The sequence below is a fragment of the Streptomyces sp. NPDC026206 genome (assembly GCF_040638465.1).
Taxonomy (GTDB): domain Bacteria; phylum Actinomycetota; class Actinomycetes; order Streptomycetales; family Streptomycetaceae; genus Streptomyces.
The window spans coordinates 1-57,671 of record NZ_JBEZYL010000011.1 but is presented as its reverse complement, the minus strand read 5'-3'; the positions used below and the strand labels follow the sequence as shown (position 1 = coordinate 57,671).

At 72.6% G+C, this 57,671-nt stretch carries 38 protein-coding genes and 1 pseudogene (1 of these 39 running past the window's edge); 25 read left to right on the top strand and 14 right to left on the bottom strand.

Annotated elements, in window-relative coordinates; all coding sequences use genetic code 11:
• The 3 genes in view from AB0F13_RS17330 to AB0F13_RS17320 are tightly spaced (at most 12 nt apart) and all read right to left on the bottom strand, a layout consistent with a single transcriptional unit that may run on beyond the window.
• Positions 1 to 34: the 5' portion of an NAD(P)/FAD-dependent oxidoreductase gene (locus AB0F13_RS17330; protein ID WP_362082221.1), read on the bottom strand. Its footprint begins 983 nt before the window's first position; the window shows 34 of its 1,017 coding nt (coding positions 1–34); the start codon lies at positions 32 to 34; its stop codon lies beyond the left edge, outside the window.
• Positions 31 to 591, bottom strand: a complete 561-nt coding sequence (locus tag AB0F13_RS17325; protein ID WP_362082219.1) for an isoprenylcysteine carboxyl methyltransferase family protein — start codon at positions 589 to 591, stop codon at positions 31 to 33. Before AB0F13_RS17325 ends, AB0F13_RS17330 begins: the two co-directional genes overlap by 4 nt.
• A gap of 12 nt (positions 592 to 603) precedes the next feature.
• Positions 604 to 1,665, bottom strand: a complete 1,062-nt coding sequence (locus AB0F13_RS17320; RefSeq protein WP_362082216.1) for a 3-oxoacyl-[acyl-carrier-protein] synthase III C-terminal domain-containing protein — start codon at positions 1,663 to 1,665, stop codon at positions 604 to 606.
• Positions 1,666 to 1,783: 118 nt separating this feature from the next.
• On the opposite strand from AB0F13_RS17320, the gene AB0F13_RS17315 reads away from it, so the two are divergent.
• Complete coding sequence (locus AB0F13_RS17315) at positions 1,784 to 2,653, top strand: UbiA family prenyltransferase (protein WP_362082213.1); 870 nt, start codon at positions 1,784 to 1,786, stop codon at positions 2,651 to 2,653.
• Here AB0F13_RS17315 and AB0F13_RS17310 read toward each other — a convergent pair.
• The 3 genes from AB0F13_RS17310 to AB0F13_RS17300 all read right to left on the bottom strand — a co-directional run bounded on the left by AB0F13_RS17310 (position 2,646) and on the right by AB0F13_RS17300 (position 6,755).
• Positions 2,646 to 4,031 carry a cytochrome P450 gene (locus tag AB0F13_RS17310; RefSeq protein WP_362082210.1) on the bottom strand — a complete coding sequence of 462 codons (1,386 nt, stop codon included), beginning with the start codon at positions 4,029 to 4,031 and terminating at the stop codon, positions 2,646 to 2,648. The two genes, AB0F13_RS17315 and AB0F13_RS17310, sit on opposite strands and share 8 nt — an antisense overlap.
• 151 nt (positions 4,032 to 4,182) lie before the next feature.
• The gene (locus tag AB0F13_RS17305; RefSeq protein WP_362082208.1) at positions 4,183 to 5,709 is read right to left on the bottom strand and encodes a glycoside hydrolase family 47 protein; all 1,527 of its coding nucleotides are present in this window, start codon (positions 5,707 to 5,709) and stop codon (positions 4,183 to 4,185) included.
• Positions 5,710 to 5,798: 89 nt separating this feature from the next.
• Positions 5,799 to 6,755: a LysR family transcriptional regulator gene (locus AB0F13_RS17300; protein ID WP_362082205.1), complete on the bottom strand. Its 957-nt coding sequence runs from the start codon at positions 6,753 to 6,755 to the stop codon at positions 5,799 to 5,801.
• 97 nt (positions 6,756 to 6,852) lie between these two features.
• On the opposite strand from AB0F13_RS17300, the gene AB0F13_RS17295 reads away from it, so the two are divergent.
• From AB0F13_RS17295 to AB0F13_RS17285, 3 genes are read left to right on the top strand one after another with little or no spacing between them, the layout of a single operon-like run.
• Positions 6,853 to 7,821 (top strand): isocyanide synthase family protein, encoded by a 969-nt coding sequence (locus tag AB0F13_RS17295; protein ID WP_362082202.1) that lies wholly within the window; start codon positions 6,853 to 6,855, stop codon positions 7,819 to 7,821.
• Between the two features lie 30 nt (positions 7,822 to 7,851).
• Entirely contained in the window at positions 7,852 to 8,694 is an 843-nt protein-coding gene (locus AB0F13_RS17290; protein WP_362082199.1) for a TauD/TfdA family dioxygenase, read from the top strand.
• Positions 8,691 to 10,247, top strand: coding sequence for a 4-hydroxyphenylacetate 3-hydroxylase family protein (locus AB0F13_RS17285; RefSeq protein ID WP_362082196.1), 1,557 nt, complete (start codon positions 8,691 to 8,693; stop codon positions 10,245 to 10,247). Before AB0F13_RS17290 ends, AB0F13_RS17285 begins: the two co-directional genes overlap by 4 nt.
• Positions 10,248 to 10,380: 133 nt before the next feature.
• Here AB0F13_RS17285 and AB0F13_RS17280 read toward each other — a convergent pair whose 3' ends face one another.
• Both AB0F13_RS17280 and AB0F13_RS17275 read right to left on the bottom strand, forming a co-directional pair.
• A complete protein-coding gene (locus AB0F13_RS17280) occupies positions 10,381 to 10,869 on the bottom strand; it encodes an actinohivin (RefSeq protein WP_362082193.1) in 489 nt (162 codons plus the stop codon).
• 139 nt (positions 10,870 to 11,008) lie between these two features.
• On the bottom strand, positions 11,009 to 11,500 hold the full coding sequence (locus AB0F13_RS17275) for a VOC family protein (RefSeq protein ID WP_362082191.1): 492 nt from the start codon (positions 11,498 to 11,500) through the stop codon (positions 11,009 to 11,011).
• A 240-nt stretch (positions 11,501 to 11,740) separates the two neighbouring features.
• Between AB0F13_RS17275 and AB0F13_RS17270 the strand changes: the two genes are divergently transcribed.
• Positions 11,741 to 13,606 (top strand): ABC transporter ATP-binding protein, encoded by a 1,866-nt coding sequence (locus AB0F13_RS17270; protein WP_362082188.1) that lies wholly within the window; start codon positions 11,741 to 11,743, stop codon positions 13,604 to 13,606.
• Positions 13,607 to 13,922: 316 nt separating this feature from the next.
• Positions 13,923 to 15,545, top strand: a complete 1,623-nt coding sequence (locus AB0F13_RS17265; protein ID WP_362082185.1) for a trypsin-like peptidase domain-containing protein — start codon at positions 13,923 to 13,925, stop codon at positions 15,543 to 15,545.
• Between the two features lie 84 nt (positions 15,546 to 15,629).
• On the opposite strand, the gene AB0F13_RS17260 is transcribed toward AB0F13_RS17265, so the two are convergent.
• A complete protein-coding gene (locus tag AB0F13_RS17260) occupies positions 15,630 to 15,998 on the bottom strand; it encodes an ArsC/Spx/MgsR family protein (RefSeq protein WP_362082182.1) in 369 nt (122 codons plus the stop codon).
• A gap of 145 nt (positions 15,999 to 16,143) precedes the next feature.
• Here AB0F13_RS17260 and AB0F13_RS17255 point away from each other — a divergent pair, with 145 nt between their 5' ends.
• From AB0F13_RS17255 to AB0F13_RS17215, 9 genes are all read left to right on the top strand, one after another.
• Complete coding sequence (locus AB0F13_RS17255; RefSeq protein WP_362082180.1) at positions 16,144 to 16,437, top strand: hypothetical protein; 294 nt, start codon at positions 16,144 to 16,146, stop codon at positions 16,435 to 16,437.
• A gap of 386 nt (positions 16,438 to 16,823) precedes the next feature.
• Positions 16,824 to 18,014 (top strand): pyridoxal phosphate-dependent aminotransferase family protein, encoded by a 1,191-nt coding sequence (locus AB0F13_RS17250; protein WP_362082177.1) that lies wholly within the window; start codon positions 16,824 to 16,826, stop codon positions 18,012 to 18,014.
• A gap of 109 nt (positions 18,015 to 18,123) precedes the next feature.
• Positions 18,124 to 26,280, top strand: coding sequence for a beta-ketoacyl synthase N-terminal-like domain-containing protein (locus AB0F13_RS17245; protein WP_362082174.1), 8,157 nt, complete (start codon positions 18,124 to 18,126; stop codon positions 26,278 to 26,280).
• Positions 26,277 to 27,848 (top strand): PfaD family polyunsaturated fatty acid/polyketide biosynthesis protein, encoded by a 1,572-nt coding sequence (locus AB0F13_RS17240; protein ID WP_362082171.1) that lies wholly within the window; start codon positions 26,277 to 26,279, stop codon positions 27,846 to 27,848. The genes AB0F13_RS17245 and AB0F13_RS17240 overlap by 4 nt, the downstream gene beginning before the upstream one ends.
• Positions 27,849 to 27,977: 129 nt before the next feature.
• Positions 27,978 to 30,710, top strand: coding sequence for an AAA family ATPase (locus tag AB0F13_RS17235; RefSeq protein WP_362082168.1), 2,733 nt, complete (start codon positions 27,978 to 27,980; stop codon positions 30,708 to 30,710).
• 287 nt (positions 30,711 to 30,997) lie between these two features.
• Positions 30,998 to 33,238 (top strand): MMPL family transporter, encoded by a 2,241-nt coding sequence (locus AB0F13_RS17230; RefSeq protein WP_362082165.1) that lies wholly within the window; start codon positions 30,998 to 31,000, stop codon positions 33,236 to 33,238.
• Between the two features lie 217 nt (positions 33,239 to 33,455).
• Entirely contained in the window at positions 33,456 to 34,583 is a 1,128-nt protein-coding gene (locus tag AB0F13_RS17225; RefSeq protein ID WP_362082162.1) for an Ig-like domain-containing protein, read from the top strand.
• 661 nt (positions 34,584 to 35,244) lie between these two features.
• Entirely contained in the window at positions 35,245 to 36,732 is a 1,488-nt protein-coding gene (locus AB0F13_RS17220; protein ID WP_362082159.1) for an amino acid permease, read from the top strand.
• Between the two features lie 299 nt (positions 36,733 to 37,031).
• Entirely contained in the window at positions 37,032 to 37,790 is a 759-nt protein-coding gene (locus AB0F13_RS17215; RefSeq protein WP_362082156.1) for a hypothetical protein, read from the top strand.
• Between the two features lie 64 nt (positions 37,791 to 37,854).
• Here AB0F13_RS17215 and AB0F13_RS17210 read toward each other — a convergent pair whose 3' ends face one another.
• The 3 genes from AB0F13_RS17210 to AB0F13_RS17200 all read right to left on the bottom strand — a co-directional run bounded on the left by AB0F13_RS17210 (position 37,855) and on the right by AB0F13_RS17200 (position 42,914).
• Complete coding sequence (locus AB0F13_RS17210) at positions 37,855 to 39,399, bottom strand: hypothetical protein (protein WP_362082153.1); 1,545 nt, start codon at positions 39,397 to 39,399, stop codon at positions 37,855 to 37,857.
• Positions 39,400 to 39,468: 69 nt separating this feature from the next.
• Positions 39,469 to 41,448 (bottom strand): hypothetical protein, encoded by a 1,980-nt coding sequence (locus AB0F13_RS17205; RefSeq protein WP_362082150.1) that lies wholly within the window; start codon positions 41,446 to 41,448, stop codon positions 39,469 to 39,471.
• 137 nt (positions 41,449 to 41,585) lie between these two features.
• Positions 41,586 to 42,914, bottom strand: a complete 1,329-nt coding sequence (locus AB0F13_RS17200; protein WP_362082147.1) for an MFS transporter — start codon at positions 42,912 to 42,914, stop codon at positions 41,586 to 41,588.
• Between the two features lie 213 nt (positions 42,915 to 43,127).
• Here AB0F13_RS17200 and AB0F13_RS17195 point away from each other — a divergent pair, with 213 nt between their 5' ends.
• From AB0F13_RS17195 to AB0F13_RS17185, 3 genes are all read left to right on the top strand, one after another.
• Positions 43,128 to 44,735: an APC family permease gene (locus AB0F13_RS17195; protein ID WP_362082145.1), complete on the top strand. Its 1,608-nt coding sequence runs from the start codon at positions 43,128 to 43,130 to the stop codon at positions 44,733 to 44,735.
• A gap of 28 nt (positions 44,736 to 44,763) precedes the next feature.
• The gene (locus AB0F13_RS17190; protein ID WP_362082142.1) at positions 44,764 to 45,384 is read left to right on the top strand and encodes a phosphoribosylanthranilate isomerase; all 621 of its coding nucleotides are present in this window, start codon (positions 44,764 to 44,766) and stop codon (positions 45,382 to 45,384) included.
• Positions 45,385 to 45,506: 122 nt separating this feature from the next.
• A complete protein-coding gene (locus AB0F13_RS17185; RefSeq protein WP_362082139.1) occupies positions 45,507 to 46,580 on the top strand; it encodes an alpha/beta hydrolase-fold protein in 1,074 nt (357 codons plus the stop codon).
• 81 nt (positions 46,581 to 46,661) lie between these two features.
• Here AB0F13_RS17185 and AB0F13_RS17180 read toward each other — a convergent pair whose 3' ends face one another.
• The gene (locus tag AB0F13_RS17180; RefSeq protein WP_362082136.1) at positions 46,662 to 48,041 is read right to left on the bottom strand and encodes an alkaline phosphatase; all 1,380 of its coding nucleotides are present in this window, start codon (positions 48,039 to 48,041) and stop codon (positions 46,662 to 46,664) included.
• Positions 48,042 to 48,334: 293 nt separating this feature from the next.
• Here AB0F13_RS17180 and AB0F13_RS17175 point away from each other — a divergent pair, with 293 nt between their 5' ends.
• On the top strand, positions 48,335 to 48,766 hold the full coding sequence (locus tag AB0F13_RS17175) for an ester cyclase (RefSeq protein ID WP_362082133.1): 432 nt from the start codon (positions 48,335 to 48,337) through the stop codon (positions 48,764 to 48,766).
• Between the two features lie 197 nt (positions 48,767 to 48,963).
• Here the strand turns inward: AB0F13_RS17175 and AB0F13_RS17170 are convergent, their stop codons facing one another.
• The gene (locus AB0F13_RS17170; protein ID WP_362082130.1) at positions 48,964 to 49,155 is read right to left on the bottom strand and encodes a hypothetical protein; all 192 of its coding nucleotides are present in this window, start codon (positions 49,153 to 49,155) and stop codon (positions 48,964 to 48,966) included.
• 338 nt (positions 49,156 to 49,493) lie between these two features.
• Here AB0F13_RS17170 and AB0F13_RS17165 point away from each other — a divergent pair, with 338 nt between their 5' ends.
• The 6 genes and pseudogenes from AB0F13_RS17165 to AB0F13_RS17140 all read left to right on the top strand — a co-directional run.
• Complete coding sequence (locus AB0F13_RS17165) at positions 49,494 to 50,741, top strand: serine hydrolase domain-containing protein (protein ID WP_362082127.1); 1,248 nt, start codon at positions 49,494 to 49,496, stop codon at positions 50,739 to 50,741.
• Positions 50,742 to 50,797: 56 nt separating this feature from the next.
• A complete protein-coding gene (locus tag AB0F13_RS17160) occupies positions 50,798 to 51,904 on the top strand; it encodes a PP2C family protein-serine/threonine phosphatase (RefSeq protein ID WP_362082124.1) in 1,107 nt (368 codons plus the stop codon).
• Between the two features lie 114 nt (positions 51,905 to 52,018).
• Positions 52,019 to 53,371, top strand: a complete 1,353-nt coding sequence (locus AB0F13_RS17155) for an MFS transporter (protein WP_362082121.1) — start codon at positions 52,019 to 52,021, stop codon at positions 53,369 to 53,371.
• A gap of 33 nt (positions 53,372 to 53,404) precedes the next feature.
• On the top strand, positions 53,405 to 54,595 hold the full coding sequence (locus AB0F13_RS17150; RefSeq protein WP_362082118.1) for an anhydro-N-acetylmuramic acid kinase: 1,191 nt from the start codon (positions 53,405 to 53,407) through the stop codon (positions 54,593 to 54,595).
• A 148-nt stretch (positions 54,596 to 54,743) separates the two neighbouring features.
• Entirely contained in the window at positions 54,744 to 56,606 is a 1,863-nt protein-coding gene (locus AB0F13_RS17145; RefSeq protein ID WP_362082115.1) for a DNA/RNA non-specific endonuclease, read from the top strand.
• Positions 56,607 to 57,225: 619 nt separating this feature from the next.
• Positions 57,226 to 57,671: pseudogene (locus AB0F13_RS17140) on the top strand (lytic transglycosylase); the annotation flags it as partial.

Here is a 57,671-nt window from a genome sequence, read left to right as displayed (position 1 = left end):
CCGGGCCGCCTCCCGCCACGAGCAGGTCGATCACGGCCGCACGTCCGCCGGTGCCCTGCCGCCCCCGGTGGGCGCGCCGGCGCTCAGCGCCGCCTCCTCGCAGCGGATGCGCACGCTCAGCAGCAGCGCGTTGAGGACGGTGAAGACCAGCGCGGTCACCCACGCGGTGTGCACGAGCGGCAGCGCGATGCCCTCCGCCACGACCGCGACGTAGTTCGGGTGACGGATCCACCCGTACGGTCCGCCGGTCGCCAGGGGGAGGCCGGGCACGACGATCACGCGGGTGTTCCACTGCCGCCCCAGGGCACGCACGCACCACCAGCGCAGTGCCTGGGCGCCCAGCAGGGCGCCCAGCATCGGCCAGCCGAGCGCGGGGATGAACGGCCGTTCGCCGAGGGCGGCTTCGAACAGGCAGCCGGCCAGCAGGCCGGTGTGCAGCGCGACCATCGCGGGGTAGTGGCCGCCGCCCGATTCCACCCCGCCGCGGGCCAGGCTCCAGCGGGCGTTGCGCAGTGCGACGAGGAGTTCCGCGGCGCGCTCGGCCGCGACCGCGAACACCAGGATCGCGTACCAGGTCAGGTGCTCGGTCATGGGTCCTCCGTCCTACCAGCGCAGCAGCACGAGTTCGGAGCAGAAGCCCGGGCCCATCGCCAGCAGCAGCCCGGGGGAGCCGGGCGGGGGCCGCCGCCCGGCCAGGGTGTCCCGCAGGACGTGCAGGACGGACGCGGAGGAGAGGTTGCCCACCTCGGCCAGCGAGCGCCAGGTGACGTCGAGTGCCTCCGGAGGCAGGCCGAGTACCTCGGTGACGGTCTGCAGGATCCTGGGGCCGCCGGGGTGAGCGACCCAGGCGGTCACGTCCTTGGGCTTGAGGCCGTGCTCGCCGAGGAAGCCGTGCACGTCGTCGGCGAGGTGGCGGCGGATCACCTCGGGCACGGACCGGTCCAGGACGACCCGGAACCCGGAGCCGCCGATGGCCCAGCCCATGGCGCGCTCGGTGCCGGGGTACAGATGGCTGCGCGTGGCCAGGACCACCGGCCCGTCCACCGGCCCGCCCCGACTCTCGCCGCACGCGACGACGGCCGCGGCCCCGTCGCCGAACAGGCCGGTGGCGATCAGGTTGGCCGTGGAGGCGTCGTCGCGCTGGAAGGTGAGCGAGCACAGCTCGACCGACAGCAGGACGGCCACCTGATCGGGCCAGCCGCGCAGGTAGTCGTGCACCCGGGCGATCCCGGCGGCGCCCGCGACGCAGCCGAGGCCGAAGACGGGCAGTCGTTTGACGTCCGGGCGCAGGCCGAGCCGTCCGACGAGCCGGGCGTCGATGGAGGGGGTGGCCAGGCCGGTGACGGAGGTGAACATCAGCATGTCGACGTCGGCGGGCCCGATGCCGGCGGCCCGCAGCGCGCCCCGGACCGCCCGCGCGCCCAGCTCGGTGGCGGCCTTGACGAAGACGTCGTTGGCCGCACCGAAGCCGCCCAGGCGGGCGTACCGGTCCAGGGGCAGCACCATATGGCGCGAGTCGACCAGGACGCCGCGGTGCAGGCGGTCGAGGACGGTGCGGTCGGAGCCGGCCGGCAGACACATGGCGGCGATCATGTCGGTGATCTCGTGCTGGGCATGGCGGTGCGGCGCCAGGACGCCGTGCACGGCTGCGATCCGCGTCGCCATGCCACCTCCTGCCTCAGTGATCTGTTTTCTTCCCATGTGCCCCCGCAGACCCGTGCGGTACCGCCAATCGCCCGTCCGGCGGCGTCGGCCGGGGCCGTGGTACGCCTACGATCACCTCGTGGAGACCTGCGAGCAGCGGCGGCCCGCCGGCGCGGCGCGGCCCCGGCCCGGCCGGGCGGCGGCCCTGGCCGGGGCCTGCCACCCGGGGCCGGCCGCCGCCGTCACGGGCCTGGCGAGCGCACTGGCCGCCGTCGCCGGGCAGAGCGGGTCCCGCTGCGTTCTGGTGGGTGCGGCCGTCCTCGCGGGCCAGCTGTCGGTGGGGTGGTGCAACGACGCCTTCGACGCCCGGCGCGACGCCGCCGCGGGCCGGCGCGGCAAACCCGCCGCCTGCGACGCGGTGTCCGTACCGCTGGTGTGGGGCGCCGCGTTCACCGCGCTGGTGCTCTGCGTGCCGCTGTCGCTCGCCTACGGCCCGCTCGCCGGCGCGGTCCACCTGGCGGGGGTGGTCTCGGCGTGGGCGTACAACCTGTGGCTGAAGGCGACGGCCCTTTCCTGGCTCCCGTACGCCACGGGCTTCGCGAGCCTGCCCGCGTTCGTCGTCCTCGGACTGCCCGGGCGGCCGTGGCCGGCCTGGTGGCTCGTCACGGCCGGCGCGCTGTTGGGCGTCGGCGCCCATCTGGCCGACGCGCTGCCGGACATCACCGCGGACCTCGCGTCGGGGGTACGGGGCCTGCCGCACCGCCTGGGCGCGCGGGGCACGCGCCCGGCGCTGCCCGTTCCCCTCGTCGCGGCCACCGCGGTGCTGGTGCTCGGGCCCCCGGGGCCGCCGGACACGGCGGGGCTCACGGCACTGGGAGCGGCCGCGGCGTCGGCGGTGGCCGGGGTCCGGCTCGAACGCCGCTGGGACAGGGCGCCCTTCGCGGCGGCGGTCGTCGTGGCGGGGGCGGACGTGGCCCTGCTGCTCGTGCGGGGAGCCGGTCTCACGTGACGGGGGCCGTGGCCGGTTCCACGGCCCGCACGGTCGCCCGCAGCGGGACGGACGGCTGCAGCAGGAGGCCCGCCTCGGGTTTCACATCTCCCCCGTCGACGTCCAGGTGGAAGCGCTGCGCCAGCGTCGCGAGCACCAGCGCCGCCTCGACGAGGGCGAACCGGGCACCCAGACACGTACGCTGGCCCCCGCCGAAGGGGAACCAGGCATGGTCGGGGACGGGGTCGGGGGCGTCGGCGTCCCAGCGCTGGGGGCGGAAGGCGACCGGGTCGGGGAACCAGCGCTCGTCCCGGTGGGTGGACCACTGGCTGCACCAGACGATGGTCCCCGCTTCGAGGGACTGCCCGCCCAGCGTGGCGCCTTCGGTGGCCACCGCGGGGATGACCCACGCGGGCGGGTAGAGCCGCATGGCCTCCTTGATGATCTGCTGGGTCCACGTGAGCTGTTCGTAGTCCTCGTACGCGGGTGGCCGGCCGGCCAGCACCCGGTCCAGCTCCTCGGCGAGCCCCGCCCGGGCGGCCGGGGACGTCGAGAGCAGGAACCAGGTCCACGTCAGGGCGGTGGAGGTGGTCTCGTGGCCCGCCGCCCACAGCGTCACCGCCTCGTCGCGCACCTCGCGGGTGGACAGGGAGCGGCCCTTCTCGTCCCGGGCGGCCAGCAGCCTGCTCAGCAGGTCGTCGCGCTGCGCGGCCCGTCCCTCACCGGTACCCCTGCGCCGGGCGTCGATCAGCCGGCCGACCTCGGCGTCGATGACGCCGACGGCGGCGAGCAGCCGCAGCCGTGAGGGGGTGCGTACCCAGGACGGCAGGAACAGGTTGATCCCCCGCAGTTCGGCGCCGGTCTCGCGCTGGACCACGGCCATCGCGTTGGCGAGCAGGTTGCCCCGGCCCTCCAGGTCGTTGCCGAAGAGCGTACGGACGACGATCCGCTGGGTGAGCCGGGCCATCTCCCTGCGCACATCGATGCGCTGGCCGTCCCTCCAGCGCCCGGCGAGCGTCATGGAGCAGTCGACCATCGTCTGCGCGTACGAGCGCACCTGGCGGGGGCGGACGGTCGGCTGGACGAGGGCCCGCTTACGGCGCCAGTCGGCGCCCCGGCTGAGCAGGACGCTGTTGCCGACCACCTGTTTGAGCGCCCAGCCGATCTCCAGGCTCTCAAAGCTCTGTTCGACCTCCCCGAGGAGTTCGGCGATGTGCTCGGGGCGCGAGATGAACACGCTCGGGCGCGGACCGAGCGACCAGGTCACGAAGTCCCCGAAGTCGTCGCGCAGCCGCACGAAGAAGGCCAGGGGATCCTTGCCGAAGGTGAGCAGGTTGCCCAGCAGCGGCAGACCGCGTGGACCGGCCACGGGAAGCACGGGAACCTCGGACGCGGCCATGGGGGACAGACCTCCCGGTGTGGGGGGACGACTGGCGTGAGGGGTGGTGGATCTCATTCTTATGTACCCTGAAGCGCATGAAATAAGGCTTTCACCTGATATCGGGGCTCAGGGTGTGTGCGGCGCGCGCCCCTGGGGCGGCGGCCCGCCGTCACACCGCGGGGCGGCGCAGACCGCGCAGGACCTTGCCCTCCGTGCTGAGGTAGCCGTGGGCGTAGTCGAAGCGGGGGGTGCCGGAGAAGATGAGGTAGAGCCACTTGAAGTTCTCGGCGAAGACATAGGCGGGGCAGTGGTCGCCCTTGGGCATGGGCCGCCTGGTGACGTCGGCGACGACGGTGTAGCCGCCCGGCACGCGGTGGTACTTCCTGAGGTTCTCGAAATAGCGCCAGGCCGTGGTCCGGTAGAAGGCGTCGCCGGTCTGCCAGAACAGCTGGAAGGCGCAGTTGGCGTACTCCGGTCGCAGTTCGTTGCGGGCGTTCAGGACGGCCGGGCGCGCGTAGTCGATGGCTTCGGGGATGACGGCGTACTTGTCGAGGACGGCCGTCCAGGACCGGTAGTAGTCAGCGGCCAGGGCGTTGTCCCCGCCGACCGGCAGGATCGCGACGGCCAGCGAGGACTGGTGCCGGTTCAGCAGGGCTCCGGTGCGGAAGTCGACGTGCTTGAACCACAGCAGTCCGCCCACCCGCTCGGCCTGGTGCTTCCTGAGCGCGTCGTCGAACATCGCGAACCAGTCCCGGCACTCCTCGTCGCGGAACATCACCCAGGCACCCCACAGATACTCGTAGAACGAGTCCACCGGGGGGTCGACCGCGCTGCCCTGCCGGTCGGCCCACTGGCCGCTCTCCACGTTGAGGCTGGTGGCGAGCAGGCCGAGGGAGGAGCGGCGCTGCACCACCGCGCGCACGGCCCGCTTGGCGGCCCGCCAGTACCGGCTGTCGCCGGTGAGCTCGGACAGGAGACCGAATTCCAGGATGTTGGTGCCGATCTCGGCCACCGGCAGCGTGGCGCCCGAGACGCGGCCGGTGCGCAGGTTGACGTACCGGTAGGGCATGCCGGTGGGCGACTTGGTGAAGGCGGGCAGGAGCCGGTCCGTCAGGTCCACGCAGCGGTCGAGCAGGCTCCTCCTGCCGGTGGCGAGGTAGCCCGAGAGCAGGCCGCCCACCAGGCGGATGGTGGTCTCGAAGACCTGGAAGTCGGCGTCGACATCGACGTCCAGACGGTCCGTGATCCAGTCGGCGCACAGCTCGACCTCGCTGTCGAGGCCCATGATGTAGTGCGTGTCGAGCGCCTCGACGATGGACAGGCCCATCGGGTGCCCCTTGGCGAAGAACTCGCGGTGGCCGCCCGAGACCGGCAGCACCTCGTCATGCCCCCAGGCGAGCCGCTTGTATCCCTCCCACGCGTGGACGAACTCCGCGCGGATCTCCCGCGCCTTCTCCGGGTCCGGCAGGACCTCCGCCGTCGCTATGGGCACCGCACGCGCCGCCCGGGCGGCGCGCACGGCCCCCGGCCGGAGGTCCGCCGCGGCTCGCCGGGTGCCGCCGGATCCGCCGCCCGCGGTGAGAGCACCCGCGGCGGCCAGCGCGTACAGCATGCCGCGCCGGGTCGTCCGCGCGGCGAGCGAGTTGTTGATCATGACGGGCAGGTCCTCCTGACCACCGGCTCCGGACCCGGACACTGATCGCAGTATGGAGCTGATCGGCCCCGCCGCGCGGCAGGCGCGGCGTCCAAGGCGCCGCATGGGCGCCGCATGGGCGCCGGGCGTCCTCAGGACGTGGGTGCCTGGTGGTCGGTCAGCCAGTCCAGGTAGTGCGGGCTGCGCCGCACGGCGGCCGCGTAGACCCGCTCCGCGCGGGCGGCGACGGCGGGTGCGTGCGCGTCGAGCGCGCCCTGCCGGTGCCACAGCAGCCGGTGCCGGATCCGCAGCGGAGTGCCCGTCAAAGGGCGCGGGACGATGCCCGGTGTGCCGCGGAAGGTGGCCTGTCCCAGGCCCACCGCCTGCCCGTCGGCGATGAGTTCGCGGGCCGCGCCGGCCTCGGCGTCGTGACGGACGGTCGCGGTGAAGCCCGCCTCGGCGCACGCCAGGGCGAAGGATTCGAACAGGCCGTTGCCCTGGCTGGCCGTCAGGGTCCATTCGGCCTTGGCCAGCTCGGCCAGGCCGACGACGGGACGTGCGGCCAGCGGGTGGGTGGCGGGCAGCAGCACGAAGGCCGGTTCTGTGGCGATGGTCGCCGACCGGAGGTCGGACGGGAGCTCGAAGCCGGGCCGGATGTACTCCACCACGGCCGCCAGGTCCTGCTGTCCGCTGGCCACGAGGTCGGCGGCGGTGGACAGGTTCGACTCGGTGCGCAGGGTGGGCAGGGCGCCGGGGAAGAGGTCCTGGAGCTCGCGCACCAGCCCCACCGCGAGCGGGCCCGGCGTGGCGACGTAACGCAGCGGCCGGCGGCCCTCGGTGGAACCGGTGTGCAGGGCCGACTCGCGCTGGATCGCGTCGATCGACGGCAGCACCGAGCGCGCCTTGGCGAGCACGAACTCGCCCAGCGCGGTCGGCGAGGCCCCTTGGAGCGATCGCACGAACAGGGCCCCGCCCAGCAGTCGCTCGATCCGCCGTAACTGCGTGGTGAGCGTGGGCTGGGAAACCCCCAGCGCGGCGGCCGCCTTGGTGATGCTGCCCGCGTCGGCGATCGCGCAGACCGCTCTGAGATGGCGAACTTCCAGGTCCATAGCTCGATACTATGAGCGAATGCGATTACTTGAAACTTCCAGTTCTTGTCAGGGTGGGCCTAGTAGATCTTGAACGGCACATCCCGGGAGGGCACAGATGTCGGACTCCGACGTCACGCGCGTCGCACGTCGAGTCATGGAGCCGGTCCTGCGCCACCAGCGCAAGGGGCAGCGGACGGGCAGCTGCGCCCTGACCCCCTGCCCGGCCTGCAGGGATGCCCACCTCGTCCGGGTCGAGAGGTGCATCGCGGCGGGCGAGCCGGTGCGCTTCGTGCTGCCCGCGTTCCCCGGCAAGTCCCCCAACACCGCCAAGGTGCTGGGCGTCCTGCCCGATATGGCCGAGAAGCTGGCGCTGGAATTCCTCAGCGGGCTGACCGAGCGCATCCGCCAGGTGTACGCACCGGGGGCCGAGATCCTCATCTGCTCCGACGGGCGCGTCTTCAGCGACGCGGTGGGCATACCGGACGAGCACATCACCGCCTACCAGCGCGAGATGCAGACGCTGATCGACGCCCTGCCGCAGCCGAGCGGCATCGGCCTGTTCAACCTGGAGGACATGCCCGAACTGGCCGGGCTCCCCCACGACCGGATGCGCGAGATCCTCTCCGAGCGGTACGCCGAACCCCTGGAGCAGCTGCGCAAGCGGGTCCGCGCGGGCGAGGAGGCCCCGCTGTACCGGGCGATCACCCGCTTCCTCTTCGAGGACGGCAACACCCCCGAGTACACCGGCAGCCGCTCCGCCCTGCAGCGCGACGCCCGCGCCCGCGCCTACGTCGTCATCCAGCGCAGCAAGGCGTGGGGCGATCTGCTCGCCGACCGGTTCCCCGGCGCCGTACGGCTGTCCATCCACCCGCAAGCCTGCGGCGCGGACAAGCTCGGCATCCACCTGGTTCAGACCCCGGACAACTGGCTGACCCCCTGGCACAGCGTCGCGCTGGACACCGGCGACGGCGGCCATGTGCTCATCAAGCGCAGCGAGGCCGAGGAGCGGGGCGCCGAGCTGGTGCGGATCGCGGGACGGCCGAGCCACTACGTGCTCAGCGCGCCCGCGGCCACCGCCGCCTGACCGCCCTTCCCACCCACCGGAGGACCTCACATGACCACCAGCGACCTCTGCGGTCACCGGCTCACCCCGATGGAGCCGTTCGGCATCCGCCTCGACGCCGCCATGCCCGGCACACCGGTCGGCGACCTGCCCGTGGACCGGCTGCGCGAGCTGGCCCGCGAGCACCACCTCCTGCTGCTGCGCGGCTTCAGGGGCTTCGACGGGGCCGGAGAGCTCGCCGAGTACAGCGCGCGCTGGGGCGAGCTCGGCATGTGGCCCTACGGCGCCGTGCTGGAGCTGGTCGAGCACGACGACCCCGAGGACCACATCTTCGACCACCGCTATGTGCCGCTGCACTGGGACAGCATGTACCGGGAGCAGGTCGCCGAGTTCCAGGTCTTCCACTGCGTCGACGCGCCCGGTGCCCAGGACGGCGGCCGGACCACCTTCACCCAGACCGAGGCCGTGCTGCGGCAGGCGGACCCGGCGCACCGGCGGCTGTGGGAGCAGGTCACCGGCCGGTACCGGCGCGCGGTGACGGACTACTCCGGCGAGTGCGTGTCGCCCGTCGTCACCACCCACCCCGACGGCTTCCCGGTGATCCGCTACAACGAGCCGGTGCCGCCGGGCGAGGAGTTCATCAACCACCCCGAGCTGGAGTTCACCGGGGTGGGCGAGGAGCGGCTGCCGGAGTTCCACCGCACCCTGCAGGCGGCGCTGCACGACCCGCGCCACCAGTACGCGCACGCCTGGCGGACCGGCGACGTGGTGGTCGCCGACAACTACACGCTGCTGCACGGCCGCGAGGCCTTCGCCAGCCGCTCCCCGCGCCACCTGCAGCGCGTCCATGTACTCGGCACCCCGCCGATGGAGAACACGGCGCTGGTCCGATGAGCCCGCGGGCGACGACGGCAGGGGAGCGGACCGCACCGGGGACGGCCCGCTCCCTGATGACCGGCGAGGAATACCTGGACAGCCTGCGCGACGGGCGCGCGGTGTACATCGACGGCGAGCGCGTCGAGGACGTCACCACCCACCCCGCGTTCGCCAACTCGGCACTGTCGGTGGCACGGCTCTACGACGCCCTGCACGCGCCGAAGACGCGGGACGTGCTCACCGCCACCGACGACTTCGGCCTGCGCACCCACCGGTTCTTCAAGCCCAGCCGGTCCGCCGGGGAGCTGATGGCTGCGCGTGAGGCGATCGCCACCTGGTCGCGGATGGGCTACGGGTTCCTGGGCCGCACCCCCGACTACAAGGCCGCCTTCATGTCGGGGCTGGCCGCCAACGCCGGCTTCTACGGCGAGTTCGCGCCCAACGCGACGCGCTGGTACCAGGAGTTCGCGGGCCGTGGCCTCTACCTCAACCACGTCCTCATCAACCCGCCGACCGACCGCAAGCGGGCCATCCACGACATGCGCGACGTCTTCGTGCACGTCGAGCGGGAGACCGACGAGGGCATCGTGGTCTCCGGCGCGAAGATGCTCGCCACCGGCTCGGCCATCACCAACGCGAGCTTCGTCGCGCCGGTCGCCTCCGCCGCACTCACCCCCGGTCAGGGGGAGGACTTCGCGGTGGTGTTCTTCGCCCGCATGGACAACCCGGGCGTGAAGCTGATCTGCCGCACCCCCTACGCCCGGCGGGACCGCGCCCCCTTCGACGCCCCGCTCTCCGGCCGCTTCGACGAGAACGACGCCGTGCTGGTGCTGGACCGGGCGCTGATCCCCTGGGAGGACGTGCTCGTCCACCGCGACATCCAGCGGGCCACCGGCTTCTACGCCAGGTCCGGCTTCGCCAACCTCTACACCTTCCAGTCCGGCGTCCGGCTGAGCGTCAAACTGGAGCTGATGGCAGGGCTGCTGTCGCTGGGCACGAAGGCCAACGGCACCGACGCCTTCCGTGGCGTGCAGGCGGCGGTCGGCGAGCTGGTGACCATGCGCGACATGGTCCGTGGCCTGACCACCGCCATGGCCCTGGACCCCGAGCCGGGCACGGACGGCATCGTGCTGCCGAAGCTGGAGTACGCCTCGGCGATGCGCATGTACAACGCGCAGATCTGGGACCGGGTGCACGAGATCTTCGAGACCGTCCTCGGCGGATCGCCGCTCGTGATCCCCTCCAGCGTCCGGGACCTCGACCACCCCGACCTGCGCCCGCTCATCGACCGCTTCTACCGCGGCTCGGACACCACCGCCCACGACCGGATCAAGCTCTTCAAGCTGATCTGGGACGCGATCGGCACCGAGTTCGGCGGGCGGCACGAGCTGTACGAACGCAACTACTCCGGCAACGGCGAGCAGGTGCGGCTGGACGCGCTGAAGTGGGCGACGGGCCGCGGCGCGCTCGCGGCGTACGAGGCGTTCGTGCACGAGTGCATGGACGACTACGACACGACGGGCTGGACCCGGGGCCCCTGGCGCACGGACCCCGCGGCCACCGCCGGGTAGGACTCCGCCGAGGGCGGGATGGCACCGGCCGCACCGGGATACGGTGCGGCCGGCCGCTCTGTGCATCAGGGGGCGGGGCCGGGCGGCGACCGGCTTGCGCCCGGTTCACCCGGCCGCGGGAGCGGCTCGACCGTCAGCCGGTCCAGCGCTGGTAGTCCAGCCCGTTGCAGGAGAACGCGCGCAGCCCGTACGCGTAGCTGTCGTCGATACAGCGGCCCGTGTTCTCGTTCCGCCAGTGGCCGTTGGTGCCCCACCAGCGCTGGTAGTTCAGCCCGTTGCAGGGGTACGCGCGCAGCCCGTAGGCGGAGCTGTCGTCGATGCAACGGCCCGTGTTCACGTTCTTCCACCCGCCGTTGCTCCCGTACCACTGCTGGTAGGTGAGCCCGTTGCAGGGGAACGCGCGCAGTCCGTACGCGTAGCTGTCGTCGATGCAGCGGCCGGTGTTGGCGTTCCTGAGCGTGTACCCGGCTTTGACCTGGGCGGTACCGGAGGAACCGGAGCTCTGGCCCTCGGACACGGGCAGGGCCGTCGCAGTTCCCGTGGCCGTGAGGGAGGCGATCCCCACCGCCAGGACGACGGCCCCGCGTGCTCCACTGACCGGGATCAGCTTTCTCAGTCGCACAGTCTCTCCTCGGAGTAGAAACCTGCGTGGGGGAGCGCTCAGGAAGCCTGCACCCCAGCGCCCTCCCAGGGAAGCCCCGGCTGATCCCGCAGACGTGAACCGGCCACCGCCCCGCCCTTGAGCGGGCGGGACAGGCCGGTCATGCCGGTCGTGCGCCGGTCTGTTCCTCGTAGGCGTCCACCAGAGCCTGGATATCGATCTTCTTCATTCCCAGCATGGCCTGCATGACCCGGTTCGACCTGACCGGGTCGGGGTCGCTGAGCAGCTCGGTCAGCCGCCTCGGGACGACCTGCCAGGACAGGCCGTACCTGTCCTTCAGCCAGCCGCACGCGCTCTCCTGCCCGCCCGCGGTGAGCTTCGCCCAGAGTTCGTCGACCTCTTCCTGCGTATCGCAGTCGACGCACAGGGAGACGGCCTCGTTGAACGTGAACCGCGGGCCGCCGTTGAGGGCGATGAACCGCTGCCCGGCAAGTTCGAACGTGACCACCATGACCGTTCCGGGCTCGCCCGGCCCGGCCTCGCCGTACCGCTGTACATCCACCACACGCGAATCCCCGAAGACGGACGTGTAGTACTCGGCGGCCTCTTCCGCCTGATGGTCGAACCACAGGAACGTCGTGATCTTCTGCATGCCGCATCCTCCTCGTCTTCCTCGTCTGCCTCGTCCTCCCCGCCGACCGGTGCGCGCAGTCCTCGGTCCGTCCGGTCGGCGGAGGCAGGCCTGCCGGTTCCTTGGAGGGCAGGAGCCCACCTTCGGGTGTATTCGGGTCATTCGCCACCCGCGCGCGTGGCCGGTGCGGCATGGTGCACATACTCACGCCGAATGGGTAGCCGTGCATCCATCACGGGAGGCGAGTTGTCTGCTGAGGCCATGGAGAAGCCGCCGGAGGAATTACGGTTCCGCTCTCCCACGCTGACCGTCCTCGAGAAGAGCCCCCTGACCGCGAAGTCGATGAGCAGGCGCCTGCCCCAGCTCGTACGCAAGGCGCTCTCCCTGGGCTGGCGGGTGGACCGGCGCGCCGTGGTCCTGCTGCTGACGTGCCAGGTGCTGTCCGCGGCGTTCGAGGCGTTCGGGCTGCTGGCCACCACGCGCACCATCACGGCGCTGATCACCTCCGGCCACATCCAGGACCGTCTCCGGGAGGCGCTGCCCTCCCTCGTCCTCCTCGCCGCGGCCGCCGGCGCCCGCGCGCTGCTCGGCATCGTCATCAACAACATCTCCAGCCGCCTGGCCCCGCGCATCTCCCGGGAAGCGGAGATGCAGATGCTCGACGCCGCGATCCACACCGAACTCGCGGCCTACGACAGCCCCGGGTTCAACGACATGCGGGAGGCCGCGGACCGGGGCGCGGATGTCGCGCAGGACCTGCTCGTCGAGTCCCAGGACCTCATGGCCTGTCTCGCCTCCCTGGCCGCGGCGGCCGGCGTGGTGACGCTGCTGCACCCGGTGCTGCTGCCCCTGCTGTTGCTGGCCACGCTTCCGCAGGGCATCGCCAGTGTGAAGGGCGCCCGCGTCCACTACCTGTCCTCCCGTGCCCTCAGCGGCGAGCGCCGGGTCCTGGGCCTCATGCGGTGGCACATGACCGATAAGGACCCCGCCGACCAGCTCCGCTCCTGCACCATGGCCGACTTCCTCCTCGGCCGGTACCGGGCGATCGGCCGGCGGATCGACGTCGCGACCGACAAGGCCGTGCACCGGGGCGCCCGGTACGCGCTCCTCGGCGCGGTGGCCGGCGGGCTGGCCTCCGCGCTGGTGTGGACGGCCCTGGTGGTGCTGCTGGGCACCGGCCACATGTCCGTCGCCTCGGCGGGCACGGCGGTCTTCGCGCTGCGTACGGTCGGCTCGTCCTTGCGCGGCGCCGTGGCCTACGGCTCGCGCCTGTTCCGCACGGGCCTGTATCTGGACGACTGGGCCGAGTTCATCGAGAAGGCCGGCGGCCACCGCATGGCGCGCGGCACCACTGTCCCCTCGGCTCCGCTGTCCGTGCAGGCCGAGGCGCTCACCTACCGCTACCCGGGCTCGGACCGTCCCGCGCTGGAGAAGGTCAGCCTGGAGGTGCGCCGCGGCGAGGTCCTGGCCCTGGTGGGCGAGAACGGCTCGGGCAAGACCACGCTCAGCAAGCTGCTGTCCGGCCTGTACCTGCCCACCGACGGCAGTGTGACCTGGGACGGCGTCCCCACCACCGACCTCGACCCGCACGAGCTGTGGACCCGGACGGCCGTCGTCCCGCAGCACTACGCGCACTGGCCCATGACGGTCCGCGAGAACATCACCCTCGGACAGCCGCATGGGGGCGACGCCGCCGTCCTGCGCGCCGCGACGCACGCGGGCGCCGACGAGGTGATCGACGACCTGCGCAGCGGGCTGGACACCCTGCTGGCCCGCGAGTGGTTCGGCGGCGTGGAGCTGTCCGGTGGCCAGTGGCAACGCGTCGCCATCGCCCGTGCCTTCTACCGGCCGGCCGGGCTCCTGGTCATGGACGAGCCCACCAGCGCCCTCGACGCGCGGGCGGAGCACCGCATCTTCACCGGCCTGCGGAAGGCCGCCCAGGACCGGGCCGTCGTCCTCGTCACGCACCGCCTGGCCAACGTCGCCGTCGCCGACCGCATCGTCGTCCTCGACCACGGCCGTGTCATCCAGCAGGGAGGCTTCACCGAACTCGTCGAGGCCCCCGGGCTCTTCCGGGAGCTGTGGGAGCTGCAGAACGACCGCGGGACCGCGGAGGCCCAGCGGTGACGGCTGTCATGCCCGGGCGGCAAGGCCGGCCTGTCCGACCGCGCCCAGGACCGTAGGCCCGCACAGAGCACAGGCGCCGCGTCCACGCGTGTTTGAGTCAACCACGAACCTTCCGCGGACCGCGATGTGACGGGGTGTGATGTTCCGTGCGCACAAAGGTCCGTGCGGGACGGGTGCCCTTCGGAACGTGGTACCCCATGGCGCTCCCGCGTCACTGCGGGTGGTCGTCCTGAACAAGATCCTTCCGCTCGCGGCGGTCTGAGCGCCTCTGCCAGGGTCAGGGCGTTCATCCGTCCATCAGCGAGGAGGGATCGTTGTGAAGAGTGCTGTCCGGATCCGGAGGCGAGCCGCCCTGACGGCGGGCGCGTCCGGGTTCATCGCCGCAGGGCTGATATGGGGACCCGCTCCGGCACAGGCGATGCAGCCACCGGGCGGCGGCAGCGCCCCACGGCCGGCCGCGGCGGCGGACAGAACCTCCGGGCCCGCCGCGGACGAGGACGCGCCGCTGCTCGACGCCGGGTCTCCCGACGGCAAGCGGTTCCGCGCCACCGGACGCCTGGTCGGCGGCGGTGGTACGACGTGCACCGCCACACTCGTCCACGCCCCGGGCAGGCCCGACCCCGGCGCCAAGGCGCTCGTCCTGAGCAACGGGCACTGCGCCGACGACACCATGGGCACCGACGACGTCGTCATCGACAAGCCTGCTCCCCGGGGGTGGGATTTCACCCCCGCCTACTTCCACGACAACGCCCCCGAGCACAAGAAGTTCACCGTCGAGCGCATCGTCTACGCGACGATGAAGGACATCGACGTCTCGGTGCTGCGGCTCTCGGCCACCTACGGCGACCTGGCGAAGCTGAACGTCACGCCGCGGACCCTCGCGGCCGACCGGCCCGCTCCCGGCACGGCGCTGCGGGCCGCCCACGCCCCGGCCGACGGGGTCGAGCCGGGGCAGCAGTACCTGCGCCTGTCCACCTGCCAGGTCACGGCCTCGCGCGTGGCCCTGCACGAACACACCTGGCTGTGGCGGGACTCCACCCGTACCGACTGCCTCGGCATCAGCGGCGGCTCCTCCGGCGGGCCCGTCACCACGGCGAGGGACACCGGCCGGCTCGTCGGGATGCTCAACACCATCGTCACCCCCGGCTACCTCGGCTGCGGTCTGGGGCGGCCCTGCGAGGGCAGCGGCAAGGGGCTGGTCGTGCCCCGGGACAACGCCGCCTACGTCACACCCGTCGACGCGGTCGGCTCCTGCCTGGAGGGTGCGGTCCTGCGGCTGCACAAGAAGGGCTGCCGCCTGGACCGCGGTGAACAGGTGAACGTCACCGCCCAGGGACAGCACACCCGGAGCGACACCGCGGACGGACCGGCCCGCTGGGACGCCCACGTCACGCCGGGCCACGCCGGGCGCCACTCCTACGCCGCGTTCAAGAGCGGCCCGTTCGGCGTCGTCGACTGCACCAGGCCCGACGGCTACGGCACGCCCCGGCGGCTGACCTCCGCGGGCCTGGATCACAAGGAGCTCCTGCCGGCGCAGGACAACCTGTACGTGCTGTGCGTGGCCGGCGGACCGGACGCCACCTTGAAGGGCGACGACTGGGCGAAGTCCCTGGAGCACCCGTCCTACGCCTACGCGCGCGTCGACAACACCCCGCCGTCCGTGGCCCCGAAGGCCGACATCCAGCTGTTCGACGGCGAGGACGCCTTCTACTGGGTCCGGCCCGGCTACGCGCCCTGGGAGATCACCGGCTACAAGGTCAAGTACGGGCCCCGGGCGACCACGGACTGCGCGGACACCACGGGATACCGCGACTACCTCGGCATCCCCACGACCCTGCGGGCCGCCGACGGCCCCTGGACGTACTGCGCCATCGGCTCCGACAGCGCCGGCAACGCCACGCCGCCGGCCACCTTCGCGGTGCCGTCGGCGACTCGCTGACCACCGGGCCCGTACGGGCGCCGCACCGCCGGTGCCCGCCGGCCGCGCACTTCCCCGCGGAAGCGCGCGGCCGGCGGCGTGCGGTCAGTGCGCGGAGCGGGACAGGGCCTCCCGCACCGCCTCGTCCGTGCGGGCCACCAGTGCCGAGCCGTCGTCCGCGGTGATGATCGGCCGCTGGATCAGCTTCGGGTGCTCCGAGAGCGCCGCGATCCAGCGGTCGCGCGCGCCCGCCTCGCGCGGCCAGTCCTTGAGGCCGAGCTCCTTGGCCTGGGCCTCCTGCGTCCGTGCGATGTCCCACGGCTCCAGACCGAGCCGGTCGAGCACGGCACGGATCTCGTCGCCGTCCGGCACGTCCTCGAGGTAGCGGCGGACGGTGTAGTCGGCGCCCTCCGCGTCGAGCAGGCCGATGGCACTGCGGCATTTCGAGCAGGCCGGGTTGATCCAGATCTCCATGGCCCCCACCGTATCGCGAGCCCCGTTCAACGGAGGCTGACCAGGGCCGTTGTCAGTGCCCGGCAGTAAAATGGGGGGAGTTGGAAAAGCACGGAAAGCACGGAAGAGCACAGAACAAGCGCAGGACCGCGTCAGGAGGATGCCGATGGCCGTAGCCGTAACACCCTGTCCCCTTCCCGACCTGCCGAGCGTGGCGACGCTGCCGAAGAAGCGCCTGCCCGCCGGGCGGCCGCGGGACTGGTACGAGTCGCACAACCGCCGCCTGAAGGCGATGCGCCTGGTCATCGCCCTGCTCCACTCGGGCGTCTACCGTCCGCGGACGGCGACGAACCGCCGGATACGCACCGTCGCCGTCCAGATCGGCGTGCGCCCGCCCTCCGACGCCACCTGCCGGATGGTGCGCGCCCTCATGCTCATGCGCCACGGCAGCGGTTCCTGACCGCCGCCTCCCGCTCGCAGCACCGGTCCCCTTCCCGCCGGGGAGGCTGGGAGGGGACCGGCCGGCAGCGATTCCTCGCCGAGCCGTCGAGCAGACCGAGGACTGCGGCGGTTCCGAGGGTCATGACGGCGGTGCGGCGCATGAAGTACCTCTTATCCGTTCATCGGCTCTGACGTATCACGCCTGCCCCCGCCCGCGGCCCCACAAGCACCGTGTCGCCCGTACGGGGCATGGAGAAACGGTGTCTCGACCGTGAGTTCGGGGGCCGCCGCCCGCGGCGCTCGCCCAAGCCGACCGAACAGCCCCGCGGGCGCGCACCCCTGGGGTCCGCACATCCCAGGGTTCCTCCCGTAGTGGGGCCCGGGGGCGGGCGGCAGCCTGGGGACATGATTTCGCAGGCGTACGGGAAGACCATGGCCTCCATGCTGGAGCTGGTGCGCGACGTCCGGGAACGCGGCCTCTACCCGTTCGAGCCGGCCTTCGCCGCGGGCCAGGACGTACGGACCGAGCTGGACGGCACCGATGTGCTCGTACTGAGCACCAGCAACTACCTCGGCCTCGCCGGGCACCCCGCGATCACCCGGGCGATGAAGAGCGCGCTGGACCGCTTCGGCTCCGGCAACTGCGGCGCACGGCTGGTCAACGGGACCACGACACTGCACCTGGAGCTGGAGTCCCGGCTCGCGGACTGGCTGGGCGCCGAGGCGGCGCTGACCTTCAGCTCGGGCTACATGGCCAACCTCGGGGCGATCTCCACCATGTGCGACTCCGAGACCGTCATCATCACCGACCAGTTCAACCACATGAGCATCATGGACGGCTGCCGGCTGGCGGAGAGCCGCATCAAGATCTTCTCCCACAACAGCACGGCCAAGCTGGAGTACATCCTCGAGCGCAGCGCCGGCGCGGCCAAGCGCTTCGTCGTGGTCGACGGCGTCTACTCGATGGACGGCGACCTGGCCCCGCTGGACGAGATCGCCCGGCTGGCACGGCGCCACGACGCCGTGCTCATGGTCGACGAGGCACACGGCCTCGGTGTCATGGGGCCGTCCGGCCGGGGCGCCACCGAGCACTTCGGCATCGTGCCGGACCTGTGGATGGGCACCTTCAGCAAGTCGCTGGCCGGAGTCGGCGGTGTGATCGCGGGTGACCGCGACGTCATCGACTACATCCGTCACACCTCGCACATGTACACCTTCAACGCGAGCCTGCCGGCCGTCACCGTCGCCGGAGTGCTCAAGGCCCTGGACATCCTGCAGCGCGAGCCCTGGCGCATGCGTCGGCTGTGGGAGAACACCGAGCGGTTCCGCACCGGCCTGGCCGAGCTGGGATTCGACGTCATGGGCACGCGCACGCCCATCGTGCCGATCCGCGTCGGCGACGAGATGACCGCGCTGCGCATGGCCAGGGACCTGCTGCGACGGGGCGTGTACGTCTTCACCGCGATGTTCCCCGCCGTACCCGTCGGCAGCGCCCGCTTCCGGACCACGGTGACCGCCGCGATGCGGCCGCAGGACATCGACCACGCGCTGAACGCCCTGAAGGAGGTCGGGGAGGCCCACGGGCTGCTCGACTGACGGCTGCGCCGGGCGCACCGCACGCTCCACCGTTCGCACGCCGAGTACGCGCCAAGCACGCAAGCACGCCAAGCACGCCAAGCACGCCAAGTACTACAAGGGGGAAACGATGCCCGTAACCACGGCATCAGACGACGACGGCACAGCGATAGCGATCGTAGGCCTCGGGGGGCTGTACCCGGGGGCCGCCACCATCGAACGGTTCTGGGACAACATCGTCCACGGTGTGGACAGTCTGCGCGAGGTCCCGGACACGCACTGGTCCGTCGCCGACCACTACGACCCGGACCCGGCCGCACCGGACAAGACGTACTGCACTCGCGGCGGCTTCCTGCCCGAAGTCCCCTTCGACCCGCTGGAGTTCGGGCTGCCGCCCAAGACGCTGGAGTACACCGACGTCCTGCAGCTGCTCAGCCTCCTCGTGGCCAGGGACACCCTCGCCGACGCCGGCTGTACGGACGCCGAGTGGCACGACCGGTCCCGGACCGGCGTCGTCCTGGGCGTGACCGGCTCCAACTCGATCATCCAGCCGCTGTCCACGAGGCTGCAGACACCGGTGCTCAAGAAGGCCGTCCGCAGCTGCGGACTCACCGAGCGCGACGCCGAGGAGATCGCGGACAGGTTCGCCAAGGCCTTCGTGCCGTGGGAGGAGAACGCCTTCCCCGGTCTGCTCGGCAACGTCGTCGCCGGCCGCATCGCCAACCGCTTCGACCTCGGCGGCATCAACTGCACGGTCGACGCGGCCTGCGCCAGCTCGCTGGCCGCGGTGCGGATGGCCGTCGACGAGCTGCTGTCCGGCCGCGCCGACCTGATGCTGACGGGCGGCTGCGACGCGGACAACAGCATCCTGATGTATCTGTGCTTCTCCAAGACCCCCGCCCTGTCCAGGAGCGGCCGCATCAGGCCCTTCGACGAGGACGGCGACGGCACCCTGATCGGCGAGGGCATCGGCATGCTCGCCCTGAAGCGGCTGGCCGACGCCGAACGGGACGGCAACCGCGTCTACGCGGTGCTCCGCGGGCTCGGCGCCTCCAGCGACGGCCGGCACAAGAGCATCTACGCCCCGCGCGGGGAAGGCCAGATGACCGCGCTGGAACGGGCCTACGCCGACGCCGGCTTCGGGCCCGCGCAGATCGGCCTGCTGGAGGCGCACGGCACGGGCACCCCGGTCGGCGACCTGACCGAGCTGACTGCGCTGCGCGGCGTCTACGAGCGGGCCGCGGCCGGCCGGCACAGCGTCGCGATCGGCAGCGTGAAATCGCAGATCGGCCACACCAAGGGCGCTGCGGGCGCGGCCGGGCTCATCAAACTGGCCCTGAGCCTGCACCACAAGGTGCTGCCACCGACGATCAACGTGAGCCGCCCCAGGGCCGCCCTCGGCTTCGACGACGGCCCCTTCTACGTCAACACCGAGTGCCGGCCCTGGATCGCCGAGCCCAGGCGCCCGCTGCGCCGGGCGGCGGTGTCCTCCTTCGGGTTCGGCGGCACCAACTTCCACTGCGTCCTGGAGGAGCACTCCCGGGCCGCCGGCGCACCGGCCGCCCGGCACGCCACGGCACAGGTGTACCTCTGGCACGCCGGCACTCCCGCGGAGCTCGTCGCGGCCATGACGGGGCCGCCGTGCCAGGACGCCGCCGAACCGGACCGCGCCAGGCTCGCGATCGTCGCCCGCGGCGCCGGGGAGCTGGCCCGGCTGCGCACCGACGCCCTCGCCCGGCTGCGCGCCGACCTCGCGGCGGAGGTCTTCGAGCTGGACGACCGGGTCTTCTACCGCCGCCGGGGCGGGCCGCCCGGGAAGACCGCCGCACTCTTTGCCGGCCAGGGAAGCCAGTACGTGGGCATGGGCGCCCGGACCGCCCTGGCCGTGCCCCAGGTGCGTGCCGCCTTCGACGAGGCGGCGGCCGCCCTGGGCGAGGCAGAACCGCTGGGGCCGGTGGTCTTCCCGCCGCCCGCTTTCGACGCGGCAGGCCGGACCGCACAGGAGAACGCGCTGCGCCGGACGGACTACGCGCAACCGGCGATCGGAGCCCTGTCCGTGGGCCAGTACCGCTACCTGGCGGAGCTCGGATTCGTCGCGGACGCCGCACTGGGCCACAGCTTCGGGGAGCTGACGGCGCTGTGGGCGGCGGGAAGCCTGACCGGCGAGGACTTCCACCGGCTGGCCGCCGCCCGGGGCAGGGCCATGGCCCGCCGTCCCGCCGAGCTGCCCGACCCCGGCACGATGGCCGTGGTGCACGCCGGCGCGGCACGCGTGGCGGAGCTGCTCGCAGGCCACCAGGAGGTCGTGGTGTGCGGCCTGAACGCGCCCGCCCAGGTGGCCGTCGGGGGTGGCACCGAGGCCGTGGGGGAGTTCCTCGCGCACTGCGCCGCCGAAGGCGTGCCGGCCCAAGGCCTGCCGGTGGCCGCCGCGTTCCACACCCGCCACGTGGCGCACGCCGCCGGGGAGTTCGCCGACGCGCTCTCCCGGACGGACCTCCGGCCACCCCGCCTCCCCGTGCACGCCAACACCGAAGGGGCGCAGTACGGCGCCGACCCGGAGGCCAACCGCAAGGTCCTCGCCGGGCAGCTGACGCACCCGGTGCACTTCGCGCCCCGTCTGGAGCAGCTCTACGCCGAGGGCTTCCGGGTCTTCGTGGAGTTCGGCCCGAAGCCGGTGCTGGCCGGCCTGGCGCGGCAGACCCTCGCCGACCGGCCCGATGTGACCGTGCTGCACGCCGACCCCGGCCCCGGCCGGGACGGCGACGTGGCGCTCAAGCAGCTCGTGGCCCGCCTCGCCGTCATCGGGGCGCCGCTCAAGGACTTCACCCCGGCCGCACCCACCGCCACCACCGCCGCCGACGACGCGGCAAGGAAAGGAATGACGATTCCGTTGAGCGGTACCAACCACGTCCCGGCCGAGCGCCGACGTGCATACCAGGACGCACTCGACAACGGCTACACCGTCCGTCCCGCGCCGGACCCGGCGGCGGAGGCATCCGGCGGCACCGGCCACCTCGCGTTGCACCGGGACTTCCTCGCCGGGCAGTTCCGGATCGCCGAGCGGATCAGCGAGGCGCTCCGCGAGGAGATGCACCACGGCGTCCGCGACTCGGTGCTCGCCGCCCTCGCCACCCTGGCCGAGCACAGCGTCGCCATCTGCCGCAGCCACGAGGAGGCGCTGCGCAGCCTGGCCCACCTGGAGCCGGGCCCACCCGCGCCCACGCCCCTCCCGGCACAGCTGCCCGAAGCCGAAGCCGAAGCCGAAGCCGGATCCGGGCCGGACGCCGTCGCAGCGGCCTTGCCGCCCGTACGCCCGCGCCCGCTCCTCGCCGCCGTGACGAGCGCACCGCCGGTGCCGCCGGAAGCGGCGCAACCACCGCCCCCGTACGCCCCCGCCCCACCGCCCGCCGCCGCGCCGGAACCGGGCGGGCCGGACGGCGTGGCGGTGCGTGAGCAGCTGCTGGACATCGTGTCGGCGAAGACCGGCTACCCGGCCGAGATGCTCGACGGCGGCATGGAGATCGAGGCCGATCTGGGCATCGACTCCATCAAGCGGGTCGAGATCATGGGCACGTTGCGCGAGCGGTTCCCCGCCACCGCGGTCGTCGGCGCCGAGACGCTGGCCGAACTGCGCTCCCTCGACGACATCGTGGAGTTCGTCACCGGCGCGCAGGAGGGGGGTGGCCACCCAAAAGCTGAGCGCGGGCCCGGCGTGGCGCGGCACCACGCGCGGCCGGTCCCGCTGACCGCCCCGGACCGGCTCGAGGGGGCCTACCGTGACAAGCCGGTGGCGCTGCTTGCGGGCGGCGCCCAGGAGCCGGCCCGGACGCTCGGCGAGCGACTGACCGCCGCAGGCTGGACCGTGCACCGCGGCGACGACGTGCCTGCGGGCGTGGACCGGCTGGACCTCGTGCTGTACGCGCCGCAGAGGCCCGACGGCCTCGGCGCGGCGAGCGCGCTGCTGCGCGAGGCCCTGCTGCTCTGTGGGCGCGCCCAGCCGCTGCTGGAGGCGGCCGCCCGGCACGGCAGGGCCGCCTTCGTCACCGTCGTCGCGGCATCCGCCGAACCGGCGGCCGCCGCCCTCGGCGGGCTCGCCGGCCTGGTGAGGACCCTGGCGATCGAGGCACCCACCCTGTTCTGCCGCGCGGTCGAGCTGGACGCCGCCCTCGACGCGCCCACCGCTGCCGCACTGGTTCTGGCCGAGCTGCACGACCCGCGCGAGGGCCTCGGCCAGGTCCGCTACGACGCCGCCGCCGGCCGGCACCGGACCGTTCTGACCGGCCGCGGCCCCGGCCCGGCGGCCGGTATCCCCGAACCCGGCCCCGGCGACCTGCTGGTGGTGACCGGCGGCGGCAGGGGAGTGACCGCCGCATGCGCCGTCGCGCTGGCCCGGCGGCACCGCGCGGGCCTGCTCCTGCTCGGCCGTACCCGGCTGACGGCCGAGCACGACTGGGCCGCGGACGTACCGGCCGGGCGGCTGCGCGCGGCGGTCGCCCACCGGGCCCGCGAGGCCGGTGCCACTGTCCTGCCGCGCGACGTCGAGCGCGTCCACCGCGACATCCTCGCCCAGCGCGAGGTCGGCGCCACCTTGCTGGCGGCCCGTCAGGCCGACGCCGAGGTGGCCTATCTGCCGGTCGATGTCACCGACGCCGAAGCGGTCGCCACGGCCCTGCGGCCCCACCGCGAGCACATCACCGGCGTGGTGCACGGCGCCGGCGTCCTCGCCGACCAGCTGATCACCGACAAGCGCGCCGAGGACATCGACCGGGTCCTCGGCCCCAAACTCCTGGGCCTGGAGGCCGTCCTGGCCGCCGTCGACACCGGCCGGCTCCGGCACCTCGTGCTCTTCTCCTCGGTGGCCGGCTTCTTCGGCAACCGGGGCCAGGCCGACTACGCGATGGCCAACGAGGCGCTCAACCACCTGGCCGTCGCCCTGAAGGACGCGCACCCCGCGGCCCGGGTCACCGCGCTGAACTGGGGCGCGTGGGAAGGGGGCATGGTCACTCCCGAGCTGGCCCGGCTGTTCACCGAACGCGGCATCCCGCTGATCCCCCTCGGCACCGGAGCCGAGCTGTTCGTCGAACAGTTCGACCGGCGGCGAGGTGAGGACACCGTGTGCGTGATCGGCCCGGACACGCCCCTGTCGGCACCGCCCGCCCGGCGGGAGTTGCCCGGTGGCGGCGTGAGCGTCCGGCGCGACGCGGCCTCGCTGCTCACCGGCCCCGTCCTCGCCGACCACCGCGTCGACGGCACCCCGGTCCTGCCCCTGACCGCCCTCCTCGGGGCCGTGCTCGACGTGGCCGGGCAGATCCTGCCGACCACGCCGGTGACGGCGGTGCGCGACATCACCGTGTTCAAGGGCGTCGTGGACGACCGCGACCGGCCCGCCGCACTGGTCTTCGCGTTCACCCCGCACCCGCAGGGCGGGGTACGGGTCACGGTCCGCGACGAGAAGGCGCGGCCCCGCTACGGCGCCGTACTGGACACCGGGGACCCGGCCGCGCCCCCGCCGCGCCAAAGGGCGGTCCCCGCCTTCGACGGCGGCGAAGCGATCGACCCGTACGCCGACGGCGCCCTGTTCCACGGGCCCGCACTGCGCGGCATCCGCCGGCTGCTCGCCGATGACGGCCAGGACATGACCTTCCTGTGCGAACTGGCCGACAGCCGCCTGGGCGACGGGAACTGCGCGACGCCCCGGCACAGCCCCGTGCTCAGCGACCAGCTGCTCCAGGCACCCCTGGTGTGGCTGCACCGGCGCAAGGGCGTCAGGGCGCTGCCGAGCCGGATCGGCCGGTTCACAGCACACCGGCCGCTGCCGTCCGGGGCCCCGTTCGCCGTGTCCGTCGAGGACGTCCGGCCCACCGCCGCCGGCGCCCGCTGCTCGGTGGTCGCCACCGACGCCCGTGGAGAGGTCCTGGCCGAGCTGCACGACGTCGAACTCGTCGAGCGCCCCGCACCCGTGGTGTGGGGCCGCGAAGACCTGCTGGAGCTGGCCACCGGCAGCGTCGCCAAGGTCTACGGGCCGGCCTTCGCCGAAGCCGACGCGCTCCCGCGACGGCTTCGGCTGCCCGGGCCGCCGTACCTGGTCCTGTCCCGGGTCACCGCGCTGCGGGCCACCACCGGTGTCCTCGAACCGTCAGGCATCACCGTCGAGTACGACGTCCCTGACGACGCCTTCGCCGTCGACGGCCGGGCCGCCCTGTGCACGACCCTGGAGGCCGCGCAGGCCAGCGTGGTGCTCATCGGCTACATGGGCGTCGACCTGCAGGACAAGGGCCGGCGCAGGTACCGGCTGCTGGGCGGCAGCACCGTCTTCCACGGGGACCTGCCCCGGGCCGGCGAGACCGTCCGCTACGAGCTGGAGATCAGCAGGCTGGTCCGGCAGGACGACAAGCTGCTGTTCTTCTTCGACTGCCGGGGCTACCGCGGGACGGCCCTGTTCCTGGAGATGCTGGACAACTGCGCCGGCTTCTTCACCGACGCCGAACTCGCCGACCCCCTCGGCATCGTGCCGACCCGGCTCGACGAGCGGCGCCGGCAGGAGATGACCCGCGCCGTGTTCACCCCCCTGGCCCGCACCGGGCGCACCGAGCTGACCCGCGCCGACCTCGAACTCCTCGCCGCGGGCGACCCGGCGGCGGTGTTCGGCCCCGCCTGGGACCGGACGGCCGACGCGCTCAACCCGTCCGTGCGCCTGCCCGCCGGGCAGGCCCTGATGCTGGACGCGGTGACCGGGATCGACCGCACCGGCGGCCCGCGGGCACTGGGCCGGCTGACCGCCACCCGCCGCGTCACACCCGACGACTGGTACTTCCGCTGCCACTTCCCGGACGACCCGGTCATGCCCGGCACGCTGATGCTGGAGGGAGCCGCACAGCTGCTCCAGGTGTACGCCCTCTCCCTGGGCCTGCACCTGGTCTTCCCCGACGCCGAGTTCCAGCCCGCGCCCGGGCAGCGCACCCACTGCACGCTGCGCGGCCAGGTGGGACCGGGGACGAGCGAGCTGCGCTACGTCGCGGACGTCACCGGCATCACGATGCTGCCCCGGCCCACCGTCGTCGCCGACGTCATGGTGCACGACGGCGACAAGCCGATCCTGAGCCTGCGCGACCTCGCCGTGCAGGTACGGGAGAAGCCCGGCACACCCTGCCGGATCGAGAAGGGCGGGCGCCCCGCCCGCCTCCTGGGCCGGCGCAACGCGGCGGGCGAGCCGGCGCTGGCCAACGAGCTGCACCTGGCCCATCTGGCCCAGGGCGACCTGAGCCTGGCGATGGGCCCGGAGTTCGCCGTCTACCGGGGCCGTCAGGCCCCGCGCATTCCCAACGGGGACTTCCGGTTCGTCGACCGCATCATGGAGTTCACCGGCGAGCGGGGACAGCTCAGCGGCGCCCGCATGATCACCGAGTACGACTCGCCGCCGGACGCCTGGTACTACGAGGACCCCGCGCAGCCCGGCATGCCGTACTGCGTGCTGCAGGAGAGCTCCCTTCAGTCGGCCGTCCTGACCGGCTACTACCTCGGCGCGAGCCTGCTGACGCCGGACGAGGACCTCGTCATCCGCAACCTCGACGGAACGGCAGTGCTGCTGCGCGAGGCCGATCTGCGCGGCCGCACCATCCGCCAGGAGTCCGAGCTGCTGTCCACCCGCCAGATCCCCGGCGCGACGCTGCAGACCTTCCGTTACCGGCTCTCCGCCGACGGCGAGGACTTCTACCGCGGCGAGTCGCTGTTCGGGTACTTCAACGCCGGGACACTCGCCAAACAGGCAGGCCTGGACGGCGGGAAGCGGGTGCCGCCGTGGCAGGCCGGACCCGGCGCCGCCGTCGAACGGGCGGCGGCCGCCGGGACCGCCGGTGACCGCCTCCGGCTGGTGGACCACGTGGACATCGTGCGCGACGGCGGCCGCCACGGGCTCGGCCACGTACGGGCGCACCGCCCGATCGACGCCGGCGACTGGTACTTCCCGTGCCACTTCCACGGCGACCCGGTGATGCCCGGCTCCCTCGGGGTGGAGGCCGCGCTGCGGGCCCTGCGGGAGTTCGCGGCACGCACCGGGGCCGCGGCCGGGCCGGGGCCCGTGACGTTCACGCTGCCCGTCGGCGTGCCCATGACCTGGCGCTACCGGGGGCAGATCCTGCCCCACGACCGCGAACTGGTGCTGGACCTGCACATCAAGGAGATCCGCGACGCCTCGCTCGTCATCGCGGACGGCAGCGTGTGGAACGGAGCGCTGCGCATCTACGAGTTCACCGACCTCGCCGTCGCCACGCACCTGGGGGAGCGATGAAGACCCGCGAACGTGACCGGACCCGCCCCGGGCCCCTCGCCACCGATCCGGACCGGATACGGCTGCTGCTCGCCCGGCTGGACCGGGCCGTGCATGTGATCGCCGCGCCGGCCGGCCCCGCCGTCAGCCTGGACCCCGTGCCCGGCCGGCGGGTCCTCGCCACCCTCGGGCCGCTGCCGCCCCGGGCCCTCGGTTCACCGGACTTCCGGGCCGCGCACGGGACGGACACCGCCTACATGGCGGGCGGAATGGCGGGGGCGATCTCCTCCGTCGGCCTGGTCGCCGCCGCGGCCCGGGCCGGCTTCCTCGCCGTCTTCGGCGCGGGCGGGCTCACCCCGGACGCCGTGCGAAGCGCCTTGGTGCGGCTCGGCACCCGCCTTCCCGCCCGGCCCTACGCGGTCAGCCTGCTCCACACCCCCACCGAGCAGGCGCTGGAACGCTCGGTCGTGGAGCTGTTCCTGAACCACGGGGTGCGCTGCGTGGAGGCCTCGGCCTACCTCGACCTGACCCCGCACCTGGTGCGCTACCGGGTCGCCGGGCTGCGCCGGGGCCCCGACGGCCGCGCGTACGCCGGTAACCGGGTGATCGCCAAGGCGTCCCGGCCCGAGGTGTGCGGGCGCTTCCTCCTGCCGCCGCCCGAGGACCTGGTCGCCGGCCTCCTCGCGCAGGGGCTGATCACCGCCGAACAGGCCGGACTGGCACGGGAGATGCCCATGGCGGACGACCTCACGGTGGAGGCGGACTCGGCCGGCCACACCGACCGGCGGCCCCTGTCGGCACTGCTGCCCGTGGTGGCCCGGCAGCGGGACGAACTGCACCGCCGCCACCCGAACCTGCCGCTCGTGCGGCTCGGCGCCGCCGGCGGCATCGGCACACCGCGGGCCGTGGCCGCGGCCCTCGCGCTCGGCGCCGACTACGTGGTGACCGGCTCGGTCAACCAGGCCTGCGTCGAGGCCGGTACCGCGGAGCGGACCAGGCGGCTGCTGGCGACCGCGGGGGTCAGTGATTTCGATATGGCCCCCTCCGGTTACCAGTTCGAACTCGGGGCGCAGGTGCAGGTCCTGCGCAGGGGCACGATGTTCCCGCAGCGCGCCCGCCGGCTGCGCCGGATGTACGAGAGCTGCGGCGGGCTGGAGGAGCTCACCGCGGACGACCGCGCCTGGCTGGAGGGCCAGATCTTCCGCCGGCCGCTCGAAGAGGTCTGGGCGGAGGTCGTCGGCTTCTTCGCCGCCCGGGACCCCGGCGTGGTCGAACGGGCCGCCGCCGACCCGAAGCGGCGCATGGCGCTCACCTTCCGCTGGTACCTCGGGCTGTCCTCGAAGTGGGCGGTGACCGGCGACCCCGAGCGCGCCGCCGACTACCAGATATGGGCCGGGCCGGCGCTCGGCGGCTTCAACGACTGGGTCCGCGACACCTACCTCGCCGAGCCCGGGAACCGGCGGATCGCCGACGTCGCCCACCACCTGCTGTACGGGGCGGCCTTCCACACCCGGGCCGCGGCGCTGCAGCACGCCGGGGTCCGCCTGCCCGCCGGATGCCTGGACTACGTGCCGGCGCCGCTGTCCTGACGAGGGTGGCCCACCGGGGGCCATTCGCCTCCGGTGGGCGATCTTCCTGACGTGTTCACACTGGTTCCCTATCGCACCGGTTGCCCATTTCCTTCCTGCCGGGCCGCCGTCTCGGTTAGCCTCGGTGGGGTGCTGTGGGGGAGGAAGACCGAGTGCGAACGGCTGACCCGTCTGCTCGACGAGGCCCGCCGGCTGCGCAGCGGAGTGCTGGTGCTGGGCGGCGAACCGGGGGTCGGCAAGACCGCGTTGGTGGACTACGCCGTCAGCGCCGCGGCCGGGCTGCAAGTGCGTCAGGTCAAGGCACCGGAGACCGAGCAGGGCCTGCCCTTCGCGGGGCTCTCCGCGCTGCTGCGCCCATGGGAGAGCGGCATCGGCCGGTTGCCGCCGGTACAGGCCGCCGCTCTCAGAGGCGCGCTGGCGCTGGGCCCGGCGGTGGGCGGCGACCGCTTCGCCGTCGCCGCCGCCACCCTCGGCCTGCTGACCGCGGCGGCCGAGCGACAGCCGATGCTGCTGGCGCTCGACGACTTCCACTGGATGGACGAGGCGTCGGCGGAGGCGGTGCTCTTCGCCGCCCGCAGGCTCGACCGCGAGGGCATCGCCGTCATCATCGGCACGCGCGTGCCGCCCCCGCGGTGGGAGACACTCGAACTCACCGGGCTCGACGCGGCCGCCGCCACCGAACTCCTCACGGCCCACCGGGGCACCGTCGCCACCGAGGTCGCCGACCGGCTGGTCCGTGACACCGGCGGCAATCCGCTGGCCCTCATCGAGCTCGCCCGCCTGCTCCGGCCCGAGCACCTGACCGGCCGGGCCGCGCTGCCGCTGCCGCTGCCGGTCGGCAGGGCCACGACGGCGCTGTTCGCCCCCCGGCTGTCCGCCGTCGCCGCCGACCGGCGCACCGCGCTGCTGCTCGCGGCCCTGACCGACACCGACGTGGGCACCGTCACCGACGCGGCCCGCGAGCTGGGCCTGCCCGCCGACGCGGTGAGCGACCTGGACGACGACGGCCTGGTGACGGTCGCGTCGCGCCGGATCGTGTTCGCCCACCCGCTGATCCGTTCCGCCGTCGTCGAGGTGTCCACCCCGGCGCAGCTGCGTACCGCCCACCGCGCCCTGGCCCGGGCCCTGACCGGCCCCGAGCACACCGACCGCAGGGCCTGGCACCTGTCCGCGTCGGTGGTCGGCCGGGACGAGGAGGTCGCGGCCGAACTGGAGCGGATGGCCGACCGCATGCGCGACAAGCGCGCCTACCAGGTCGCATCGGCGAGCTACGAACGCGCCGCCGAACTCGCCGCCGAGCGGGGCCGCTACGCCCGCTGCCGCTTCCAGGCGGCGGCCGCCGCCTGGTTCGCCGGACAGTTCCACCGCGCCCACGACCTCGTGGCCGAGGCGACGGCCGACGAGCTGGACGGCGTCTGGGCCGCGGAGGCGCAGTACGTCCTCGGCGGCATCGAGCTCTTCCTCGGGCACCCGGGGCGTGCCCTGCGCCGCCTCGCGGACTCGGCGGCACGCCACCGCACCGGCGCGGTGGAGGTGGCGGTGCGGCGCCAGCTCGACGCCGTGCTCGCCGCCTACGTCGGCAACGACTTCGACGCGGCCGCCGAACTCGCCATCGCCGCAGTCGGCTGGGGCTCCGCCGACAGGGCGCTGACCGGTCTGGCCCAGCTGCTGGCAGGTGTGAGCGTCCTGGCCGGCGGCGACCCGGCCCTGGGCGCGCGGCTGATCGGTGAGGCGGTCGGCACCCCGGAGCTGATGCGCGGGCAGGGCCTGGGCGGCCAGCACGCCGTGCACGCCGCCCACGAACTCGTACGCGCCGGATTCCCGACGGCCGCCAAACGGATCCTCGACCCGCTGGTGGACGGACTGCGTGCGGACGCCGAACTGGGCCTGCTGCCCTACGCCCTGCACATCGCCGCGGTCGCGGAGGTGCGCTCGGGGCAGCTGGACGCCGCGTACGCCGCGGCCACCGAGTCGGCCCGGCTGGGCCGGGAGACCGGCAATCCGCTGTGGCACTACCGCGGTACGGCGGTCCTGGCGTACGTGCGGGCCGCCCGGGGCGAGGAGGCCGACTGCCGGCACAGTGCCGCCGAGGCCCGGCAGCTGGGCGAGCAACTGGGCACCACCTCCGCCCGGTACATCGACGAGGCCCTCGCGGAGCTGGAGTTCGCCCTCGGCCACACGGCCGCCGCCCTCGCCCACACAGCGGACGTCGGCTACTTCGGCAAGTGCTCCGCCGCCCTGCTGCTGACCTGGCCGGGAGCGATGGACGTCGCCGAAGCGCACGCCCGCGGCGGGCACCGCCTGCCGCACCGCCTGGCCGGGGCGCTGGAGCGGACCCTCGCCGGGGACATCGCGGCCGGACTGCCGGGCCAGGCCGCAGGGCTGGCCCGGCTGCGGGCCCTGACGACGGCCGACCCCGACGAGGCCGGGGAGCTGTTCGCCCGCGCGGTGAACGGCTACACGGACGTCGGCCTCCGGCTGGAGGCGGCCCGCACCCAGCTGTCATGGGGGCAGCGGCTGCGCCGGCAGGGCAGCCTCTCCGCGGCCCGCGCCCGGCTGCGCGCGGCGCACGCGAGCCTGGACGCCATGGGCGCCCGGCTGTGGTCCGCGCGGGCACTGGCCGAATTGCGCGCCACCGGTGTCAAGCACCTGCCCCCGGCGGCGCGGTCGGCGCAGCCGCTCACCCCGCAGGAGATGCAGGTCGCGCTGGCCGTCTCCAGCGGAGCCACCAACAGGGAGGCGGCGGCCGCCCTGTTCCTGAGCACCAAGACGGTGGAGATGCACCTGACCCACGTCTACCGCAAACTGGGCCTGCGCTCGCGCACCGAACTCGCGCGCCGCTTCGCCGACGAGCGCGACTGACGGCACCGCACCCGGGCCTGCGCGACGGCGGTCCGGCGGAAAGGACCGCGATCTCCTCGGCGATGTGTCCCAGCGGGTCGCCGCCGAACGAGGACTTGGCGTCGTCGGCGTTGGCGGTGCTCCGCTCGTCGTTACGAACGTTCATTCGTTTGCCTCGACAGGGCCATCCAGTAGGGATTCCGCGACCGCCGCGCCGTGAATAGTGCTAAATGCTGGCAATCCGACCCGTATTCCTATTCTATGAGTGCCCGCGGCCCCGGCCCGACCCTGCGAAGGACGCCCATGTGATGCTCCTCCATCAGCCCCGCCGAAGGTTCTGGGCGAGAGCGGCCTACGGAACGTCCCGCCGCGCCGTCGCTTCGCTCCTCCTGCTGTGCCTGGTGGCCCTGGCCGCCGCCGTGGGCGGGTACGGGGTGGGCGAGCGGCTGGCTCCCGGCGGCTGGACCCCCGCCGACGCGCAGTCCACCCGCGCCGACGCCTTCCTGGCGGCCCGCTTCGGCGCCGGGCAGCCGCATCTGCTGCTGCTCGCCACGGCGCGGGAGCCGGTCGACTCCCCCCGCGCGGTGCGCGCCGGTAAGGACCTGACCAGCCGGCTCGCCGCCGATCCGCACGCCGCCTGGGTCCACGGCTACTGGCCGCAACGGACGCCGGAACTGCGCAGCCGCGACCGGCACAGCGCCCTGATCGCCGTGCGCTTCACCGGCAGCGAGCGGGACGTCCTGGCCGCCGGCAAGGCCGTCGCCGCGCGCGAGGCCGGGCGGAGCGGCCCGCTGAAGGTGTCGGTCGCCGGCGAGGCCGCCCTGTTCTCGGAGATGGAACGCCTGAGCACCGACGGCGCGATGATCGCCGAGATCGTCGTCGCCCCGCTGGTCCTGCTGATCCTGCTGTGGGTCTTCGGCAGTCTCGTGGCCGCGCTCCTGCCCGTGGCGGTGGGCGCCTTCGCCGTCGTCACCACCACCGCACTGCTGCGACTGCTCAGCGAGACGATGACGGTCTCGGTCTTCGTGCTGAACATCGCCACGGCGCTCGGCTTCGGACTCGCCGTCGACTACTGCCTGCTGATGGTCAGCCGTTACCGCGAGGAACTCGCCGGCGGCGCGCCGCCCGTCAAGGCGGTCGAGCGCACGGTGCGCACCGCCGGGCGGGCCGTGGCGTTCTCCGCGACGACCATCGCGGCGGTGCTGGGCACACTGATGGTCTTCCCCCTGACACTGACCCGCTCCCTGGCCCTCGGCGGAGCGGCCGTCGCCGTGTGCTCGGCCGCGGGGGCGCTGCTGGTCCTGCCTGCCCTGCTGATGCTGCTGGGCGGCCGCGTCAACTCCTTTGACCTCTTCGCCCGCTGGCGCGCCGGCGCGGCCCGGCCGGTGGCCGAGGGCCGCTGGTACCGCCTGGCGGTGTGGGTGACGCGGCGGCCCGTGCTCGTCACCCTCGGCACCCTGCTGCTGCTCGGCCTGCTGGCCGCACCGGGAGCCGGCGCACGGTTCGGCATGTACGACGACCGCATCCTGCCGGCCTCCTCGCCGGTGGCCCAGGCCTCGCAGCGCCTGCGCACCGACTTCGCCGTGGAGAGCGGCAGCGCGGCCACTGTCGTCCTGCCCGACGTCCACGTCGCGCCCCCGCCACCCGCCGTGGTGCCCGCCGCACTGCGCGGCCCCAATCCGCTGCCCGTGGCGGCCTCCGGCGTGCACACCTACGCCGAGCGCCTGTCGAGGCTGCCGGGCGTGCGGCAGGTGCGGACGGCCACGGGCGTCTACCGCGACGGACGGCGCACCGCCGCCGCCGGTCCCTGGGCGGCCGGTTTCACCGGGCCGGCCGGGACCTGGCTGAGCGTCACCCCCACCACGGACTCCCCGCTGTCCCCGGACGGCCGCCTGCTGACGGAGCGCCTGCGTGAGGAGCCCGCCCCCGCCGCGGCCCTGGTCGGCGGCCCGGGTGCCCGGCTGACCGACACGGAGAAGGCCCTCAGCGACCGGCTGCCCCTGGCCATGCTGCTCACCGTGGTCGCCACGCTCGCCCTGATGTTCGCGTACACCCGCAGCCTGCTGGTGCCCGTCAAGGCCGTCCTGCTCAACGCGCTGAGCCTGGCGGCGACGTTCGGAATCATCGTCGCCGTCTTCCAGCAAGGCCGCCTGGAGGCGCTGCTCGGGCCCATGAACGGCCCCGCCACCACCGACGTGATCATCCCTGCCGTGATGTTCTGCACGGCCTTCGGCCTCTCCATGGACTACGAGGTCTTTCTCCTCTCCCGCATTCTCGAGGAGCACCGCCGGGGCACCCCCACCGCGCTCGCGGTCGCCGTCGGTCTGCAGCGCACCGGACGGCTGTTCACCTCCGCCGCGCTGGTCTTCGCCGTCGTCATGGCCTCCCTCGCCGTCTGTGACCTCATCCTTCTCCAGCTCATCGGCTTCGGCCTCGCGGTCGCCGTAGCCCTGGACTGCACCCTGGTGCGCGCCCTGCTCGTGCCCGCGATCATGTCGCTGGCCGGCCGCGCCAACTGGTGGCCCGCAGGGCGCCGTCAGCGCGCCTGAGCGGCCCTGAAACACCCCAAGGGGCTTTCGCCGTACAAATGTTTCTTTCCGCGTGCAACCGTAAAAGCACCCAGATCATCTGTAGGGGTGTGGTGGGGGTGCCGCCGGACGTACGAGCCGCAACGCCGTGACCCGCCGCGTCGCTCTGTCACTGCAAGAAAGGTCGACTCACGTGCACCTCGCGGGCCGTCGCTCCGTTTTGTTGGCACCAGCCCTCATGGGTTCCTTCGTCCTGACCGCCTGTTCGGGCGGCTCCGGGAGCTCCGACGCAGGGCCCGAAGCCCGGGTCACCGTCAGCCCGGCCGCCGGCAAGGAGGCCGCGCTCGGCTCGCCGATATCGGTGAAGGCCGACGAGGGGCGGCTCACCGAGGTCGAGGTCAAGGACGACAAGGGGCAGAAGGTCACCGGGCAGCTGGCCGGTGACGGTTCGTCCTGGACCTCCGACGGCAAGGTCGGGCCGAAGACCACCTACACCGTGCGCACCACGGCGAAGGGCGGCAAGGACGGCAAGGGCAGGAAGTCCTCCTCGACGTCCACCTTCACCACCCGGCCGGCGCCGAAGGTCAACAAGCTCACCAACACGCCCGGCAACGGACAGACCGTCGGCACCGGCATGCCGGTGTCGGTCCTCTTCGACCACGCGGTCGACGCGGGCAAGCGCGCCGAGATAGAGAAGGCCCTGAAGGTCACCACCCAGCCCAAGGTGGAGGGCGCCTGGGGATGGGTGAAGGACTGGTCGGGCCAGGACCGCATCGACTGGCGGCCCAAGGATCCGTGGCCCTCCGGGACCAAGGTCTCCGTCAACGGCAACCTGTCGGGGATCGACTCCGGCGAGGGCGGCTGGTTCGCGCGCAACTACGACTTCGGCTTCTCCATAGGCGCCGACCGCAAGGCCGTCATCGACGTCCCCGCCCACACCCTGACCATGTACGAGAACGGCAAGCCCGTCGGCGACATCAAGGGCTCCGCGGGCTCCCCGCAGGACCCCACCCGCGGCGGCATCCACACGGTGCGCAGCAAGAACGCGGACGAGGTCATGGACTCGGCCACCATCGGCTACGGCGACAAGTGGATGCTGCCCTCCAAGTGGGTCACCCACCTGACCGCCTCCGGCACCTTCCTGCACTCCGCACCCTGGAACGACTCGGTCGGCGTGGAGAACAACAGCCACGGCTGCTTCGGTATGACCACCGCCGACGCCAAGAAGATCTACGACTTCCTGCCCATCGGCGCCACCGTCGAGGTCAAGGGCACCACCAGCACCAAGCAGACCGACGTCGGCAACGGTCTTGAGGTCTGGCAGGAGACCTGGCAGCAGTGGCAGAAGCGCACCGCCGTCAAGTGACCGCCGCCGGCTCCTGCCGGCACCCGTCGCCGTGTCCGGCCGTCCGGGCACGGCGATCTCTTATGGATCTTCCGGACGCGATCCGGAGCTGCTGTGGCGTATGTCACCCAAGGTCAAAAGGGTGGTTACCCCGCGTAGGTGCGCCCCGGGTGCGCCCCGGGCGCGGTCCGTCCCGCCACCACTGGGCAGGGCCCTCATATGCAGGATGAACCGGGTAAGGCCCCACCTGCGCCCGTGCCCCTGACCAGCGATGATCAGTGTGAACGCACGAGGTCATCAAATCTCTGTGAACTCTTGACGGCGCCCTTACGCGCCTCACACCATTCACCGCATGGACTTGTCAGACAGGCGACCGCGCTTAGCCCACGGCTGACCGCACACTTCGCTCCGTATCCCGGCCGGCCAGGTTTCGGGACCTGGCCTCCCCCAAGGTCAGCCAAGGGATACGGATGCCGCCGGTCCATCGGTCCATCTCCCGAACCCCCGGAAGCAGGCGTCGCCAGCCTGAGCCCGGATACCGGGTCCTCGTCGAAGATCCCCCCGCGTCCCGGGTGGCGCTCACGCATGTCGTGAACCGTCCGCCGTACGCGCAGGGAGATCCATCCGCACCATCGACGTAGGCCCGGTCCTGCTCCCCCCTCAAAAGAAGGCGAAGACCTACATGAGTGACCGCACCCTTACTGCGGCCGACACCGAGCCCGGCGTTTCCGCTCCGGCATCGACGTCCCAGCACGTCGACGCCGGTGACGCGGGCTACAGCAAGGACCTCAAGTCCCGTCACGTCAACATGATCGCCATCGGTGGAGCGATCGGTACCGGCCTCTTCCTCGGCGCCGGTGGACGCCTGCACAGCGCGGGCCCCTCCCTCTTCATCGCCTACGCGGTCTGCGGCATCTTCGCCTTCTTCGTGGTCAGGGCGCTCGGCGAGCTCGTCCTGTACCGCCCCTCCTCCGGCGCGTTCGTCTCCTACGCCCGTGAGTTCATGGGGGAGAAGGGCGCCTTCACCGCCGGCTGGCTCTACTTCCTGAACTGGGCCACGACCGGCATCGCCGACATCACGGCCGTCGCCACCTACACCCATTACTGGGGAATGTTCAGCAGCATCCCGCAGTGGGTGCTCGCGCTGATCGCGCTCGCGGTCGTCCTCACCGTGAACCTGATCTCGGTGAAGTACTTCGGCGAGATGGAATTCTGGTTCGCGATCATCAAGGTCGGCGCGCTCGTCGTCTTCATGGTCATCGGCATCTTCCTGCTGGTCTCGCAGCACGACGTCGGCGGCACCACCCCGGGTCTGTCGAACATCCTCGACCACGGCGGTGTGTTCCCGGCCGGCGTGATGCCGATGCTGCTCGTCGTCCAGGGCGTCGTCTTCGCCTACGCCTCGGTCGAGCTGTGCGGCGTCGCCGCGGGTGAGACCAAGAACCCCGAGAAGATCATGCCGAAGGCGATCAACTCGATCATGTGGCGTGTCGGTCTCTTCTACGTCGGCTCGGTCATCCTGCTCGCGCTGCTGCTGCCCTACACCGGCTTCACCGGCGACCAGAGCCCCTTCGTCACCGTCCTGTCCAAGATCGGCGTTCCGTACGCGGCCGGCGTGATGAACCTCGTCGTGCTCACCGCGGCGCTCTCCAGCCTGAACTCCGGCCTCTACTCCACCGGCCGCATCCTGCGCTCGATGGCCATGTCGGGCTCCGCCCCCGCCTTCACCGGCAAGATGAACAAGGGCCAGGTGCCCTTCGGCGGCATCCTGCTCACCGCCTTCTTCTGCGTGCTGGGCGTCGGCCTGAACTTCGTGGTCCCCGCGGACGCCTTCGAGATCGTGCTGAACTTCGCCGCGATCGGCATCATCGGCACCTGGGGCATGATCATGGTCTGCTCCCTGCTCTTCTGGCGCCGCTCCCAGGACGGCCGGGTCACCCGCCCCTCCTACCGGCTGCCCTGGGCCCCGTACACCCAGATCGTCACCCTGGTCTTCCTGGCCGGTGTGCTCGGCCTGATGGCGGCCGACGAGGGCGCGAGCCGCACCACCGTGCTGTGCCTGCCGCTGATCGTGGCGGCGCTGGTCGGCGGCTGGTTCCTCGTCCGCGGCCGGGTCGCCCGCATCAAGCGGGAGGCCGAGCTGCAGCAGGCCGGGGCCGAGCAGAAGTAACCCCGTGTTCCTCATAAGGCCAGAAGGCGCCCACCCGGCACAGCCGGGTGGGCGCCTTCGTACTGCCGGGCGCCACGCCGCACGCCCGCCCGTGGCTGCTGCCGGCGGCCCGGCGCGACAGCCTCGGCTGCTTCCGGCAGGCCCGCGGCGAGCCGGATCCACAGCCGCACCACCGGCCCCGCCGCGCTCTGGTCAGTGCGGACGCGGTACGTGAGGATGTGGGCCTCCTGTCAGAACCGATCGGTTGTGGAGGTCCGGCGATCGTGTACCGAAGACCGTTACGAGCAATGCTGTGCGGCGTGATCGCGGTGGTGTTCGCCTGCGGGGGAGCGGGAGCGGCCGTGAGCGCCCCCGCCGCCCGGGCCGCCGCCGCGTGCGGGACCGACGACAGCGCCCCGGGCCACCGCGGGAAGGCCGGCGGCGACGTGGTGCCGGTGCCGCGCGCCGACGGCCGCGTCGAGCAGTTCCAGCTGTTCTACGACGAGCCGGGCCCCGGCTCGTACCTGCCGTTCGCCTGGCACCGCTCGCAGAGCGCGCCCGGCGGCCCCTACGGCGACTGGGAACGCGTCAGCGGCACCCCGGTCGGGCCCAAGCTCTACCAGGTCGGCGCCGTCGAGAGCGCCGACGGCCGGCTCGAGGTGCTCTTCTCCTCCTACGGCGGCTTCTGCCGCACCACCCAGGACGCGGACGGGGGCGAGTGGAGCCCGGCCGAGGGCTTCGGGCTCAGCCCCGCCCCGTACCACGGCGGCATCGTCCTGTTCAAGGAACGGGACGGCAGGCTCCACGCCTTCGCGTCGGGCGCCGGCGCCTCGGACTCGATGCAGGTGCGCAGCCAGGACCCCGGCTCCGGCGACTGGGGAGCGGTGCGGGGACTGGGCAAGGTACCCGACTCCTTCGTGGGGCTCGGCGCGCCGGCGTCGCTCACCCAGCTCGCCGACGGCCGCCTGCACCTCGTGGCCCGGGAGTGGAACCGCGACCGCTACTGGCGGATCACCGAACGCGAGCGCTCCCTGTCCTGGGGCCCGTGGGAACTGTGTGCCACGGCGGCCTGCGCCTGACGACCGGCCCGGCCCGGCCCGCCCCGGTCCGCCGGGGCGGGCCGGGGGCCCGGCGGGGCGGCCGCTAGGGGGTCCGGTACGGCGGTGCCGGGCTGCCACCGGCCGGGGGCAGCTGGATCATGGGAACCGGCTTGTTGTGCGGCCACCCGGACGAGGCGTGGTCGAAGCTAAGATCGCCACTGGCGACGGGGACCCGGCCCGCGTCGTGGAGATTGGTGATCTGGTTGTACACGTCCTCGACGCCGGGGTTCTCCCTGCCCGTCTGGGACGTGACCATGCGCGTCGCCCAGACGGCGACCAGCACCGCGTCGTGATGCATGACGGCGTACCCGTCGCTGAGCACCGTGTCGGGGAACTTGAGGTCCTTGAAGCTCTGGTAGAAGGGCTTGAAGCCGGTCGGCGCGTGGACCCCCTTGATCCAGTTCTCGGCGTCGGCCGCAGAGGCCTCGAGGATGGTGATGTCGCTCCGCTTGAGCAGCTCCGCCACCTTCTGCGCCTGCTGCACCGAGCCGGTCGAGCCCGTGGCGATGGTGACCGGCCTGTTGTGCCCGCACTGGGCGCGCGTGGACAGTGCCTTGATGAAGCCGGGCAGGTCGCGGCCCCGGCCGGCGTAGAGAACCAGTTCCGTCCTGGTCTGGCAGATGTTGTTGACGGCGTTGAAGAAGAGCCCGGGCTGCCCCTGGTCCGCGTGGCCGGTCGTCCCGACGAACGAGGCCCACCGCTTGTCCACGTAGTCGGGGAACACCTCGTCGTAGGCCTTGCGCATGGTCTGGACGAAGTTGTCGTTCCTGCTGTCGAACACCAGATAGGCGCGGCGCTGGTCGGCGGGCAGCTTGTCCAGGTGCTGCCGGAGCGCCCTGGCGTAGTCGAGGTTGGACGGCGAGACCTTGAACAGGTGCTTCGCGTCGAGGTCGGTGGCGGTCAGGACGGCGCCGATCGCCGGGATGTTCCGCTTGCTGAGCTCGGCCGCGGCGGCCTGGGTCTCGGGGATGCTGATCCCCAGCCCCGTCACGGCCACCAGCGGATGACTGCCACCGGTCATCTCGTCCAGCTGCTCGACCACCGGGCGCCAGTGGTCCTGGTGCCTGCCCTCGCTGGCCAGGAGCAACTGGATCTGGGGCGTCGTGCCGTGGACGCCGGGGGAGTCGTCCGGCAGGGCGGGGCACACGTTGGCCCGGCACTGCCCGATGTAGGCGCCCTGCAGACTGCTCTTGATCTCCTCGATGGGCAGGGCGCCGGTGTCGCTCGTGGTCATCGGCATCATCACGGCGACCTTGACGTAGGGCACCGGCCTCTTCCCGGCGCCCGGCTTCTCCCACTGATCGCGGACCCGCTGGTTCTCCTGGGCGATCCTGTCGGTGATGTCCTTCAGCCGCGGATCGAAGGTGAAGGGCTTCTCGCTCATCACGCCGACGCACTCGCGTTCGGCCCCCGACCCGGTCCACACCAGGCCCGCCTCACCCTGCACGCAGTGCTTGGCATCGTCGGCCCGCTGCACCAGCCACAGGGCGCCCGCGGCGACGAGGGCGGCGGTGAGGACGAGCGCGCCGACCCCCAGCCACCCCTTCCACCAGGGGCGCAGTTCGTCGGGTCCTGGAGTCACGGGCATGATCTCGGCTCCTTGCTGGGCTGAGGCGCTCCCGGGCGCTCCGTTGCCGGGGGCGCGCCGGACGCGCTCTCACATGTACTTGGCGGCCTCGTGCCTGAGCCCGACCCGGCGCGGGTCGGAGCGCATGGCCAGGTCCTGGAACATCGAGCTGATCGTGAGGTTGAGTTCGGGCCGTGCGCTGGGCAGCCGGTTCCGCGGATCGGTCGCCAGCCACAGGGCGGCCACCAGGACGCTCAGGGTCCTGCGCTCGGCGAACGAGCGCGGGGCGAGTTCGGCCGCGAGCCGGTCCGCCCGCAGGGTCGCCGTCAGCCCGGCCAGCACCGGCTCCCGCAGGGGCGCGGCCGTGACCGCGTACAGCTCGTACAACCAGGCGTCGGTGTCGGCCAGTTCCACCAGACCGCCGGCGAGGTGGCCGACGACGTCGTCCAGCCGCCCGAGGGCGAGGGCGTGGTAGAGCACGTCGAGAGGGTGGCCGTGCAGCAGATGCCAGCCCCGTAACTCCTCGTGCACCTGCTCCCACCGGCGCGGCGAGCGGGCCAGTTCCCCGCACAGGAGGAGCCGCAGCCAGGGGTGCAGGACCGGCCCGCCCGTCAGTGGCAACGGGTGGGAGTCCTTCAGATAGCCGGAGCCGCGGCCGCCGCGCACCCCGGCGTCCTGCGGAACGGGGTCGACCAGCCACAGCCGGGTACCCATCTCACGGGCCAGGGTGTTGCGCGTGTGGAGCGAGAACGTGTCGAGAAGCCCGGCGTCGCACGCCGAGTCGAACTCGCGGGCGGCGCAGCACGCGACGAGCGCCGCTCGCTGATCGTCGGTCAGCTCCTGCAGCACGTCCCGCAGTACGGCGCTGCCGAGCGGCGCGGCCGCCGGTGAACCCTCGGCCGGCGCGGGGGCGGAGAGCAGCCCGCACAGCAGGGGGCCGGGGTCCTCGCGCCCCATGGCGCGCGCCGCCGCGTCGAGCAACCGGTGCGCGCTCCAGGGGTGTCCGCGCGTCAGCTGGTGCACCAGCGGCGGCGCCTCCGGCAGGCGCGCGGCGACACCCGCACCGAGCTGGGAGACCTCGCCGGAGGTCAGGTCGCGCAGCTCAACGCAGTACCAGCGCCACGACATGTCCGGTGGCGGGTCCGGAATGGCCTGCCGCCAGTCGGCGTACGAGGCCTGCTCGGGCGAGCGGATCACCACCCCGGACGGGCCGGGCGCGAAGGGCGCGGGGATCCTCCCGGCATCGGACGCGGTGGCGACGGCCAGCAGCGGGTCGGGTGCCGCGCCGGCGTCCCGGAGCTGCATCAGCAGGTCGAGGAACTCCCGGCCGCCGTCGGCGTCGATGTTGTCCAGCAGCACCACGCAGTTGCGGTCCCGTCGGCGGCGGGCGTACTCCCCGCGCAGATCCGCCAGGAACGCCGCGCACAGCCGCCGGTCCACCGCGGCCCGGTCGATACCCGCCTCGCTCTTGCTGAGCCGGTTGAGCGCGACGAGTTCGTGCAGCGGAGTGTGCGGTCCCGCGTACCAGGCGAGTGCGGTGCGCCGGGCCAGGCCGAGCGGCAGCCGCGGTGGATGGCGGATCAGGCCGGCCAGCAGGCCGGCGCCGGGTATCTGCAGCAGGTTCAGGTCCTGCAGCAGCCCGGCCACCTCGGCGGCGCGGTCGGCCACCGCCGTGTGGTCGCCGGCCTCCTGCAGGGCGCGGCGCAGCTGGCGGCCGGCCTTCCCGGAGTCGTTCGGGTCGAGGAAGAGGCCGGGGTCCACCACGACCAGGCCCAGGGTCAGCCGCGGGAACAGCAGCGCGGGCTGGCGGGCGAAGCGGTGCGACAGCCCGTAGGCCAGCCGCCCGGCGACCTCATGGGGCCGTCGCGGCGCGGCCGAGCCGAAGTCGTACAGCGCGTGCGGCCGGTGCGAGCCCAGGTAGCCCAGCCACTCCAGGACGGTGGTCTTGCCGCTGCCGCGCTTGCCGGCCAGCACCAGCACGGGCAACCCCCGCCCGCCCTGCCCGGCGCGCCCGTCCTGCACCCGTGCGCGGCAGTCCTGGTACAACGCCTCGATGCCCTCGATTCCCAAAGGCCGTCTCAATGGTTCCGGCACGTCGATCGCCCCCCTCAAGCCGGCACGTGACGCTGCCGACCGGTCACAGAATGCTGCCACGCGGGTCTGGCGCGCGCGACGGTTACGACGAGATCCGTGGCCCGGGACGACGGTCAACTCCGGTGACGGAGCGCGGTCCGGCCGGTCACCGCGGTGAACAGGGCCAGGGAGGCGGCCGCGGCGGGCACCGCGTAGCCGGTGGCGGCGCCCATGTGCTCCACGCTCCAGCCGCCCGCCGCGGAGCCCGCCGCGATGCCGGTGAGCAGCCCCGTCACGGCCAGGGTCATGCCCTCGTTCAGCCGGCCCGGCGGCGTCGTGCTCTGCACCACACCCATGCCGGTGACCATGGCCGGCGCGGTGGCCATGCCCGCGAGGAGGAGTGCGCCGGCCAGGGCCGGGAGGCTGCCGGTGCCCGCGGCCGCCGGCGGCAGGAACGCCAGGGCGGCCATCGCGGCCAGGCAGCGCGGGAAGCGGGCACCGGCCGGGCCCGCCGGCCGGGCCCGCCCGTACAGCAGCCCGGCGGCACAGGAACCGGCCGCCTGCAGGGCCAGCACCGCGCCCGCCAGCGGTCGTTGGCCCAGGCCGTCGGCGAAGCCGATGGTGACCACCTCCAGCGAGCCGAAGACCGTGCCGGTGCAGACGAAGACGGCCAGGACAAGCGCCAGAGCCGGGTTGCCGTGCAGCGGGGACCGCGAGGAGGACGGCCGGGGAGCCACCGGAGGCTCGGTGCGGCGCTGGGCGGCGAAGCCGGCCGTGCCCGTCAGGAAGAGGACCGCGCCGGCGAACGTGCCCGCCTCGGGCAGAACAGCGGTGCACAGGAAGGCGGCGAGCACCGGCCCCAGCATGAAGCACGCCTCGTCCGCGGCCTGTTCGAAGGAGTTGGCGGTGTGCAGAGCGGCCGGGTCGGCCCGGAAGATGTGCGCCCAACGGGCGCGTGACATGCCACCTGTGTTCGGCGTGGCCGCCGTCGCCGCGTACGCGGCGAACAGCGTCCAGTCGGGCGCGTCGCACCGCACGCACACCACCAGGGCCAGCGACCCCAGCGCGGCCACCACGGCGGCCGGTACGGCGACACGGGCCTGCCCGTGCCGGTCCACGAGCCGCGCCGTCCACGGCCCGGCCACCGCCGTCGCGGCGAGCCCGGTCGCGGTGACGGCCCCCGCAAGCGCGTACGAACCCCGCGCGGTCGAGATCATGAGCACCGCGCTGACGCCGAACATGCCCATGGGCAGCCGGGACAGCAGGTTCCAGGCGGTGAACGCACGGGTCCCGGGCACGGCGAAGATGCGGGCGTACGGGCTCCGCGCGGGACGGCGTGCACCCGGCCGGCGGCGCGCGGACGCCGGTGCGCCGCCCGCCGCGGCCGGGCCGCGGTCCACGGCGACGAGGGTGGCGCCGGCGGTGACGAAGAGGGGAGTGCGCGGGAGAGGTGCTTGTGGCATGCCTCCACCCTCACCTCGCCCGGGCACGGCGGTCCAACACCTGAGAGGAGGCCATTGACGCACCGTGGTTGTCAATGCGCGAGGGCTGCGCGGGACCGGCGCCGGCGGCCGCGCCGCCCGCCTTCACGCGTTCGCCCTCACCACGCGCCACCATGGGGTGACACCGGGCCGCGCGGCCACGGCCGGGACCGAGGAGCCAGGAGGAATGAGGAAGTGTCGGATCATCAGTTGCCGGTGGAAGCCGGTGCTCCCGAGGCGGCCGTGCAGGAGCGGCGCCTCCACCGGGACCTGGGCTTCTGGGGCCTGACGGCGATCGGCTTCTCCAACATCGTCGGCTCCGGCTGGTTGTTCGCCGCCATGTACGCGGCACGGACCGCCGGGCCCGCGGCCCTGCTGACGTGGGTGGGCGCGGGCGTGCTGTGCGGCCTGGTGGCCCTCGTCATGATCGAGCTCGGCGCCTCACGGCCGGAGGGCGGCGGCACGGTCCGCTGGCCGCTGTACGCCGGCGGGCGGCTGGTCGGCACGCTCATCGGCTGGTCGGTGCTGCTGTCGGTGGGCGGTACCGCCGCCGAGATCAGTGCGATCATGCAGTACGCCGACCACTACCTGCCGGACATCTACAGCGGCCACACCCTCAGCGCCACCGGCCTCGGCCTCGCCGTCGCCCTGAGCGTCCTGCTGACCGCGCTGAACTGGTTCGCGGTACGGACGTTCGCGCGGCTGAACAACCTCGTGGCGGTATTCAAAATCATTGTGCCGGTGGTCACCGTCATCGCCCTCTTCGCCTCCGGATGGCACTCCGGGCGCCTGACCGGCCACGGCGGATTCGCCCCCTACGGCTACGCGGCCTGCCTGTCCGCGCTCGCGGGTGGCGGCATCGTCTACTCGGTCAACGGATTCCAGGCCGCGCTGGACTTCTCCGGCGAGACCCGCGACCCCCGCCGCACCATCCCGGCGTCGGTGCTCACCGCCATCGCTCTGGCCCTGCTGATGTACCTGGCCCTGCAGCTGGCCTTCCTCTTCACCCTCCCCGAAAGCCTGCTCGGCCTCGGCTGGAAGGGCGTCGACTTCGAGTCGCCGTTCGGCCAGTTGGCGCTCGCCCTGAACCTGCACTGGCTCTCCAGCCTGCTCTACGCCGACGCGGTGGTCTCACCGGGCGGCTCGGCCTACGTCGGTGTGGCGCTCAACGCCCGCCACACCTACGCGCTCGCCAAGAACCGCACCATTCCCCGGGCGTTCATCCAGGTCAGCCGACGCTACGGCATCCCGCACCGGGCCCTCGCGCTGAACCTCGCCGTTGTCGTGGTCTTCCTGCTGCCCTTCGGCGGCTGGCAGTCCATCGTCAGCATCATGGGCGACATGTACCTGCTGGTGTATGCGGCCTCGGCGGTCGCCGTCGCCGTCTTCCGGGCCGCGCCGGGCATCGCGATGGCCGGGTGGGTGCCCGGTCTGGGCTGGATCGCGCCCATCAGCTTCGTCGTCTCCAGCGAGTTCGTGTACTGGTCGGGCTGGCACGACCTGCGGCTGGCCCTGCCCCTCGTCCTGGCCGGCCTGCTGGTCTTCCTGGCGATGCGGCGCTCCGGTCACGACGGCCGCCCGCTCGCCACCGAACTGCGTGAGGGCATGTGGCTGGTGGTCTACCTGGGGGTGCTGACCGTGCTGTCATGGCTCGGCACGTTCAAGGGCTCGGGACGGCTGCCCGCACCCTACGACTCGCTCACCGTCGCGGCCGTCACCCTGGCGATCTTCTTCTGGGCGGTCCGCTCGGGCGTCGGACAGATCGGCAGCGGGCGCGGACCCGGCGAAACCGTCCTGACATAGGCTGCGTACAAGGCGCCGGCATGAGGATGTGAGTGAGCTGTTCATCAAGATCTGCGGGCTGCGGACGGCCCGGGACGTGGACGCCGCGGTCACCGCGGGAGCCGACGCGATCGGGTTCGTCTTCGCGCGGAGCCCCCGCCGCGTCGAGGCGGCCGTGGCCCGCGAGCTCGCCGAGCGCGTCCCGCCGCACCTCCTCACCGTCGGCGTCTTCAGGGACCAGCCGCTGGAGGAGGTCGCAGCCCTGGCCGCCGCGGCCGGGCTCCGGGCCGTCCAGCTGCACGGCGGCGAGAGCCCTGCGTACTACCCGGCGCTGCGGGACCAGGGCTACACCCTCCTACGGGCCACCGCCCCCGACCCGCGGCGGCCCGAGCGGTGCGGCGCGCAGGGTGAGCACCTGTTGCTGCTGGACGCCCCCGCACCGGGGTCGGGGCAGGCATGGGACTGGACCGATCCGCGGTTCGTCCCGCCCGCGGGCCGGTGGATCCTCGCCGGCGGGCTCGACGCCGGCAACGTCGGCCGCGCCGTACGCGAGGTGTCCCCCTGGGGCGTGGACGTCTCCAGCGGGGTCGAGTCCAGCCGCGGTGTGAAGGACGCGGCCCTCATCACCGCGTTCGTCGCGGCCGCCCGGGGCGCCGACGGCACGGCCTGACCCCTGCCCGGTACCGGGCTCTTAGAAGGCTCTTAGAGCGCCCCGCCACGCTGCGGTGTCATGGCTACAGCACACGACACCCTCCCGGTGGCCGTCGGAGCGGGCGACAAGGAGCGACAACGATGACGCACGCACCCGACGGGAACCACCGCCCCTCCGGCCGCCGCCGCAACCCGCACACCAGACGGTGGATGGTCGTCCTGGGGGCCATGGCCGCGCTCGCTCTGATCGCCTGGCCGGTCCTGGACTCCTTCGGGGCCTTCTCCGACAAGGGCGACCCGCTCAGCTTCGGGCAGGACGCCGCCGGAGGCGGCAGCCAGGGACAGACCGGGTCCGGGCCGCTGATGCCGACCGGCCCCAAGGCCGGCTTCCGCGTCGCCAACACCCTGGCCGACGGCACCAAGATCGGTGTCGTCACGCTGGACGGCAAGAAGTCCGGCTTCAAGGGCAAGGTGTGGGTCTGGGCACCGAAGCAGTACGACGACCCGAAGTACAGCAAGAGCGGCTTCCCCGTCATGATCGCGCTGCCCGGCGGCAACGGCTACCCCACCAATTACTGGATGGGCACCGACCTCAAACTGCAGTCCTCGATCGCCCAGTGGTCGAAGGAGGGCAAGAGCCTGCCCTTCCTCCTCGCCATGCCCGTCCTGAACCCGGACGAGAAGAACTACCACGACGGCAGCGACATCCCCGGCCAGGCCAAGATGGGCACCTGGCTGACCGAGGACGTCCCGGACCTGATGAAGCAGAACTTCCGCACCCTCAAACAGCGTGACGGCTGGGCCTTCATGGGCTCCTCCTCCGGCGGCTTCTCCGGCCTGAAGGCCGTGCTCAAGCACCCTGACAGGTTCAAGGCCGTCATCGCCTCGGGCCCGGACACCGTCCCCGACTCCCCGCTGTGGGCCGGCCATGAGAAGGAGAAGGCGGAGAACAACCCCAAGGTGCTGGCCAAGCGGCTGATCGACATCAAGGGGCCGGACGTCTACCTCGCCTTCCAGGTCGGTACGAAGGAGAAGAAGGCCATGGCCGACGCGAAGGAGTTCGTCTCCGCCTACGGCGACAAGGGCCCGGTCCACACCATGCTGCGGGAGATACCCGACGGCGAGCACAACGCCAAGACCTACGTGCCCAGCATGGGCACGGGCCCCATCGAGTGGATCAGCAAGCACATGGACGGCCCCACACCCTCCGGCTGACCCCGGCCGTTCACGCGTCAAGGGTGCGGACCTGACTTCCGGCTCCGGGAGTGAACGCCGGCCCCGTGTGCCGCGCAGCCGTCAGCGCAGGGCGAGCGCCGTGCGCAGGGTGGTGAACAGCTGCGTCTGGTCGGTGACTCCGAGGACCCGGTGGGCCTGCGGGCCCTGGGCCGCGATGCGGACCTCGGTGCCGGTGTGCTTCTGGCCCCCGCCGCCCGACTGGGTGCCGTAACTGACCTTCATCCGGCCGCCCTCATCGGTGACGAGCGTGGCGGACAGGCCGGCGGGCTCGGCGTCCAACGGCACGATCTGGCTGCTGTGACCGTGATCGGCGGTGGTGACCACCAGGGTGTCGGGGTGCTTCGCGGCGTACTCGCGCGCGACCTTCACGGCCCGGTCGAAGGCGGCGGTCTCGCCGATCTGTCCGCATGGGTCGGCCAGGTGGTCCTGGGTGTCGATGTTGGCGCCCTCGACCTGGAGGAAGAAGCCCTTGCCCGTCCGGTCACGGCCCGCGGCCCGCTTGCCCTCGAGGAGTTCGAGCGCCTTACGGGTCTGTGCCTCCAGGCTCGGTGTCCCGGCCGGGCGCCCGGGGTTGGAGGTGACACACCGCTGGGGGCCGGTGCCCCCGCCGGCCGCGGGCCTGCCCGTCCACTCGACGGGGACGCCGTCGGGGGCGAACAGGCCGAGCACCGGCCGTCCCGGCCGCGCCGCGCGCAGCTCCCCCGCATCGGTCACCACCCGGTAACCGCGCCGCCGCGCCTGCTGGGTGACGGTCATGCCCCGGTCCGGGCCCTCGGTGATGGTCTGGTCGAAGCGCCGCTTCCCACCCCCGAGAAGGACGTCGACGCCGTGCGCGACGCTCTGCTCGGCGATGGAGCCCGGCCCGCCACGGCCCTGGGTGTCGCCCGGACACCGCTTCATGTCGGCGGGACCCTGGCAGCTGCGGTCGGTGGCGTGCGCGGCGATCGCGGCGGGGGTGGCGTCGGTGAGCTCGGCGGTGGTGACGCTGCCGGTGGCGAGGCCGTTGCGCTGCGCGAGCTCCAGGATCGTGGGCAGTGGTCTGTCCGTGTCCGGGGTCTTGGACAGCCGGCCGTTGACGGTCTTGTGGCCGGTGGCCCAGCCGGTGGCGCTGGCCGCCGAGTCGGTGACGTAGTCCGGCCGCCCGTTCTTGTCGACCGCGTAGGTGGTGTAGGCACCGGTCATCGGTAACCGGTCCATGTGCAGCCGGCCCGCGGCACCCACCGTGTAGTTGCGGGCGAGGGTGATCTCGGAGTCCCCCATGCCGTCGCCGATCAGCAGGATGACGTTGCGCGCGGTGCCGCCCGTGGCCGTATGCGACGGCGCCGGGCCCGAGTCCGGCGCGGCGGCCCCGGCGGGCACCGCGATGCCGGCGACGAGCAGCGCCGCCGCCCCGAGGGCGCGGCGGTGGTAGGAACGCTTCCTGGTGACACGGGTCTTCATGCTGACGAACCTCCAGGGAAGAGCGATCTCCGAGTGGTTGCAAGTAGTGTGCAACCACTGTCAAGAGCACCTTGTGCACGCTCCCTTGGGAGAACCCCGCAGAGCATCGTGCGCCGGTCCCCCGCAGCACGCCGGGAGGCGTCGAAGGCGCGGCAGGCCGGCCCGACGCGGCTCCCGGGGTGAACGTCGCCGGCGGACGGGCGTGTCACCGGGGCCGGGCGGGCCCGCTCCGTGACGCTACGCGGTGGGTACGCGCCCAGGTCCGCACCGGACCGCACACGACGGAGGTCACCGTGTCCGCTCAGGAGAACAAAAAGCTGGTCCGGCGGTTCTACGAAGAGATCGACAAGGGCAACGTGGACGCCCTGGACGAGCTCGTGGCCGAGGACTACCACGACCACTCCCCGCCGCCGTTTCCCGGCTTCGCCCCGGGCCGGGAAGGGCTCAAGCAGGCGTTCCGCATGTTCTGGGAGGCGACCCCCGGCACTCACGAGATCCAGGACCAGGTGGCCGAGGGCGACAAGGTCGTGACCAGGCTCGTCGCCCGGGGCGTTCAGGAGGGAGACCTTCCCGGAATTCCCGCCACGGGGAAGCAGATCGTGATGACGGCGATCGTCATTCACCGCGTCGAGAACGGAAGGCTCGCGGAGAAATGGTCGGACAAGGACCTGCTCGGATTCCTGCAGCAGCTCGGGGTCGTCCCGGCCCCGGACGGGGCGTCATGATTGCCGGCCGGGGGGCGGTACCACCCCCCGGCGAGGGGTCGTGAGAGGAGACCGGAACGGAAAGACCCGCAGTCGCAGGTCACCGTCTTCTTCATCACCGGAGCCGTGAGGGCGCCGGTCCTGCCGTAGGGGTCCGCCACGGCCTTCGCGCGGCTGCCGGGAGCGAAGGCGGAGGCGGGGGGCCGACCACCGCCTTCCTACTGCCCGGCCCTCGCCCGGGCCCGTGAGCCGAGTACGGTCGTCACCACACCGATCAGTCCCAGTGCTTCCGGACTCAGGCCGGGCGAGCAGACGGCCACGACGATGACCACGATCACGATGGTCAGGGCGTCATGCAGCTGATCGGCGAGGGGATGCCGGCGACGTGCGTTGCCTTGTCGCCTTTCCATGTACTTCTTCTTTCCACCCTTCACGATCACTCCCCTGACTGTCGTGAGTGGGATACCCGCGGAACATGTGAGATTCCGCCTAGTCGAACTGTGCAGGTATATAGGCGGCTAATCAAATACCTGACGGATTGATCACCCATGTGCCGCAACGGAATTCGGAGTCCTTGCCGCACTGCCGCCAGTCGCCTCCGGCCGGTCCCGGTGACGGCTGCCCCGGCCCGGTGACCGGCCGGGACGACAGGGGAGCCCGCTCCGCCACCCGGTACGATCTCGGCCGGCCGGGCCCCCGAAGGGGCCGGTGACCGGATCAAGACATCGCAGAGCAGGGGGACTTGGGAATGACGGGAATCGGACTGCTGCGGACGATGGCCGCCGTCGCGGCCACGACCGTGATGGTGGCGGCAGGCACGGCGCACGCCACCGCCACCCACGCGTCGCCCGCGCCGGACCTCCCGCACGTACGCGCCGCGCTGCAACACACCGTGAACCAGGGCGCACCGGGCGCGTTCGCGGTGATCAAGGAGCACGGCAAGCCCGGCCGTGACCGGACGCTGACCGTCGGCAAGGCGGACCTGAACGGCACGCCCATGGACGCCGGCAGGCGCTTCAGAGTGGGCAGCAACAGCAAGATGTTCGCCTCGGTCCTGGTGATGCGCCTGGTCGAACAAGGGCGCATGGACCTGGACAAGCCGCTCCGCGCCTACCTGCCGGAAGGAACACTGCCGGCCGACTGGCGCATCACCGGGCGCCAGGTGCTGCAGCACCGGGCAGGCGTCTACGACCACACCGACGACCTCCTCGAACAGCCCGGCGAAGAGACGACGAGCGCCTTCGAGAAGCGCATCCGCAACACCGTCTACGACCCCCGGGAGCTGGTGGCGATGTCGGTCGGACACGGCCTGCAGTACACCCCGGGCACCAACTACGCGTACTCGAACACCGATTCCGTGCTGATGGCCCTCGCGGTCGAGCACCTCACCGGACGCCCCTACGCCGAGCTGCTGCACCGGCAGATCATCCAACCCTTGAAGCTGCGCCGGACCTCCTTCGTGGTGCCCGGCAAACGCATCGCCGGCCCGCACGTCACCGGCTACCTCACCAACGACGACCGCGGGAAACCGCTGCTGGACTCCACCGAACAGACCGCCTCCTGGGTCTGGAGCGCGGGAGCTGTGATCTCCTCCGCCGCCGACCTCGACCGCTTTCTCACCGCACTGCTCGCCGGCAGCGCCGGAGGGCTGGTCTCGGACGACTCCCTGCGGCAGATGACGAACGCGCTCCCCACGGGCACGGCGAAGACCGCCTACGGGCTGGGCGTACGGGAGATCGCGCTCTCCTGCGGCAAGGTGCTGGGCCACGGCGGCATCGTGCAGGGCTTCCAGACCCAGACCTACGCCACCCCGGACGGCGGGCGGACGGTCGTCGCCTTCGCCAACGCCTCCAACAACAGCGCTGTCACGCAGGGCCTCATGGACGTGCTCGAACCCGCCTTCTGCGGCAAGCGGCCCGCCTCCGCGGCGCACCGGCCGCTCACGCCGGACGGCAGCGGCGACAGCGTGCCCGCCGTCGAGGATCCTCGGATCTGACGGCGGGCCGGACGTGTCGGGCGGCACCCGGGGCGCCGGGGAGGTAAGCAGGGACCATGCGCCTTCAGCACAGTCCGCCGGGCCCCGGTCAGTCATGGCGTCACCGCAGGGCGCTGATCGCGGTACCGGTCGGCCTCATCGTGGTGATCGTGGCCCTCGATCTGCTGACCGGCGCGGACATCCACCTGGGCCCCCTGCTCGTCGCGGCGCCGGCGATCACCGCGACGTTCGGCGGCCCCCGGCTGACCGCGGCCATCGGTGCCCTCGCCGTGGGGGCCCAGATCCTCCTCAGCGCCCTCCTCGGCCGCCTGACGGAGGCCGACCACCAGGCGCAGATGGTGGCCATTCTGCTGGTCTCGCTCTTCGTCGTCGCCTTCGGCACCATCCACGAACGGCACGAGCAGACTCTGGTCAGGGTGCGATCGGTGGCCGACGTCGCCCAGAAGGTCCTGCTCAGGCCGCTCCCACCGCACATCGGGCCGCTGTGCATCGCGTCGGTGTACGCCTCCGCCGAGGCGGAGGCCCAGATCGGCGGCGACCTGTACGCGGCCGTACGCGCCCGGCAGGGGACCCGCATCATGATCGGCGACGTGCGCGGCAAAGGACTGACGGCAGTCGGCGACGCCGCCCTGCTCCTCGGCGCCTTCCACGCTGCCGCACACCGGTACCCGCCCCTGCCCAGGCTGGTCGCGCACCTGCACAACACCGTCTACTGGGACGCGGCCGACCTCATCAACAACCCGGCGGCCGAGGAGAGCTTCGTGACCGCCGCGGTGATGGAGATCCCGGACGACGAACCGCTGGTCCACTTGATCAGCTGCGGTCATCCCCCTCCGCTGCTGCTGAGCGACGGCGAGGTCACCCCGCTGACGGTGAGCGACCCGGCTCTGCCCCTCGGCGTGGGCGGCGACCTCTCCGAGGACGACTACGAGGCCCAGACCTTCCCCTACCGGGACGGCGACCTGCTTCTGCTCTACACGGACGGCGTCATCGAGGCCCGCGACTCCCGTGGCGTCTTCTACCCGCTCGCCGAACGCCTCGCCACCTGGAACGACACGGAGCCGCGCCGCCTGGTCCAACGCCTCCATGAGGACCTGCTCGCGCATGTGTCCGGCTCCCTCGACGACGACGTCGCCCTGGTCGCCGTCAAGCGCTGTCCCTGACCGGCCGTGGCGAGGAGGACGTCCCCCGGCCGCGAGCCGGCCGGGTGGGCTTCACCCGCGGGCGCGGCGGCTGCTACACCTGCAGGACACCCGTCGCTCACGAAGGAGCTCCCGGTGTCCGCATCCACCACGGACCGCGCCGAAGCCCTCCGCCGGGGACGGGCGCGGCGCGCCCTGGCCGCCGGCTCGGTGGGCAACTTCATCGAGTGGTACGAGTTCGGGGCGTACGGGTACTTCGCCACCGTCATCGCCGCCAACTTCTTCGGCGGCGACGGCAGCGGCGGCGGTGGTGCGGCGGCCGGCGCCGAGAGCCTCGTCAAGACCTACGCGTCGTTCGCGCTGGCCTTCTTCTTCCGGCCGGTGGGCGCGGCCCTCTTCGGCCGGGCCGGGGACCGGCTCGGGCGGCGCGCCGCCCTCGTCGCGGCGCTGCTGCTGATGACGGGCGCGACCACGGCCATCGGGCTGCTGCCCACCCATGCCGTGCTCGGCGCGGCGGCTCCCTGGGTTCTCACCCTCGTGCGGGTGCTGCAGGGCCTCTCCGCGGGCGGGGAGTTCGGCGGTGCGGTGTCGCTCATGACGGAATCCGCCCCGCCCGGCAGGCGCGGCCTGTACGGGGCCTGGCAGTCCTTCACGGTCGCCCTGGGCCTGCTCGCCGGTGCGGGCCTGGCCGCCGCCCTGGCGACCGGGCTCGGTGAGAGGGCGCTGTACGGCTGGGGGTGGCGGGTGCCGTTCCTGCTGGCGCTGCCCCTCGGCCTGGTCGCGCTGTGGCTGCGGTTGCGGCTGGAGGAGACGCCCTCGTTCCGGCAGGCGCGGCGCGGGGAAGACAAGCTCCCCGCAGCCGGCGTCACCGCGGCGTCGGCGGCCCCCCGGGCCGAGGTCGTACGGGCCGTCGCGCTGGGGACCGGACGCATCATGGGCTGGTCGGCCGCCGGTTACACCTTCCTGGTGGTCCTTCCGTCGTATCTGCAGAACACGCTCGGCACCACCTTCAGCCAGGCCCTGGCCGCCACCGTCCTGGCGAACCTCGGCTTCGCGCTGTCCGTCCTCCCCGCCGGGGCGCTGAGCGACCGCGTCGGCCGCCGGCCCGTCATGGTCACCGGGGCGGTGCTGGTCGTCCTGCTGGCCTTCCCCCTGCTGAGGGTGGTGCAGAGCGGCACGGCCGGGGCACCGGCCAAGGGCCTCGCGGTGTTCGCCGCCGGGGCGGCGGTCGGACTGATGGCGGGGCCGGGGCCGGCGATGCTGGCGGAGATGTTCCCCGCCCGGGTGCGCTGCACGGGCCTGGGGCTGGCCTACGCGCTGGCGAACGCGGTGTTCTCGGGCTGCGCCGGCCTCGTCATCACCGGGTCTCTCGAGCGGACCGCCGACGCGGACGTCCCGGCCTACTACACCGTGGTGACCTGCGCGATCAGCGCCGCGGCACTGCTGACACTGCGCGGCGACGACCACCGGCGCGCCTTGCGCGACTGACATCCGGCGGGCGGAAGGAGGGCGGGAGCGGCCATGCGGGTGATCGGACTGATGTCGGGGACGTCGTACGACGCCATCGACGCGGCCGCGGCGGACCTTCAGGCCGAGGGGGACACCCTCCACCTGACGCCGCTGGGCCTGACCGGCCACGCGTACGACGAAAGGCTGCGCGAGGAGCTCACCGCGGCACTGCCACCGGCGTCCACCACCCTGGAGACCGTGTGCCGGCTGGACACCCGCATCGGCCAGGCCTTCGCCGAGGCCGCCGCCCGGGCCGACCGGGAACTGTGCGCGGGCCGCGCGGACCTCGTCGCCTCGCACGGGCAGACCGTCTTCCACTGGGTGCGGGGCGGCCGCGCCCACGGCTCCCTGCAGATCGGACAGCCCTCCTGGATCGCCGAGCGCACCGGGCTGCCGGTGGTATCGGACTTCCGCTCCCGCGACATCGCCGCCGGCGGGCAGGGCGCCCCGCTGGTCAGCACGGTGGACGTCATGTGGCTGCGCGGCAGGCCGGGGCGGCCGGTCGCGCTCAACCTCGGCGGCATCGCCAACATCACGGTCACCGGCGGCGGCCGGGCGCCCGCGGCGTACGACACCGGGCCCGCGAACGCCCTGATCGACGCGGCCGTACGGCACCTCACCGACGGCCGCCGTAGCGCCGACACCGACGGCGTGATGGCCGCCAGGGGCACGGTCCACCGGCCGCTCCTCGAACGGCTGCTCGCCGATCCGTACTACGCGAGACCCGCCCCGAAGACCACCGGAAAGGAACGCTTCCACCTGCCCTATCTGCTGGCCGCCCTGTCCGGCCCGGAGCGGGCACGCCCCGGCGGCGACGACGTCGTGGCCACCGTCACCGCGCTCACCGCGCACACGGTGGCCGACGCCGTACGGTCCTGCGCGGGCACCGAGGTCATCGCCTCGGGGGGAGGCACCCGCAATCCGACGCTGATGACGATGCTGCGGGCCGCACTGGCCGGCGTACCGCTGCGTACGTCCGGCGAGTCGGGTCTGCCGCCGGCGGCCAAGGAGGCGTACGCCTTCGCGGTCCTCGGCTTCCTGAGCGTGCACGGCCTGACCGCGACGGTACCGGCGTGCACCGGAGCCCGGCACGCGAGCATCCTCGGCTCGCTCACCCCTGGTGCGGGGCCGCTGCGCCTTCCGCCGCCCGGGGACGGGGGCATGCCCACGCGGCTTCGCGTGAGGGCACCGCACCGCGCCTGACCGGCCCGTTCGTTCGGAAATGCCATCCGGTACACGGCGTGACACGCTGGGAAGGGGACCGGAAAGGCGAGGGAACGCGAACGATCGCGCATGCGGCCCGCCGGGGGGCGCGGGCGGAAGGAAGTCCTCTGCGAAAGGAAGTCCTCTCATGGCCCCCAAGAAGAAGGCGCCCCCCAAGGCTCCGGCCGCCGAGCGGAACGAACTCATCTCCTCTCTCCGGCAGTTCATCCGCACCCAGGGGCCGGGATTCCTGAACGACCCGAACGTGACGTCCATCGGCATCGGCTACCGGGAGAAGGGCGGCAGACGGGGGAAGGAACTCGCGCTCCAGTTCACGGTCGGCAAGAAGGTGCAGCCCGAGGGGCTGCGGGCGCTGGGGACAAGCGAACTGCCCGCATCGGTCACGGTGGACGGTGTCGAGGTGCCGACCGACGTCATAGAACGCAGCTACCAGCCGCACATCCGGGTCGTGCCGGAAGCGGAGAGCCCGGACCGCAAGACGCGTCTGGACCCGGTCGTCCCGGGCGCGAGCGTCGCGCACGTCAAGGTCTCGGCGGGCACGATCGGTTGCATCGTCTTCGACAGGAAGGACGGCACCCCCTACGTCCTGAGCAACTGGCACGTACTGCAAGGGCCCCTCGGCAAACCGGGCGAGGAGGTGGTCCAGCCCGGCCCGCACGACGACAACCGCATCGCCCGCAACCGCCTCGGCACGCTGGTGCGCTCCCACCTGGGAGTGGCCGGCGACTGCGCCGTGGCCAAGATCAAGGACCGCCGCTTCAACCCGGAGATCTGCGAACTCGGTGTCGTCCCCGAGGAACTGGGTGAACCGGAACTCGGCGACAAGGTGATCAAGAGCGGCCGTACGACCGGTGTCACGCACGGGGTGGTGCGGCGCGTCGACACCATCGTGAAGCTCGACTACGGCGGTGTGGTGGGGGAGAAGACCATCGGCTGCTTCGAGATCGGCCCCGACCCGGACAACATGCCCACCGACGGGGAGATCAGCCAGGGCGGCGACTCGGGGGCGGCATGGATGTTCAAGTCCCCGCGCGGCAAGCCCGGCCGGATCCTTGCGGGCCTTCACTTCGGCGGCGAGGGCGGCGGCGATCCGGACGAGCACGCGCTGGCCTGCCTGCCGAGCTCCGTCTTCGAGAAGCTGGAGATCAGCCTGCGGCCACCGGTGCCCGAAGCGGTGGAGGTCCTGGACGGCTACGACCCCGACTTCCTGGGGCAGCGGATAGACCCGCCGAAACTCAACCCGACGGTCCTCGGCGACGCGGCCCGCCTCGACGGCTCCGAGATCATCCGGTACACGCACTTCTCGCTGGCACTGAGCTCGACCCGCGGCTTCGCCTTCTGGGTGGCCTGGAACAACGACGGCGGCGCGCTGAAGAAGCTCAGCCGCACGGGCATCGAATTCGTCAAGGACCCGCGCCTGCCCGCCGACTTCCAGGTGGGCAACGAGATGTACGAAGGCAACCGGCTCGACCGGGGACACATAGCCCGCCGGGCCGACCTGCTGTGGGGAGGACCGGCCGAGGCACAGAAGGCGAACGTCGACTCGTTCTTCTACACCAACATCACGCCGCAGATGGACGACTTCAACCAGAGCAGCAAGAACGGCCTGTGGGGAGACCTCGAAGAGGCCATCTTCGCCGACGTCGACGTGGACGACCTGAGAGTGAGCATCTTCGGCGGGCCGGTCTTCCAGGACGACGACCGCCTGTACCGGGGCATTCAGGTCCCCCGCGAATTCTGGAAGGTCATCGCCTTCTCCGAGGGAGGGCAGCTCAAGAGCAAGGCGTTCCTGCTGACCCAGAACCTCAATCAGCTCGAGGCGCTCGACCTGGACGAATTCCGCGTCTTCCAGGTCACCCTGCGCGAGGTCGAGGAGCGAGGACACCTGCGCTTCCCGGCCGCCCTGCGCAAGGCGGACACCCTGGAGGTACCGGAGACGGTGGGGGACCGGGGGCCACTGGAGAGTCTGGCCGACATCCGCTGGCATTGATCCCGCGCCCCCGCCGCCCCGCTACCGGCCTTCGCCGCTCGCCCGCCACCTCGCGACGACCTGCTCGACGTCGAACGGTGTGAGACCGAGCGGCGGCCCGGGCGGAGGCATTCCGAGCGCCCGGCCGAAACCTGGCAGGTCACGGAAGTCCCCGCGCTGCTCCGTGGCTCACGACGCGACCGCTACCGCCTCTATGGCGACGTCTGGTACGAGGCCATCACCCAACGTGACCAGCTTCTGACCCGCTGGCGCGTTTTTCGCCATCCGCGAGCACAGGGCGGGGCCCTTCGTGAGGGCGGCCCGGCGGGGGAGTGAGGGGCCCGCGTCGCGTGAGCGGACGTCGGCACAGGGTGAGACCGAGGGGCGTGCGTTGTGAGGCCGCCCATAGGGCCCGGATCACCTTCCCATTCCTTTAGTAGCAAGGGGCCATGTATCGCGGCGTGGGACGGGTTCCGCAGGCGTTTTTTACGGCGTGGGGTCGTAGGTCACATGATTGCCAGGGGTTTTCGCTGCCGCTAACAATTACGGGGTCGCACGGCGCCGTCGATCGAGACGCGGCGCTCTTTTTGCGCCAATGACGGCCACTGCGACGTACGCGATTGGAAGAGGTTCAGCTCGTATGCGCTCCACCACCACTGTTTCTGGTTATACCCGTCTGACCAAGGTCCATAAGTTCTCTGCCGCTGGTATCGCGGCCGCCGGTGTGGCTGCTGTGGCGTTCGCCGCGGTTCCGGCCGTTGCCGCGGACGCGGAGTCGGTTTCGGTGAAGCCGGTGGCGTGGAGCGCTCAGTCTTTCGGTGAGACGCAGCAGGCCGAGCTGGAGCAGCTGGCCGATGAGGCCGCCGTGCAGGCCGGGGTGGACGCGAAGGCCGCTGTGAAGGCCGGTGCGGATGCCGCTGCGAAGGCGAAGGCCGACGCTGAGCGTGCCGGTAAGCAGGCCGCGAGCCGTTCGGCCGAGCGCAAGCCGGTCGAGGCCGCCCCCGCCAAGCCTGCCGCCAAGCCCGCTGCCAAGCCTGCGGCTGCTGCGAAGAAGGCGTACGCGGACAACCTGGACGGCTGGATCAA

Bases quoted from the DNA above. Each gene is read 5' to 3' on its own strand.
- AB0F13_RS17145 (WP_362082115.1), top strand. From the start codon at position 54,744: ATGGCCCCCAAGAAGAAGGCGCCCCCCAAGGCTCCGGCCGCCGAGCGG.
- AB0F13_RS17225 (WP_362082162.1), top strand. From the start codon at position 33,456: ATGGGTTCCTTCGTCCTGACCGCCTGTTCGGGCGGCTCCGGGAGCTCC.
- AB0F13_RS17295 (WP_362082202.1), top strand. From the start codon at position 6,853: ATGTCGGACTCCGACGTCACGCGCGTCGCACGTCGAGTCATGGAGCCG.
- AB0F13_RS17260 (WP_362082182.1), bottom strand. From the start codon at position 15,998: ATGGAGATCTGGATCAACCCGGCCTGCTCGAAATGCCGCAGTGCCATC.
- AB0F13_RS17180 (WP_362082136.1), bottom strand. From the start codon at position 48,041: ATGAAGACCCGTGTCACCAGGAAGCGTTCCTACCACCGCCGCGCCCTC.
- AB0F13_RS17150 (WP_362082118.1), top strand. From the start codon at position 53,405: ATGCGGGTGATCGGACTGATGTCGGGGACGTCGTACGACGCCATCGAC.
- AB0F13_RS17320 (WP_362082216.1), bottom strand. From the start codon at position 1,665: ATGGCGACGCGGATCGCAGCCGTGCACGGCGTCCTGGCGCCGCACCGC.
- AB0F13_RS17285 (WP_362082196.1), top strand. From the start codon at position 8,691: ATGAGCCCGCGGGCGACGACGGCAGGGGAGCGGACCGCACCGGGGACG.
- AB0F13_RS17200 (WP_362082147.1), bottom strand. From the start codon at position 42,914: ATGCCACAAGCACCTCTCCCGCGCACTCCCCTCTTCGTCACCGCCGGC.
- AB0F13_RS17240 (WP_362082171.1), top strand. From the start codon at position 26,277: ATGAAGACCCGCGAACGTGACCGGACCCGCCCCGGGCCCCTCGCCACC.
- AB0F13_RS17300 (WP_362082205.1), bottom strand. From the start codon at position 6,755: ATGGACCTGGAAGTTCGCCATCTCAGAGCGGTCTGCGCGATCGCCGAC.
- AB0F13_RS17310 (WP_362082210.1), bottom strand. From the start codon at position 4,031: ATGGCCGCGTCCGAGGTTCCCGTGCTTCCCGTGGCCGGTCCACGCGGT.
- AB0F13_RS17270 (WP_362082188.1), top strand. From the start codon at position 11,741: ATGGAGAAGCCGCCGGAGGAATTACGGTTCCGCTCTCCCACGCTGACC.
- AB0F13_RS17245 (WP_362082174.1), top strand. From the start codon at position 18,124: ATGCCCGTAACCACGGCATCAGACGACGACGGCACAGCGATAGCGATC.
- AB0F13_RS17275 (WP_362082191.1), bottom strand. From the start codon at position 11,500: ATGCAGAAGATCACGACGTTCCTGTGGTTCGACCATCAGGCGGAAGAG.
- AB0F13_RS17250 (WP_362082177.1), top strand. From the start codon at position 16,824: ATGATTTCGCAGGCGTACGGGAAGACCATGGCCTCCATGCTGGAGCTG.
- AB0F13_RS17210 (WP_362082153.1), bottom strand. From the start codon at position 39,399: ATGCCCGTGACTCCAGGACCCGACGAACTGCGCCCCTGGTGGAAGGGG.
- AB0F13_RS17255 (WP_362082180.1), top strand. From the start codon at position 16,144: ATGGCCGTAGCCGTAACACCCTGTCCCCTTCCCGACCTGCCGAGCGTG.
- AB0F13_RS17185 (WP_362082139.1), top strand. From the start codon at position 45,507: ATGACGCACGCACCCGACGGGAACCACCGCCCCTCCGGCCGCCGCCGC.
- AB0F13_RS17325 (WP_362082219.1), bottom strand. From the start codon at position 591: ATGACCGAGCACCTGACCTGGTACGCGATCCTGGTGTTCGCGGTCGCG.
- AB0F13_RS17220 (WP_362082159.1), top strand. From the start codon at position 35,245: ATGAGTGACCGCACCCTTACTGCGGCCGACACCGAGCCCGGCGTTTCC.
- AB0F13_RS17230 (WP_362082165.1), top strand. From the start codon at position 30,998: ATGCTCCTCCATCAGCCCCGCCGAAGGTTCTGGGCGAGAGCGGCCTAC.
- AB0F13_RS17160 (WP_362082124.1), top strand. From the start codon at position 50,798: ATGCGCCTTCAGCACAGTCCGCCGGGCCCCGGTCAGTCATGGCGTCAC.
- AB0F13_RS17290 (WP_362082199.1), top strand. From the start codon at position 7,852: ATGACCACCAGCGACCTCTGCGGTCACCGGCTCACCCCGATGGAGCCG.
- AB0F13_RS17165 (WP_362082127.1), top strand. From the start codon at position 49,494: ATGACGGGAATCGGACTGCTGCGGACGATGGCCGCCGTCGCGGCCACG.
- AB0F13_RS17170 (WP_362082130.1), bottom strand. From the start codon at position 49,155: ATGGAAAGGCGACAAGGCAACGCACGTCGCCGGCATCCCCTCGCCGAT.